Origin of the sequence: Pseudomonas sp. NFACC04-2 (genome assembly GCF_900119265.1) — a bacterium.
Lineage (GTDB): Bacteria > Pseudomonadota > Gammaproteobacteria > Pseudomonadales > Pseudomonadaceae > Aquipseudomonas > Aquipseudomonas fluorescens_AA.
Genome location: NZ_FPJC01000011.1, coordinates 170,409 through 211,309, shown reverse-complemented (window position 1 = coordinate 211,309; position 40,901 = coordinate 170,409). Strand labels below are relative to the sequence as shown.

The 40,901-nt window shown below is 61.4% G+C and carries 34 protein-coding genes and 1 pseudogene (1 of these 35 only partly in view); 23 read left to right on the top strand and 12 right to left on the bottom strand.

The annotated features are described in order from the left end of the window. The 3 genes and pseudogenes from BT125_RS16810 to BT125_RS16800 all read right to left on the bottom strand — a co-directional run. Positions 1-232: pseudogene (locus BT125_RS16810) on the bottom strand (hypothetical protein); the annotation flags it as partial. A gap of 181 nt (positions 233-413) precedes the next feature. Next, positions 414-809 (bottom strand): YbaN family protein, encoded by a 396-nt coding sequence (locus BT125_RS16805; protein WP_072408582.1) that lies wholly within the window; start codon positions 807-809, stop codon positions 414-416. Positions 810-817: 8 nt separating this feature from the next. Next, on the bottom strand, positions 818-1,405 hold the full coding sequence (locus BT125_RS16800; protein ID WP_060738682.1) for a UPF0149 family protein: 588 nt from the start codon (positions 1,403-1,405) through the stop codon (positions 818-820). A gap of 439 nt (positions 1,406-1,844) precedes the next feature. On the opposite strand from BT125_RS16800, the gene recQ reads away from it, so the two are divergent. The 3 genes from recQ to BT125_RS16785 all read left to right on the top strand — a co-directional run bounded on the left by recQ (position 1,845) and on the right by BT125_RS16785 (position 6,610). Continuing rightward, positions 1,845-3,971 carry a DNA helicase RecQ gene (gene recQ, locus BT125_RS16795; protein ID WP_072408580.1) on the top strand — a complete coding sequence of 709 codons (2,127 nt, stop codon included), beginning with the start codon at positions 1,845-1,847 and terminating at the stop codon, positions 3,969-3,971. Between the two features lie 117 nt (positions 3,972-4,088). Continuing rightward, a complete protein-coding gene (locus BT125_RS16790; RefSeq protein ID WP_003199001.1) occupies positions 4,089-4,523 on the top strand; it encodes a MarR family transcriptional regulator in 435 nt (144 codons plus the stop codon). Between the two features lie 119 nt (positions 4,524-4,642). Next, a complete protein-coding gene (locus BT125_RS16785; protein ID WP_072408578.1) occupies positions 4,643-6,610 on the top strand; it encodes a FimV/HubP family polar landmark protein in 1,968 nt (655 codons plus the stop codon). Positions 6,611-6,752: 142 nt separating this feature from the next. Here the strand turns inward: BT125_RS16785 and BT125_RS16780 are convergent, their stop codons facing one another. Further along, positions 6,753-8,954, bottom strand: coding sequence for a patatin-like phospholipase family protein (locus tag BT125_RS16780; RefSeq protein WP_072408577.1), 2,202 nt, complete (start codon positions 8,952-8,954; stop codon positions 6,753-6,755). A 70-nt stretch (positions 8,955-9,024) separates the two neighbouring features. On the opposite strand from BT125_RS16780, the gene BT125_RS16775 reads away from it, so the two are divergent. Continuing rightward, positions 9,025-9,312, top strand: coding sequence for an Rdx family protein (locus tag BT125_RS16775; RefSeq protein ID WP_072408576.1), 288 nt, complete (start codon positions 9,025-9,027; stop codon positions 9,310-9,312). Here BT125_RS16775 and BT125_RS16770 read toward each other — a convergent pair. Then, positions 9,306-10,196 carry a DMT family transporter gene (locus tag BT125_RS16770; RefSeq protein WP_072408575.1) on the bottom strand — a complete coding sequence of 297 codons (891 nt, stop codon included), beginning with the start codon at positions 10,194-10,196 and terminating at the stop codon, positions 9,306-9,308. The genes BT125_RS16775 and BT125_RS16770 overlap by 7 nt on opposite strands. A 140-nt stretch (positions 10,197-10,336) precedes the next feature. Further along, positions 10,337-11,086, bottom strand: coding sequence for an AraC family transcriptional regulator (locus BT125_RS16765; RefSeq protein WP_072408574.1), 750 nt, complete (start codon positions 11,084-11,086; stop codon positions 10,337-10,339). 134 nt (positions 11,087-11,220) lie between these two features. Here BT125_RS16765 and BT125_RS16760 point away from each other — a divergent pair, with 134 nt between their 5' ends. Continuing rightward, positions 11,221-12,039, top strand: coding sequence for a UDP-2,3-diacylglucosamine diphosphatase (locus BT125_RS16760; RefSeq protein ID WP_072408572.1), 819 nt, complete (start codon positions 11,221-11,223; stop codon positions 12,037-12,039). A 147-nt stretch (positions 12,040-12,186) separates the two neighbouring features. Here the strand turns inward: BT125_RS16760 and BT125_RS16755 are convergent, their stop codons facing one another. Beyond that, positions 12,187-12,774, bottom strand: a complete 588-nt coding sequence (locus BT125_RS16755) for an HD domain-containing protein (protein WP_072408570.1) — start codon at positions 12,772-12,774, stop codon at positions 12,187-12,189. A 12-nt stretch (positions 12,775-12,786) separates the two neighbouring features. Then, complete coding sequence (locus tag BT125_RS16750; protein ID WP_072408568.1) at positions 12,787-13,098, bottom strand: Mpo1-like protein; 312 nt, start codon at positions 13,096-13,098, stop codon at positions 12,787-12,789. A gap of 139 nt (positions 13,099-13,237) precedes the next feature. On the opposite strand from BT125_RS16750, the gene BT125_RS16745 reads away from it, so the two are divergent. Next, on the top strand, positions 13,238-14,299 hold the full coding sequence (locus tag BT125_RS16745; RefSeq protein WP_072408566.1) for an AraC family transcriptional regulator: 1,062 nt from the start codon (positions 13,238-13,240) through the stop codon (positions 14,297-14,299). Here the strand turns inward: BT125_RS16745 and BT125_RS16740 are convergent. Next, a complete protein-coding gene (locus BT125_RS16740) occupies positions 14,256-15,710 on the bottom strand; it encodes a TrkH family potassium uptake protein (protein WP_072408564.1) in 1,455 nt (484 codons plus the stop codon). The genes BT125_RS16745 and BT125_RS16740 overlap by 44 nt on opposite strands. 119 nt (positions 15,711-15,829) lie before the next feature. Here BT125_RS16740 and BT125_RS16735 point away from each other — a divergent pair, with 119 nt between their 5' ends. Then, entirely contained in the window at positions 15,830-16,393 is a 564-nt protein-coding gene (locus BT125_RS16735) for an NAD(P)H nitroreductase (protein WP_072408562.1), read from the top strand. 125 nt (positions 16,394-16,518) lie between these two features. Here the strand turns inward: BT125_RS16735 and BT125_RS16730 are convergent, their stop codons facing one another. From BT125_RS16730 to phhA, 3 genes are all read right to left on the bottom strand, one after another. Next, complete coding sequence (locus BT125_RS16730; protein WP_072408560.1) at positions 16,519-17,712, bottom strand: amino acid aminotransferase; 1,194 nt, start codon at positions 17,710-17,712, stop codon at positions 16,519-16,521. Then, entirely contained in the window at positions 17,712-18,068 is a 357-nt protein-coding gene (locus tag BT125_RS16725) for a 4a-hydroxytetrahydrobiopterin dehydratase (protein WP_003184087.1), read from the bottom strand. The genes BT125_RS16730 and BT125_RS16725 overlap by 1 nt, the downstream gene beginning before the upstream one ends. 99 nt (positions 18,069-18,167) lie before the next feature. After that, positions 18,168-18,953, bottom strand: a complete 786-nt coding sequence (phhA, locus tag BT125_RS16720) for a phenylalanine 4-monooxygenase (RefSeq protein WP_053120239.1) — start codon at positions 18,951-18,953, stop codon at positions 18,168-18,170. 320 nt (positions 18,954-19,273) lie between these two features. Between phhA and BT125_RS16715 the strand changes: the two genes are divergently transcribed. The 16 genes from BT125_RS16715 to BT125_RS16640 all read left to right on the top strand — a co-directional run. After that, positions 19,274-20,833 carry a sigma-54-dependent transcriptional regulator gene (locus tag BT125_RS16715; RefSeq protein WP_072408558.1) on the top strand — a complete coding sequence of 520 codons (1,560 nt, stop codon included), beginning with the start codon at positions 19,274-19,276 and terminating at the stop codon, positions 20,831-20,833. A 180-nt stretch (positions 20,834-21,013) separates the two neighbouring features. Then, positions 21,014-22,132 carry a dTDP-4-amino-4,6-dideoxy-D-glucose aminotransferase VioA gene (gene vioA / locus BT125_RS16710; protein WP_072408556.1) on the top strand — a complete coding sequence of 373 codons (1,119 nt, stop codon included), beginning with the start codon at positions 21,014-21,016 and terminating at the stop codon, positions 22,130-22,132. A gap of 62 nt (positions 22,133-22,194) precedes the next feature. Then, entirely contained in the window at positions 22,195-22,887 is a 693-nt protein-coding gene (locus BT125_RS16705) for a WbqC family protein (protein ID WP_170866841.1), read from the top strand. Beyond that, positions 22,874-23,860, top strand: a complete 987-nt coding sequence (locus BT125_RS16700; RefSeq protein ID WP_170866840.1) for a hypothetical protein — start codon at positions 22,874-22,876, stop codon at positions 23,858-23,860. Before BT125_RS16705 ends, BT125_RS16700 begins: the two co-directional genes overlap by 14 nt. Next, positions 23,857-24,414 carry a GNAT family N-acetyltransferase gene (locus BT125_RS16695; RefSeq protein WP_072408550.1) on the top strand — a complete coding sequence of 186 codons (558 nt, stop codon included), beginning with the start codon at positions 23,857-23,859 and terminating at the stop codon, positions 24,412-24,414. The genes BT125_RS16700 and BT125_RS16695 overlap by 4 nt, the downstream gene beginning before the upstream one ends. Further along, positions 24,411-25,190 carry a phytanoyl-CoA dioxygenase family protein gene (locus BT125_RS16690; RefSeq protein WP_083564514.1) on the top strand — a complete coding sequence of 260 codons (780 nt, stop codon included), beginning with the start codon at positions 24,411-24,413 and terminating at the stop codon, positions 25,188-25,190. The genes BT125_RS16695 and BT125_RS16690 overlap by 4 nt, the downstream gene beginning before the upstream one ends. Before the next feature lie 4 nt (positions 25,191-25,194). Then, complete coding sequence (locus tag BT125_RS16685) at positions 25,195-25,947, top strand: class I SAM-dependent methyltransferase (protein WP_072408547.1); 753 nt, start codon at positions 25,195-25,197, stop codon at positions 25,945-25,947. Continuing rightward, positions 25,944-29,450, top strand: coding sequence for a glycosyltransferase family 2 protein (locus tag BT125_RS16680; protein ID WP_072408545.1), 3,507 nt, complete (start codon positions 25,944-25,946; stop codon positions 29,448-29,450). Before BT125_RS16685 ends, BT125_RS16680 begins: the two co-directional genes overlap by 4 nt. A 247-nt stretch (positions 29,451-29,697) precedes the next feature. Further along, complete coding sequence (locus tag BT125_RS16675) at positions 29,698-30,435, top strand: flagellar basal body rod protein FlgF (protein WP_060738660.1); 738 nt, start codon at positions 29,698-29,700, stop codon at positions 30,433-30,435. Between the two features lie 49 nt (positions 30,436-30,484). Further along, on the top strand, positions 30,485-31,270 hold the full coding sequence (flgG, locus tag BT125_RS16670) for a flagellar basal-body rod protein FlgG (RefSeq protein ID WP_057448533.1): 786 nt from the start codon (positions 30,485-30,487) through the stop codon (positions 31,268-31,270). Between the two features lie 70 nt (positions 31,271-31,340). Beyond that, positions 31,341-32,036, top strand: coding sequence for a flagellar basal body L-ring protein FlgH (flgH, locus tag BT125_RS16665; RefSeq protein ID WP_072408543.1), 696 nt, complete (start codon positions 31,341-31,343; stop codon positions 32,034-32,036). 45 nt (positions 32,037-32,081) lie between these two features. Then, positions 32,082-33,152: a flagellar basal body P-ring protein FlgI gene (locus tag BT125_RS16660; RefSeq protein WP_162488974.1), complete on the top strand. Its 1,071-nt coding sequence runs from the start codon at positions 32,082-32,084 to the stop codon at positions 33,150-33,152. 14 nt (positions 33,153-33,166) lie between these two features. After that, entirely contained in the window at positions 33,167-34,468 is a 1,302-nt protein-coding gene (gene flgJ / locus BT125_RS16655; protein WP_072408593.1) for a flagellar assembly peptidoglycan hydrolase FlgJ, read from the top strand. Between the two features lie 10 nt (positions 34,469-34,478). Continuing rightward, the gene (flgK, locus tag BT125_RS16650) at positions 34,479-36,545 is read left to right on the top strand and encodes a flagellar hook-associated protein FlgK (RefSeq protein WP_072408541.1); all 2,067 of its coding nucleotides are present in this window, start codon (positions 34,479-34,481) and stop codon (positions 36,543-36,545) included. Positions 36,546-36,558: 13 nt separating this feature from the next. Then, positions 36,559-38,124 (top strand): flagellar hook-associated protein 3, encoded by a 1,566-nt coding sequence (locus BT125_RS16645; protein ID WP_072408539.1) that lies wholly within the window; start codon positions 36,559-36,561, stop codon positions 38,122-38,124. A gap of 110 nt (positions 38,125-38,234) precedes the next feature. Further along, positions 38,235-40,901 carry the 5' portion of a glycosyltransferase gene (locus BT125_RS16640; protein WP_072408592.1) on the top strand. Its footprint extends 915 nt past the window's final position, so only the first 2,667 of its 3,582 coding nucleotides appear in the window; the start codon lies at positions 38,235-38,237; the stop codon falls past the right edge of the window.

Sequence of the window (40,901 nt, the reverse complement as noted above, 5' to 3'; positions counted from 1 at the left end):
CGTCATTGACATACAGGTCGACTCGATCCCAAGCCTCCAGCGCCCAGGCGTGACGCTGCATCTCCACCAACGGGTCAATCAAGCATTCGAGCCCCTGAGGCTGGTCGTCGTAAAGGCTTTTGGGGATACCGCCATCGGCGAGCTCCGTCGGTTTCACTGGCGTGATCCAACCCGGAATGATCACAGGGTACAGGACGAATAATTCGTCCAAGGTGGAGGATTGGATATCCATTGGCTTCTCCTGGCAGGTGACGGGCGTGAGCCGCTTTGGCACGGTTATCACACGCCAGGGCGAGGAGACTGGCTACTGTCGGAACTTACAGGTGAGGTCGATTCAGGACGAATGGCAGGCTAGTGATTGAGTGCGAAAACATGCCTGAAACAGTGATTCGCCGGGAGGCGAAGGCAACTTTTCAAGGTTTGCGCAGGGTTTTTTGCTTGAGAATGTAGACCGTCACCAACACCGCACTGGTGAGCATGAATCCCCGTGCCCACGGCAGCGGTACCAGGTAGCAGGACAGCAGGATGCTCGCCCACATCAATCCGATGGCATAGACCTTGCCCTTGAGGGGGATGCCGTTGCCGCTAAGGTAATCGCTGATCCACGGGCCGAGGCGGGGATGTTCGACCAGCCATCGGTAGAAGCGCGGCGAACTGCGGGCGAAGCAGGCCGCGGCCAGCAGCAGGAAGGGGGTGGTGGGCAATACCGGAACGAAGATGCCGATGACTCCCAGCACCACGCTCAGCCAGCCGATGGCCAGTAGAGCGTAACGCAGGATCAGCGGGCGGTTGCCGACTGGCGAGGGCACCCGCTCGCTCAGTGGTGGCGAGGCTTGAGGATCGCCGGTTTCTCGTCCGGGGCGTTGCACAGCAGGTACAAGGCGGTGAGGGCTTCGGGGATCTGGACGATCATGTCGTCCATCAGGTTCGCGTCGGCGGCGATGTCGGAAAATTCCGGTTGCTCATCGAACAGGCCGGAACCCACCATGATCGGCAGCAGCATTTCGCTGACTTCCTCTTCGGCGGTTTCGAACCAGGCGGCTTCGCGCAGGAACACGCCTTCCATGAAACCGATGCACCAGCCACGCAGCTCCGAATCGTCCGGGTCATCGCCCAGGTCCAGTTCGCACGGCAGTTCGAATTCTTCGTCGGAAGCCAGTTGACGGGCGATGTGGGCCTTGAGGCCGACCAGGGTGGCTTCGATTTCGGCGCGCTGGGCTTCGTCGCTGTAATGCGGCTCCTCGGCGAACAGGGCGTCGATCCACTCACGATCCGGCACCGTTTCGGCGCAGATCGACAGGGCGGTCAGATAGCCGTGAGCGGCCACGTAGTCCAGCGCTTCCTCGTGCAGCTCATCGGCGTCGAGGAAGACTTGCAGGCGGGTCAGTTGCTCAGCGAAGGACATTACGGGCTACCTTGGGGAATAAACAATGCGGGAATTCTAGGCCTTCTTGAGCGCCCAGGCCAGCCGCGTGGTGTATTTGCCTCTCGGAGGCCTGGGGGCGGATACAAATGCGGGGGGCACCGCAAAGCAAATGTGGGAGCGAGCTTGCTCGCGATGAGGGGGGTACATTCCACATCTTCTCAAAATGACCCGCCGCTATCGCGAGCAAGCTCGCTCCCACAGGGACTTGTGACAACACAAGCCCTGTGTTGGCCACCCCAGCCGCAAGCACCTCTTGTCAGCAGCCCCCTTCGCAGCGAAGGCCTCGGGTATACTGCCGCGTTTTGTGATGCCCTGCGGCGTCCCGCCGGTTCGAAACGCGCACTTACGATTTGCCGGTGCGGCGCTTGCGATTCTGAACCAGCCTTGCAGGGATGTTTCGGTGATTTTTGGAGTTTCTATGCTCGAACAGGCTCAACGCGTCCTCAAGGACATCTTCGGCTACGACAGTTTCCGTGGCCGCCAGGGTGCCATTATTGAGCGCGTGGCCAGCGGTGGCGATGCCTTGGTGCTCATGCCCACCGGCGGCGGCAAATCCTTGTGCTTCCAGGTTCCGGCGCTGCTGCGCAACGGCCTGGCGGTGGTGGTTTCGCCGCTGATCGCGCTGATGGACGACCAGGTCGCGACCCTCGAGGAACTGGGGGTTGCCGCCGCTTCGCTGAACTCCACCCTCAGTGCCGAGCAACAGCGGGACCTGGCGACGCGGATCAAGGGCGGCGAAGTGAAAATGTTGTACCTGGCCCCGGAACGCCTGGTGCAGCCGCGCATGCTGGCGTTCCTGCAGAGCCTGGAAATCGCCCTGTTCGCCATCGACGAAGCCCACTGCGTATCTCAATGGGGCCACGATTTCCGGCGTGAATACCTGCAACTGGGGCAATTGGCGGAACTGTTCCCCGACGTGCCGCGCATCGCCCTGACCGCCACCGCCGACAAACGCACCCGCGAGGAAATCGTCGAGCGCCTGCACTTGCAGGATGCCGAGCGGTTCCTGTCCAGCTTCGACCGTCCCAACATTTTCTACCGCATCGTGCCCAAGGAGCAGCCACGCAAGCAACTGCTGGCGTTCCTTGCCGAGCGCCGCAGCGATGCCGGCATTGTCTATTGCCTGTCGCGAAAAAAGGTCGATGAAGTGGCGGCATTCCTGTGTGAGCAGGGATTCCCGGCGTTGCCGTATCACGCTGGCCTGCCCAACGACCTGCGGGCCTATCACCAGAAGCGCTTCCTCAATGAGGAAGGCCTGATCATGGTGGCTACCGTGGCGTTCGGCATGGGCATCGACAAGCCCAACGTGCGTTTTGTCGCTCACCTGGACTTGCCCAAGTCCCTCGAGGCGTACTACCAGGAAACCGGGCGTGCCGGCCGTGATGGCTTGCCGGCCGACGCCTGGATGGCCTATGGCTTGCAAGACGTGGTGATGCTCAAGCAGATGCTGCAGAACTCCGAAGGCGATGAGCGCCACAAGCGCCTGGAGCAGCACAAGCTCGACGCCATGCTCTCGCTGTGCGAAGAAACCCGCTGCCGGCGCCAGACCCTGCTGGCCTATTTCGACGAAGACATGCCCCAGCCTTGCGGGCACTGTGACAACTGCGTCGATGGCGTGGAAACCTGGGACGCCACCGAACCGGCCCGCCAGGCCTTGTCGGCGATTTTCCGTACCGGCCAGCGCTATGGCGTCGGGCACCTGGTGGACGTGTTGCTGGGCAAGGACAACGAGAAGGTCCGCAACTTCGGCCACCAGCACCTCTCAGTGTTCGGCGTGGGCAAGGCGCGCACCGAGGGTGAGTGGCGCTCATTGTTCCGACAGCTGGTGGCCCGCGGCCTGGCAGACATTGACCTGGAAGGCTACGGCGGCCTGCGCTTGTCCGAGACCTGCCGGCCCTTGCTCAAGGGCGAGGTTACCCTTGAACTGCGCCGCGACCTCAAGCCGGCAACGGCGATCAAGAGTAGCAAGAGCCAGGCCAGCCAATTGGTCCGTGGCGAAGAGCGCGATCAATGGGAAGCCTTGCGCGCCTTGCGTCGCAAGCTGGCCGAGGAACATGGCGTGCCGCCGTACGTCATCTTCCCCGATTCGACGCTGCTGGAAATGCTCCGCAGCCAGCCCACCTCCCTGGCGGAAATGGCCCGGGTCAGCGGCGTGGGAGCGCGCAAGCTGGAGCGTTATGGCGAAGCCTTCCTCCAGGTCCTGGGGGGCGAGGTCGAAGCGCCGAAAGCCGTGGCCGATGTGCGCCACGAGCTCATCACGCTGGCCCGGGCCGGCATGACACCGTTGCAGATCGCCGGGCAATTGCAGTGCTCGGAGAAAAACGTCTACACGATGCTGGCCGAGGCCATCGGCAAACAGCAGTTGTCCCTGGAACAGGCATTGGACTTGCCCGAGGAACTGATGGGCGAGGTACAGGACGCATTCCTGGACGGCGAAGGCGAATTACCGCCGGTGTCCGAAGTCGCCGCGTTGTTTGTCGGACGGGTGCCCGAAGGTGTGCTGTATTGCGTCAGGGCTGCGTTGCAGTCGGAATTTGAAGTCTGATCAGTGAGTTGCGCTCCTTTAACGATTCAGTACAAGGCGAACCTTGCTTGAATCCAAAGCTCATGCTTAGCTGACTAATAATTAGTTTTTCTCTATTTCAGATCTGATGAGTTTTTTATGCCGTTAACCGATCAACACCGTTTTGGCATGCAGTTGGCGCAAATGTCTCGAGGCTGGCGCGCCGAACTGGACCGCCGCCTGGCCGGGCTGGGCCTGTCACAGGCGCGCTGGCTGGTGCTGCTGCACCTGGCCCGTTTCGAACAGGCGCCGACCCAGCGTGAACTGGCCCAGAGTGTCGCCGTCGAAGGCCCGACACTGGCCCGGTTGCTCGACAGCCTGGAGACCCAGGGGCTGGTGCAGCGCCAGGCTGTGGCCGAAGACCGTCGGGCCAAGAAAATCGTGCTCTGCGCACCGGCCCTACCGTTGATCGAACAGATCGAAACCATTGCCACGCAATTGCGGCGGGAGCTGTTCGAAGGTGTCGACGAGGCCGACATGCGCGTGTGCATGCGGGTCCACGGCACGATCCTGGCTAACCTGGAAAAATCCTGAGGCAGATCCCTGGCGTCAGACTTTTGAGATTCGCCGGTTAGCGAACTATAACCAGTAGTAAGCGTTCCTAATGGAAGCGTTTACGCTGCGGTTGGTTCTGGTAATCGAAAGGGATGCCCATGCTTGAAAGTTTGCAGTCCACGTTGCGCAGTTGGGTCAACGTGTCGATCGTCGTGGGTGCCCTGGGGTTTCCGGCCTTGGCGTCAGCCTTGGGCCTTGGCGAAATCACGCTCCATTCCGCCCTGAACCAGCCGTTGCGCGCCGATATCGCCCTGGTCGATGTGGCAGGGATCGGTGAAGGGGATCTGTCGGCCAGCCTGGCGAGCCCGGACGACTTCAGTCGTGCGGGTGTGGAGCGGGTGTTCTTTCTCAGCAACCTGCGCTTTACGCCGGTATGGCGTGGTGAGCGCAGTTTCATTCGGGTGACGTCCAGCAAACCGGTGGAAGAACCCTTTCTCAATTTCCTGGTGCAGCTCAATCAGCCCAATGGGCGCCTGCTGCGCGAATACACCGTGCTGATCGACCCACCGGGCTCACCGGGTATAGTGCCGGCCCGTGACGAACCGTCCACGGCCCCGCAGTCTGCGACGCCGAGCCAGGCCACCCCGGCCATCAAGCCGCCCCCGGCGGTACAGGGCAAGCGTTATACGGTCGTGCAGGGAGACAACCCTTGGGTGATTGCCCAGCGCCTGCATGACGCCGGCAGCAACGCGTCGGTCAATGAGTTGATGCAAGGGATCCGGGCCCTGAATCCCGGCAGCGACCGGCTCTCCATCGGCCAGCGCCTGTTACTGCCCGACTCGGCCGTGCTGCCGACATCGGCGGCATCCACCGCTGGCCAGGCCTCCGCCGCGTCCGATGAGCCGTTGGCCGCCAGCGTGCTGCAGAACCAGGAGCAACAGAAGACCATCGAGGCTCTGCAGGCGCGGCTCCAGGCCCAGGACGAGGAAATCGCCGGTCAGCGCAAGCAGATCAGCGAATTGCAAACCCGGCTGGCCGAGACTCCAGCCCCTGTTGCGTCGGCGCAACCGCAAACGACGCAGCCTGCGTCGGAGCCGGCTACGGACGTCTCCCCCGAGACCGAACCGGTTGCAGAGCCAGAGGGCATCGATTGGACATGGGTGGCGGGGTTGGTGGCCCTGTTGGGGTTGCTCGCATTGTTACTGTTCATTCGGCGTCGCCAGCAGCAGGCCGAATTGGAACCCATGACCGAGCGCCCCGAGCCGATGCTGGAAGCGGGTGACGAAACCTTCGCATCCATCCCCGACACGGAGCCGTCCGAGGCCGCGAACTCGTTCAACAACGGTGATGCGCCCCAGGGGGATGTGCTGGAGGGTGTCGGGATCTACCTGACCTACGGCCGCTTCACCGAGGCCGCCGGGCTGTTGCGCGCGGCATTGCTGGCCGAACCGGAACGCACCGACCTGGGCCTCAAGTTGTTGGAGGTATTGGGCAAGCAGGGCGATGTCATCGGTTTCCAGGCCCAGGAACATCATCTGCTGGCACAAGGCGTCGATGCCGGGACGCTGGAGGATATCCGCGGGCGCTATCCCAAAGTTGCCTTGATTCCCGCACCGATAGCGGAACAGGCGCAACCCCTGGTACCGGTCCTTGCGCCTGAACGTGAACAGGCACCCAGTGACGAGTTCGAATTGGACCTGGACGCACTGTCCATGGACACCAGCTGGGACCTGGCGGATGACCAGGGCACCCTCGCCGAAGAGAAGCGTGCGACGCCACTGGCCGACAACAGTGTCGAGGGCTTGTCGCTTTCAGGTTTCGACGAACCGGAGTTGCAATGGGAAGCGCCCCTGGAAACCGAGTCGCTGGACGATGATTTCCTCGATGGCTTTGCCGATGAAGAACAGGCGCTGGAATTTGAGCCGCTGGCCCTTGAACCTGCTTCCCTGGATACCCTGTCCCTTGAACCCCAGGCCCCGGAACATTCGGTCAAGCTGGAACAGGCACAGAACTGCATCGACGATGGCGACCTGAAGACCGCCGTCACTCTGCTTGAAGAGCTGCTCGAAGAGGGAGACGAACCCCTCAAGCAGACCGCCCGGGTGCTGCTGGCGGGAATTCGCTAAGAGCCATCGAGGTTTGTAACGGCTGGCCTCATCGCGAGTAAGCTCGCTCCCACAGCAAGCTGCGCCCCCTATGTGGGAGCGAGCTGGCTCGCGGTGACGGCCTGTCAGGCTATCAACCCAGCCCAGGCAAACACCCAACCCCTTAAAACGTCTGCCCCAGGTTCAGGTACACCGCCTGTTCATCGTCGTCGTTAAAGCCATAGCTGAAGTTCAATGGCCCCAGCGGTGTGTCGAAACCGAGGAAAATGCTGGCGGCGTTGATGTAGCCACTGTCGAATTCGTTATCGTTGTTCCAGGCCCGGCCGCGTTCCAGCGAACCGCCGATGTACAACGGGAAATCCAATGGCAGGTAGGCCCGCGGTGTGAGGCGGCGGTAATACACGGCACGCATCAGGCTCATGTTCTGTCCAGATACACCATCTTCGCGAAAGCCCGACAATTGCCGCGCGCCACCGAGCACAAAGCTGGAGGTCACCACCTCCGCAGTGTCCAGGGTGCGGCCGTAACGCCCGCCCAGGATGAAGGTGTCCGGGCCGCTGCTCAGCGCCTTGTCCAGTTTGAATTCCCACTGGCGGTAGCGCTGGTCGGAGCCCAGCCCCGGTTCGTATTGGCGCCAGCTCAGGCCGATGTCTTCCCCTTCATGGGGGAAGTACACGCTGTCGAGGGAGTCGAACGAATACTTGAGTTCGTAGAAACCTTCGTTGAAATTCTCGCTGGGCTGGTCGTGGTCGCCGATGCGTACATCGGCCTTGCCCCAGGCCTGGCCGACACCGAAGCGGATTTCGCCGCTGTTGCCGATCTGGCGGCCCACGTTGAGCCCGAAGCCATAACGTTCGACGCGATACTGGGCCACCGGATCGTTGTCCAGAATAGACTCCACATTGCGGGATTCGAATTGCCCATAGGGGGCGATGAAGTAGCGCGAGCCGACGTCCAATGGCTGGTAGAACTCGCTGTACAACTCCTGCTTGTCGCCGATCTGCGCCCGGGTCAGCCACTCGGCGCCCAGGCGATTGATGCCGTTGACCCGATAGCTGGCCCCCAGGTTGAAAGCGCTGTCGCCGCGCATATCGTCCGACAGGCTCAGCCCCAGCCGCAGATAGTCGGTGCCGGTGCGTCGGCCCCGGGCGCTGATCACCAAGGTGTGGTCCGGGCCCTTGTGGACCACGCGGTATTGCACCTGTTCGAAGTAGTCCAGGCCGTACAGCGTGCCCATGTCGGTCTGCAGGCGTCCCAGGTCCAGCGGCTCGCCGATCTGCTGGCGAATGTAGTAGCGAATCACATCATCGCCAACTTTCGAGTCGTTCTCTACGCGAATGGCAGTGATGACCGGTGTGCGTTCGCTGGGGGCGCGCGCGGCCATGAGTTCGGCGTCGGGCGCCTCGGGCGGGCGTAGCGGGGCCAGGCGTGCCTCCAGTACCCGGGTGGCGCGATAGCCAGCGTCGATCATGTCCCGGGCCCGGCCGAAGTCGGTGGAGCCGAAGCTCGCCAGGGCCGGCTGGATCAATACGTCGCTTTTTTTCAGGGTAGCCAGTTGTTCTTCGGAGTTGCGCCGGGTCATCAGGGTGGTCGACTGATTCAGCACGTCGACCACCGTGACCAGTTGCTTGCGGGTGCGCAGCGGCGTGCCGATGTCGACCACGATGGCCACGTCCACGCCCATGTCCCGGGCCACATCCAGCGGGATATTGTCGGCCATGCCGCCGTCCACCAGCAGCCGACCGTCCAGCTCCACCGGGGCGAACACCGCTGGGATCGACATGCTGGCGCGAATGACCTTGGGCAGGTGACCTTTGCGGAACACGACTTTTTCGCCGGTGGCGATGTCGGTGGCGACGGCGCGAAACGGGATCGGCAGTTTGTCGAAGTCCCGCGTGTCGCTGGCGTGGGCCAGCAGGCTTTCGAGCAGCAGGGCCAGGTTCTGGCCCTGGATGACCCCCAAGGGCAGGCCGAGGCTGCCGTCGTCACGAAAGCTCAGTTTCTGTTTCACCAGGAAGTCGCGGTCATCCTGCTTGCGCCGGAACGGCACGTCCTTGCGTGGCGGCGCATCGGACAAGGCCTGTTGCCAGTCGATGCCCAGGGCGAGCTTTTCCAGTTCGTCGATCTTGTAGCCCGAGGCATACAGCCCGCCGATCACCGCGCCCATGCTGGTGCCGGCGATGGCATCGATCTTGATGCCTTGCTCCTCCAGGGCCTTGAGCACGCCGATGTGGGCCAGGCCCCGCGCCGCGCCGCCGGATAGCACCAGGCCGACTTTCGGGCGGGGCGCTTCGACGGCGGGTTCGTTGGCATGGCCGGACAGGGGCAACAGCAACAGAAGCAGGAGGGGGAGCAGGCGGCGCATCGTCTATCTCGGGGTGGGCGATCAAAGGCAGGTATTATAACGACGCCTTCGAACCCAGGAGTCACCCGCAATGACCGAACACAAGCCGGAAGTCGTCATCACGTATTGCACTCAGTGCCAATGGCTGCTGCGCGCCGCCTGGCTGGCCCAGGAACTGCTCAGCACCTTCGGCGACGACCTGGGCAAAGTGTCCCTGGTGCCGGGCACCGGCGGTGTGTTCCACATCAGTTGCGACGGTGTGCAAATCTGGGAGCGCAAGGTCGATGGCGGTTTTCCCGAGGCCAAGGTCCTCAAGCAGCGGGTCCGCGACCGGATCGACCCGGAGCGGGACCTGGGCCACAACGACCGGGTTCAGTGAGACGCGGCTTGGGCACCGACACCCGGTTTCTTCGAACCGCCCAGCTGGCTCGAGATCACGATGGCCGCGATGATCACCACGCCGCCCAGTAGCATGCGCAGCGTCGGGCGTTCGTCGAACAGCCACCAGGCCATGGCGATGCCGTAGACCGGTTCCATGGCGAAGACCACCGCCGCCGTGCGGGCCTTGATCACCGCCAGGCTGGCGACGAACAGGCTGTGGGCCAGGCCGGTGCAGAACACGCCGAGCAAGCCGATCCACAACCAGTCGAGGGGGCGAACGTCGTTCAGTTGTGGCGCGGCCATCGGCAACAGGCACAACCCGACCACCACGTTCTGGCACAGCGCGGCCTGTACGGGCGGTACATGCGCGGAGCCTGCACGGTTGGTCAATGACAAAAGGGAAAACAACAGCCCCGACGCCACGGCCCACAGCAGGCCGGTGGTGGCACCGCTGGCCAGGTCGAAGTTCGGCGTGACCAACACCAAGCCGATGCTCACCAGCACCACCAGCCAGATTTCATTGGCGCGAATCCGCTCGCGGAAGATCAGCCCCTCGAGCAATACCGTGAAGGCCGGGAAACTGGCGAACCCCAGCGTGGCGACCGCCACGCCGGCCACCTTCACGGCGATGAAGAAACTCACCCAGTGCCCGGCCAGCAACAGGCCGCCCAGCAGCAATCGCCGGCCATCCTGTGCCCGCAGTTTCTGCCAGCGACTGCTGCTGGCGAACCGGGCGAACACCGCCAGGGCCAGCACGGCGAAGACGGCGCGACCGAACACGATGACCGTGGGCGAAGCCGCGGCGAGTTTGCCGAAGACACCGGTCAGGCCAAACATGAGTGCACCAATGTGCAGGGCGCCGAGGGCGGTACGGGGCGTCATTTCAATCCTTTCAACAAATAAGACAAACCTGCGGATAAACACCAGTCCTGTAGGAGTTGCACTCGTCAGCTCCTACAGGACATTTAAGCGTTTGGTAGGAGGCTGTGTCTGTCGCGATCCTAGCGATTTTTAGCGCGCATCTAGCGCTGACGCCGCAGCTTGCCCGGCGAGGCGCCGAATTCCCGCAGCACCGCCGCGGCGAAAGCACTCTGGGAGTTGTAGCCTACCCGGTGGGCGATCTCACCGATGGGCAGGTCCGAATCGCGCAGCAACGTCACCGCCTGGTGCAAGCGGCGGCTGCGGATGTACTCCATCGGGGTTTGCCCGCATTCGGCGACGAAGCGTGCGTGCAGGCGGGCGCTGGAAAGGCCGGCGACCCGTGCCAGGTCCGCCACTTGCAACGGGTAGGCGGCGTTCTGGTCGATGTGGGCGTTGAGCGCGGCGTAGGGCAGGCGCCGGCCCCCGAGGGAGCGCTGGCTAACGCCATTGAGACTCGCCAGCAGCAGCACCGCGCCTTGCTGGGCGATCACCGGGTCGTCCACCGGGCTGCCCGCCAGCCAACTGACCAACTGGCTTTGTCCCGCGTCCAGGGGCAGGCGAGCGGTGTCGTCGAGCAAGCGGCGGCTGGCGTCGGCGTGATCCCCCAGGCATTGCCCGACCCAATCGTCACTGGGCACATCCAGCACCAGGCAGCGACTGCCCTGGGGACTGCCGCAGGCATGATGGGCACCGGCGGGTATTACCACGAAACTCTGCTGCACCACCTGGCTGCCACGCCCTTCGACCTCGAAATCCAGCGCGCCGGACAACCCGAACACCAGTTGCGCGTGATCGTGGCTGTGGACAATCAAATCGTGGCTGTAGTGGCGTAGCGTGAGGATCGGTCTCATCGCGGTCTCCCGTGTCAGGCCGCCAGCATACACCGAGGGCACACCGCCCCGCGCTGTCATGCAATGGACTTGTGTTTGTCATGGGTCATTAACCACTGGCGTGCACAGTGGCGAAAACGATAGAGGGTTGCCCAATGACCAGCGCCGAGCTCGCCAAACCCAGCCGCAAGCAGCGTGTTCGCACCCTGTGGATTTCCGATGTGCACCTGGGTACCCGGGATTGCCAGGCCGAGCACTTGTCGCAGTTTCTCAAGGGCTACCACGCCGACAAGATCTACTTGGTGGGTGACATCATCGATGGTTGGAAACTGCGCGGTGGCATGTATTGGCCCCAGGCCCACACCAACGTCATTCGTCGCTTGCTGACCATGAGCAAGCGCGGTACCGAAGTGATCTACGTCACCGGCAACCATGACGAATTCCTGCGGCGTTATTCGAAGCTGATCCTGGGCAATATTCAGTTGGTGGACGAAGCGGTGCACGTCACCGCCGATGGTCGGCACTTGTTGGTGATCCATGGCGACCAGTTCGATGTCATCACCCGTTACCACCGCTGGCTGGCATTCCTTGGAGATTCGGCCTACGAGTTCACCCTCACGCTGAACCGCTGGCTCAACCATTGGCGTGCCCGTTATGGCTATGGCTACTGGTCGTTGTCGGCGTACCTCAAGCACAAGGTCAAGACCGCCGTCAGTTTCATCAGCGATTTCGAAGAAGCCATCGCCCACGAGTGTGTGAAGCGCGAACTGCATGGTGTGGTCTGTGGGCATATCCACCACGCCGAGATACGCATGGTGGGCGAGGTGCAATACCTCAATTGTGGCGATTGGGTCGAATCCTGCACGGCGCTGATCGAGCATTGGGATGGGTCGATCGAGTTGTATCGGCTGGCGGAAGCCCAGGCGCGCGAAGCGTTGCTCAAGGCTGAGTTGAAAGTGGCCGAGCCGGTTTAGACCGGTCTGATGCTTTCGCAAGCAAACATATAACCCCCTGTGGCGAGGGAGCTTGCTCCCGCTGGGCTGCGCAGCAGCCCCCAAAAACAGGGCGGCTTCGCCACCCAGCGGGAGCAAGCTCCCTCGCCACGGGTTTTGCTGTGTCTGTCAGGCCGGTATGTCAGCCATCGCCGCCTTGTAGATCGATTGCTTCGGCGTGGCAAAGACCCTTTCCAGCATCGGCTCGAAGAAACTCAACGGCAGGGTGTCGTATTCGGCATCGAAGGCCGCCGCGTCGTACTTCGCACAGAAATCAATGGTCGCCTGGTATTGCGGATGGCCACTGAATTGCTCGCGCAGGTGCCGGTCCATGCCCAGGTGATGGAAGAAGTAATAGCCCTGGAAAACCCCATGCTTCTCCACCATCCACAAGTTTTCGGCGCTGACGAAGGGTTTGAGGATCGCCGCGGCGATGTCCGGGTGGTTGTATGAACCCAAGGTGTCGCCGATGTCGTGGAGCAGGGCGCAGACCACATATTCCTCGTCCCGCCCGTCACGGTAGGCGCGGGTGGCGGTTTGCAGGGAATGAGTCAGGCGATCCACCGGGAACCCGCCGAAATCGCCGTCCAGCAGCTTCAAGTGGGCCATAATCCGGCCCGGCAATTGCCGCGCATAGGCGCTGAAGTCGGCCGCGATGATCGCCCAGTCTTGCTGGGTGCCTTCTTCCATGTGGGTAAAGCGCGCGTGGTTGCTCATCGGCAGTCCTTATTAGAACGCGACCTTGCCCAGCAGCATGTCGCGGTACATGACGAAGTCGCCGAGCAGGCTGTAGAGCGGATGCTGGAAGGTGGCGGGACGGTTCTTTTCGAAGAAGAAGTGCCCGACCCAGGCGAAGCCGTAGCCGGCCACGGGCAGGGCGAGCCACAGCCACCCGTTACCCACGACGAGAGCGAGGGCTAGCACCAGGATAACCAGGGAGGTGCCGATGAAATGCAATCGTCGGCAGGTGCTGTTGCTGTGTTCGCTGAGGTAATGCGGGTAGAACTCGGCGAAATTATTGAATCGTTTAGGGTTTTCCACAACGGCTGGCTCTGTGGTTATTGTTCTGCTACTTGAAGTCTAGAGCCATCGACCGCTACGGCCAGTGACAATCAGCGCCACTTTAGTATCCTTCGCAAATCCAGCCGTACCCTGCGGCTCGTCATGCAAGTAAAACGTCATGAGCGAACGAACCACTTCTTCAAGCTGGGCGATGGGGATTGTCAAGGCGTTGGAAATGGACGGCCTGGATTGTCGGGTGCTGTTCAAGCAACTGGGGCTGGACTTCGATGCGCTGGAGGATCCGGATGCGCGTTTCCCCCAGGACTCGATGACCCGGCTCTGGCAACGTGCCGTGGAATTGTCGGGTAACCCGGCCATTGGCTTGAACATGGGCAAAGTGGTGCGCCCGGCCTCGTTCCATGTGGTTGGTTATGCCTTGATGTCCAGTCGCACCCTGGTGGAGGGTTTCCAACGGCTGGTGCGTTACCAGCGGATCATTGCCGAAAGCGCCGATTTGAGTTTTCGCCAGTTGGAAGGGGGCTACGGGCTGATCCTGACGGTGCATGGCGACCATCTGCCCCCAACCCGTCAAAGTGCCGAAGCGTCCCTGGCCTGTGCGCTGGCCCTGTGCAGTTGGTTGACCGGGCGCACCCTGCACCCGGTGAAGGTGTTGTTCCAGGGCGCGGAGCCGTTGGACCTGGCGCCTTATCACCGAGCCTTCCCCGCGCCGCTGGTGTTTGGCGCGCCTTATGACGCGCTGATCTTTGAGCGGGCCGACATGGAGGCGCCACTGCCGACGGCCAATGAAGCCATGGCACAGCTTCACGACCGGTTTGCCGGGGAGTACCTCGCGCGTTTTTCGGAAAGCCGCGTGACCCACAAGGCGCGACAAGTATTGTGTCGGCTGTTACCCCAGGGCGAACCCAAGCGAGACGTGGTGGCGCAGACGTTGCACCTGTCGCAGCGCACCTTGCAGCGGCGCTTGCAGGAAGAAGGCACCAGTTTCCAGAACCTGCTCGAAGACACCCGTCGTGAACTGGCCGAGCAGTACCTGGCGCAGCCAGGCATGACGCTGCTGGAAATCGCCTACCTGCTGGGGTTCGCCGACCCGAGCAATTTTTTCCGGGCCTTTCGCCGCTGGTTTGACACTACGCCCGGCGAATACCGGGCGCGATTGGCGAGCCAGCCTGAACCGGTCAGTGGCGCCAGAACGCCGGGATACACAGCACGAACACCGTGATGATCTCCAGCCGGCCCAGCAGCATGCCTGCGGACAGAATCCACTTGGCCGCGTCCGGCAGCGGTGCGAAGTTGCCGGCTGGCCCGATGGTTTCCCCCAGCCCCGGGCCGACACCGGATACGGTACTGGCTGCGCCGGTCAGGGCCGTCATCCACTCCACGCCCAGCAACGACAGCAGCAGCGCGATCACGCAGATGGTGATGGCGAAGAAGAACGAGAACGTGAGGATCGAGCGGACGATTTCTTCGTCGAGGCGATGACCGTTGTACTTCTGCTTGATCACCGCACGGGGGTGGATCAGTTGGTTGAGGTTGGCCCGAAGCAGGATGTAGGCGACCTGGAAGCGGAAAATCTTGATCCCGCCAGCCGTCGAGCCCGAACAGCCGCCGACGAACCCCAGGTAGAAGAACAGCATCAAGGAGAAATTGCCCCACAGGCTGTAGTCGCCCAGGGCGAAGCCGGTGGTAGTGACGATGGACGTCACGTTCAGCGCCACGTGCCGCAGCGCGTCCAGCCAATGCAGGTCGGTGGTCGCCCAATACCAGGTGCCGAGTACCAGCCAGGTGACCAGTAGCACGCCGATGAGCCCTTGGACCTGCTGGTCCTTGATCAGCGCCCGGCGATTACCGCGCAGCGTCGAGACATACAGGGCAAACGGCAGGCTGCCGAGGATCATGATGACGATGGCGATCCAGTGCACCGCCGGCTGGGTCCATTTGGCCAGGGACAGGTCCGAGGTGGAGAAACCGCCGGTGGAGATCGCCGACATCGAATGGTTGATGGCATCGAACAGGCTCATCCCGGCCCACCAGAGCGCCAAGGTGCCGAGGATGGTGATGCCCACATAGGACGCCACGATCAATCGCGCCACCATGTGGGACCGGGGCATGACTTTTTCCGAGCGGTCCGACGACTCGGTCTGGAACAGCCGCATGCCACCGATGCGCAACAGCGGCAGGATCGCCACCGCCATGCCGATGAAGCCGATACCGCCGAGCCAGTGCAGCAGCGAGCGCCACATCAGGATGCCCGGGGACATGGTGTCCAGGCCGCTCAGGACGGTGGCGCCGGTGGCGGTGATGCCCGACATGCTTTCGAAGAACGAATCCGTATAGCTGATGTGCTGGGTCAACAGGAAGGGCAGGGCGGCGAAGATACACACCACCAGCCAGCTGCTGACGGTCAGCAGGTACATGTCCCGCGGACGCAGGTGGATGTGTTCCGGGCGCCCGGGAAGCACCAGCGCCAGGCCGGCGACGAAGGTAATCATGCTCGACCAGAGGAACGACGGCAGGTCGCGGGTGCGCTCGAAGACCAATAGGGTGGCCATGGGCACGACCATGAAGATCGCCAGGGTGATCAGGAAGATGCCGATGATGAAACCAATGATCCGCAGGGTCGGCAACGCCATGAAGTCCGCTCGGGCTGTAAAGGGAAGGGCGCCATTCTACCCGCGACAAGCGGCATGTAAACCGGCAGCCGGCGGCGCTTCCCGCTAGAATAGCCAAACATTTTTTCAGGAGGTGGCCGATGCAGGCTCTCGACGCTTTGCTCAATCGTGTTTCTGTCCCGCGCCTGGTGGAACCGGCACCCACGCTGGAACAGCGCGAGGTCATGTTCGCCGCGGCCATGCGGGCGCCGGATCATGGCCAGTTGCGGCCTTGGCGCTTTCTGACAGTCGAGGGGCAGGCGCGGTATCGCATGGGCGAACTGCTGGCCGAAGCGGCGAAGTTCAATGACCCGCTCGTCCCCGAAGCCGTCGTGGAAAAAGCCCTCAACGGCCCATTGCGCGCGCCGCTGGTCGTGGTGGTGATTGCCCGTTTGCAGGACCATTTCAAAATCCCGAAATCCGAGCAACTGCTGGCGGCCGGCTGCGCGGCCCATGGCATCTTGCTGGCTGCGTATGCCCAAGGGGTGGGTGGGGTGTGGCGTACTGGTGAGCTGGCGTATTCGCCGCATGTGGCCAGGGGGCTTGGCCTTGAAGAGGGGGAAGAGGTGATCGGTTTCCTCTACCTGGGCACACCGCAGAAAGAAGCGCGCACCGCGCCGCAAGAAGATGTCGGACAGTTTGTCCGGGAGTGGACGGGCTCGTAGGAGCTGCCGAGCGAAGCGAGGCTGCGATCTTTGCCCAGACACTTGAGTCCCAAGCTAAAGATCAACAGATCGCAGGCTTCGCCAGCTCCTACAGGGAACGGGAGCAAGCTCCCTCGCCACAGGTGTTATCTGCACGCATCCGCAATCGCCTCGGCCAGCAGGTCCAGGCGCGTGGCGTCGATGCCGGCCACGTTGGCCCGGCCGGTGCCGACCATGTAGACACTGTGGCGCTCGCGCAGGTGCTTGACCTGTTCCGGCGTCAGGCCAGTGTAGGAAAACATCCCGCGTTGCACGCCGATATGGGCGAAGCGCTCGCGCAAGCCATGGGATTCGAGGGCTTCCAGCAAACCGCTGCGCAATTGCGCGATGCGCAGGCGCATGGCCTGGACTTCATCGGCCCACAGGCGTTTGAGTTCCGGGTTGTCGAGGATGGTCGCCACCACGGCCGCGCCATGGTCCGGCGGTGTCGACCAGAGGTTGCGGGCGATGTTTGCCAGTTGGCTGCGGATGTCCACCAGCTTCTCGCCATCCTGGGCGCAAACGATCAACGCACCGGTACGATCGCGGTACAAGCCGAAGTTCTTCGAACAGGAACTGGTGACCAGCACTTCCGGCAGGGCCTGGGCAAACAGCCGAACCGCCCAGGCGTCCTGCTCCAACCCATCGCCGAAGCCCTGGTAGGCGAAGTCGATCAGCGGTAGCAGGTCGCGGCTGCGCACCACCTCCAGCACCTGACGCCATTGCTCATGGGACAGGTCGAACCCGGTGGGGTTGTGGCAGCAGGCGTGCAGCAGCACCACATCGCCTTTGGGCGCCTGTTTCAAGGTCGCCAGCATCGCCTCGAAATCCAGGCGATTATCGGCGCCCACATACGGGTAATGGTTGGCCTTGACCCCGGCCGCCGCGAAAATGGTTTCGTGGATCGGCCAGGTCGGGTTGCTCAGCCATACGCCACGGCCCGGCAGGCACTGGGCGATGAAGTCGGCGCTCAGGCGCAGGGCACCGGTGCCGCCCGGTGTCTGGGTGGCGCCAGCACGTTTTTCGCTGATCAACGGTGAGTCGGCGCCCAGCACCAGCTCATTGATCAGTTGGCCGAACGCGGCGTCGCCATGACCGCCGATGTAGGTCTTGGTGGTCTGCCGTTCCACCAATTGCTGCTCGGCCTGTTTCACGGATTGCAGTATCGGCGTCAGGCCCTGGAAGTCTTTGTAGACACCCACGCCCAGGTCGAACTTGTTCGGGTTGCTGTCCGCCCCGTAGGCCTCCATCAGGCCGAGGATCGGGTCGCCGGGGACCCGGCCGATGGCGTCGAAGTGCATTACTTGCGGCCCTCGGCGGTCTTGGCCACGTCATCGGTGCGGGCGGCCATGATGAAGTCGTTGCGGTGCAGGCCCTTGATGGAGTGGCTCCACCAGGTCACGGTGACTTTGCCCCATTCGGTGAGCAGGCCAGGGTGGTGGCCTTCGGCCTCGGAGATCTCGCCGACGGCGTTGGTGAACGCCAGGGCGTGCTTGAAGTTCTTGAACAGGAAAACTTTTTCCAGCTGCATCACGCCGTCGCGCACTTCGATGTTCCAGTCGGGGATCTGCTTGATCAGCACCGGCAGTTCTTCGTCGCTGACTTGCGGGGCATCGGCGCGGCAGGCTTCGCAATGGGCTTGGTTCAGAGTGTTCATGGTGTGTTCCTGGATCGAATATTTGGAAAACGTCGATGCACCCACGCTAAAGCAAAGCGGCGTCGTGCAACAGACTCAATTGGGATTAAAAGAGGCGGTTCACGCCGCTTTTGGTGGGAATTTCGGAGCATGCAAGCCCAGCTCCCGGCCGCGCTTGACCATGCCCATGATGTCTTCGTGAGCCAGGTCGAACAGACGCTTGAGTTCGGGCAGCACGAAATACACCGGCTGCAGGATGTCGATGCGATATGGCGTGCGCATGGCTTCCAGCGGATCGAAGGCCTGATGTTCTGGCTCGTCCGACAGGCAGTACACGGTTTCCTTGGGTGAAGACAGGATGCCGCCGCCATAGATGCGTCGGCCCTGCGGGGTCTGCACCAAGCCGAACTCGATGGTCATCCAGTACAGGCGCGCCAGGTAAACCCGTTCTTCCTTGGACGCTTGTAGGCCGAGTTTGCCGTATGTGTGCGTAAATTCAGCAAACCAAGGGTTGGTCAGCAGCGGGCAGTGGCCGAAGATCTCGTGGAAAATGTCCGGCTCCTGCAGGTAATCCAATTCTTCCCGGGTGCGAATAAAGGTCGCCACAGGAAACTGCTTGCTGGCGAGCAATTCGAAGAAGGTCTGGAAGGGAATCAGCGCTGGCACCCGGGCGACTTGCCAACCTGTGGTCTCGCCCAGCACCTTGTTGATTTCGTCCAGTTGCGGGATACGGTCGTGGGGCAGGCCCAGCTTGTCGATGCCATCCAGGTATTCCTGGCACGCACGGCCTTCGATGACTTTCAGCTGGCGGGTGATCAGCGTGTTCCACACCGCGTGTTCTTCAGCGGTGTAGTGGATAAAACCTTGCGCATCGGGCTCGCGAGCCACGTACTGCGTCTGCTTCATGCTGCTCTCCTGCTGATTTCCCTCAGGGGGATGATGTGTTTGTTGTTATGTCCAGCGATGCAATAGAGATAACGCGAAGCAGCGGCATGTGCAGCACGCTGACAAAGGTGGGTCAGGAGAAAGAAAAGCAAATTCGTAAAGTTTTCGTTACGAATTGACCTGGGCTACGATGTTCTCGGGATTTCCCGGTGGGAATCGGCCTACAACTGTCACATAATCTTGACGACTAATTGCGCTGCCACGCAGAAACCCTTTGTGGGCCTCGCGACGCGGGGCTTGAATGGCGCGCCTTTCTATCTCATACGCACCCGGGCCTTTCCATGCGCATCAAAGTCCACTGCCAGAACCGCATCGGCATCCTGCGAGACATCCTCAACTTGTTGGTGGAGTACGGCATCAACGTCGCCCGAGGGGAGGTCGGTGGTGAGCATGGCAACGCGATCTACCTGCACTGCCCAAACCTGATCAACATCCAGTTCCAGGCATTGCGTCCGAAGTTCGAAGGCATCGCCGGGGTGTTTGGCGTCAAGCGCGTAGGACTGATGCCCAGCGAGCGTCGGCACATGGAACTCAACGCTTTGCTCGGCGCCTTGGAGTTTCCGGTGCTGTCCATCGATATGGGGGGCTCCATCGTCGCGGCCAACCGAGCGGCGGCGCAGTTGCTCGGGGTGCGTGTCGACGAGGTGCCGGGCATTCCGCTGTCCCGTTACGCAGAAGATTTCGACTTGCCGGAACTGGTGCGCGCCAACCAGTCGCGCATCAACGGCTTGCGGGTCAAGGTCAAGGGCGATGTGTTCCTGGCGGACATCGCGCCACTGCAATCGGAGCACGACGACAGCGAAGCCATGGCCGGTGCGGTACTGACACTGCACCGGGCCGACCGGGTGGGGGAGCGGATCTATAACGTGCGCAAGCAGGAGTTGCGCGGCTTCGACAGTATTTTCCAGAGTTCGAAAGTGATGGCGGCGGTGGTCCGTGAGGCCCGGCGCATGGCCCCGCTGGACGCGCCGCTCTTGATAGAGGGCGAAACCGGCACTGGCAAGGAGTTGCTGGCGCGCGCTTGTCACCTGGCGAGCCCCCGCGGGCAATCGCCATTGATGGCACTCAACTGCGCCGGGCTGCCGGAGTCCATGGCCGAGACCGAACTGTTCGGCTATGGGCCGGGGGCCTTCGAAGGCGCCCGGGCCGAAGGCAAGCTCGGCCTGCTGGAACTGACTGCGGGAGGAACGCTGTTCCTCGACGGGGTCGGGGAGATGAGCCCGCGCCTGCAGGTGAAATTGCTGCGCTTCCTGCAGGACGGTTGCTTCCGGCGTGTCGGCAGCGATGAAGAGGTGTACCTGGACGTCAGGGTGATCTGCGCCACCCAGGTCGATTTGTCCGAACTCTGCGCGCGGGGCGAATTCCGTCAGGATTTGTACCACCGCTTGAACGTGCTTTCCCTGCACATTCCACCCCTGCGCGAATGCCTCGATGGCCTGGGGCCGTTGGTGGAACATTTCCTCGACCAGGCCAGCCGCCAGATCGGTTGTGCACTGCCCAAGCTGGCCCCGGCGGCGATGGACCGCCTCAGTCACTACCATTGGCCGGGCAACGTCCGACAGCTGGAAAACGTGCTGTTCCAGGCCGTTTCCCTGTGCGACGGCGGGAAGGTGAAGGCCGAGCATATCCGTCTGCCGGACTACGGTGTACGTCAGCCCCTTGGCGATTTTTCCCTTGAGGGGGGGCTGGACGACATCGTCGGACGCTTCGAGAAAGCCGTGCTGGAGCGCCTGTATTCCGAGCACCCGAGCAGCCGGCAATTGGGCAAGCGGCTGGGAGTTTCCCATACGACCATTGCCAACAAGTTGCGTGAGTATGAGGTCGGTAAAGACGCCCCTTAAGGGCAACCGATTATCGGGGGCACCGGGAGTTGGCCGATTTTTTGCTGGGGTACCCCCACATCAAGAGTCAGCTGTCGGTTTCATGGCGTTGCAGCCCGCCGATATAGACCGCGATGCAACGCCGCGTCAGAGGAGCTCCCGAGTCGTGTGCCATTTTTCAGTCATCCGAGTAGTGTACCCATGGCCGATTCCATTACCGTTACCAGCCCGCTGCTACCTCCTCTGGAAGAGTTCACCCCTTACCTGCAGCGAATCTGGGACAGTAAGCGCCTGACCAATGGCGGGCCCTTCCACGAACAACTGGAACAGGAGTTGGCCGAATACCTCGGCGTCCAGCATCTGTCGCTGTTTTCCAACGGTACCCTGGCTTTGGTGACCGCGCTCCAGGCCTTGCGCATTACGGGTGAAGTCATCACGACGCCTTATTCGTTCGTGGCCACCTCCCACTCGCTGCTGTGGAACAACCTCAAGCCAGTGTTCGTGGACATCGACCCAGTGACCAAGAACCTCGACCCACGGCGTATCGCCGAGGCTATCACTCCGGCGACATCGGCGATTCTTCCGGTTCATTGCTATGGCATTCCCTGTGATGTCGAGGGCATCCAGGCCGTCGCCGATACCTACGGACTCAAGGTTATCTATGACGCCGCACATGCCTTCGGGGTCCGGCATAACGGCGCAAGCGTCCTCAACAACGGCGACCTGTCGATCCTCAGCTTCCACGCCACTAAGGTCTTCAATACATTCGAAGGCGGCGCCATCATCTGCCGTGACGAAAAAATCAAGCAGCGTATCGATTACCTGAAGAATTTCGGTTTCGCCGATGAAGTCACGGTCATGGCTCCCGGCATCAACGGGAAGATGAACGAACTGCAGGCGGCGTTCGGCGTGCTGCAGCTACGCTACATCGATGAGGCTCTCAGCCGTCGGCAAAAGGTGTTTGAGTATTATCGGAGCGCCCTGGAGGGTATTCCCGGTATCAGCCTGCTGGAGCAACCGCAGGGGCTGGACTGGAATTTCGCTTATTGTCCGATCCTGGTCGATGGTGAGCGGTTCGGGGTGAGTCGGGACGAGCTGTACGACCGCTATCGCGCAGAAAACATTCTCGTGCGCCGGTATTTCTACCCGCTGATATGCGAGTTTCCAATGTATCGCGGTCTTCCCAGTTCGGACCTCTCTCAATTGGGTAATGCCTATAACGTGTCCCGCCAGGTACTTTGCCTGCCAATCTATCCGGATCTCGATCCGCAGACCCAGGCGCGAATCATCGAGGTACTGCTCAGGGCCCGGGAGGCATGAGCCAGGCCAATACTTCGAAGAAGTGCGTCCCTGTAGCTGACGAGCAGTACCGGGTTGCGCTCATGCAACCTTATTTCCTGCCATACCTGGGTTATTTCCAGCTGATCGCCGCTGTCGACTGTTTTGTCATTTACGACAATGTGCAGTTCATCAAGAACGGCTGGATCGAGCGCAACCGTTACCTGCTGGAGCAGGAACCGAAGTGGTTCCGTGTTCCATTGAGCAAGGGCAGTCACACTCAGCAGATCATGGAAAAACGTATTGCCGAGACGTTCGATCCTGGCGATATCCTCAACAAGCTGAGTTTCGCCTATCGTCGCGCGCCCCACGCCCCGTACATGCTGGCGTGGCTGGAAGCGCTGCTGGTCGAGCCGGCTTCGAGCATTGCCGAGCTCAACGAACGAATCCTACGAGCCTGCTGCGCACTGATAGGGTTGCAAACGCCAATCATGCGCTCCAGCGATCTGTCGATTTGCGCGGACAGCAAAGCCCAGGATCGGGTGCTCGAAGTGGTCCAGGCTTGCGCCGGCACTCACTACCTCAATCCTTTCAATGGCGGTCACCTCTACCAGGCCGAGGTATTCCAACAGGTTGGTATTACCCTTGAGTTGCTCAAGGCGACCTTACCCGACTACCGGCAGGGAGGGCGTGAACAACCCTTCGTGCCCGGCTTGTCGATTCTCGACGTCTTGATGTACAACGACGCGCAGACCGTGGGGGCCTGGGCAAAAGGTGGAGAAATTGTCCGTGCCTGAAGCCATCGGCGGTTATTTCGAACTGGAGCTGCGCAAAGGACATAATCCTTACCCGCAGGCCGTTGCCTTCAACTCGGCCCGCTCGGCCTTCAAGGCACTGGTAATGGCGCGCAGCCTGCGCCGGGTTCATCTGCCTTTTTACATCTGCGATGTCATGCAGGACGTGTTGCGCGGATCCGGCATCGAGGTATTGCGCTATGCATTGACCGAACGGCTTGAGCTGCCGGACTTCCCAGCCCTGCAAGCCGATGAGGCACTGCTGTTCGTCGATTACTTTGGGCTCAAGGCTGACTACATCGGCCAAGTGCTCGCTGTTCGCTACGGCGAGCAATTGATCGTGGATAATTCCCAGGCGCTGTTTTCCCGGCCGCTGCCTGGGATTGCAACCCTGTATTCACCCCGTAAGTTCGTCGGCGTTGCCGATGGTGGCTGGCTGGTCAATGCGCCCGCTGATCTGCCGCAAGCGCCGACCAGTCGCTCACAGGGGCGTTTTGCCGCGCTGCTGGGGCGTCTTGAAGACCCTCCGCAACATCACTATGCAAGCTTCCAAGCATTGGAACAGGCATTGGAGAGCGATGGCATCAAGGCCATGGCCGCCAGTACCGCGCGCCTGCTCGATAGTATCGATTACCACGAAGTTGCCAGGCGCAGGATAGACAATCTGGCGCATTTGCGCGGGCGCCTGGACCACCTCAACCGCTTTGCCATCTGGCCCGCGCAGCCCGTTGCCGCATTGTGTTACCCGCTGCTGGTCAAGTCCGCCGAGACGGCGCTCCGGCTACACGCTCGACTGCTGGACCAACACATCTATGTACCCAGCTATTGGCGTGAAGTGCTGAGCAGCCCAACGGCGCCGCCCATCGAAAAGGATTGGGCACAGTGCTTGCTGCCGCTGCCGATCGACCAGCGATACAACGTCGATGACATGAATCGTCTCGCCGACGCCATCCTTCAGAACACGGGGAAATCATGAGCATTCTAGGTCAACGCATCCTGCTCAGAGCGCTGGAACTCGAGGACTTGCCGCTGCTGCATCACTGGTCCAACGACGAAGCCCTCTGGAGTCTGCTGGGTGGCTGGCATTTCCCCACATCGCGGGAAGCGCAACGGGACTGGCTGCTGGGCCTCAAGAACGACTCGCTCAACCAGCGCTTCGGTATCGAGGTCCCGGGCCATGGCCTGATCGGTACGGCGAACCTGGTCAGTATCGACTGGAAAAACCGCACAGCCGAACACGGCATGATGATCGGTGATCCCTCCCTGCGCGGCCAAGGCCACGGCACCGACGTGATCGCCACGGTGATGCGCTATGCCTTCGACGAACTGGGCCTGAGTCGTCTCTCGACCACCATCATCGAGTACAACGCAGCGTCGCTGGCGACCTACACGCGCAAGACCCCTTGGGTCATCGAGGGCGTGCAGCGCCAGTGGTACTACCGCAAGGGCCAGCGTTGGGATCGCATCATGCTTGGCGTGAGCGCCGAGGAGTATCGCGCATGGCAAGCCGCGCGGGGAGAGAGCCTGTGAATCCGATCTTGCAGGAGCTGCAAGCGAACGGCTACGTCTGTCTGCCCTCGCTGATTACCGATCCGTTGCTCGACCAACTGCGTGAAGACTTGGCGTGTGCCATAGACCGTTGCCGTCGGGTACAACTGGAGAACGGTATCACTCAGCGAACCGAGCAGACCGCGCACCATATACTTGCGCAAGACACCCGTTTCGTCGAATTGCTCGATCGATTCGCCGAATGGGGGATCGTCGACGTCCTGCGGCATATGCTGGGCGGTGCTGCGATTCTCAATTCGTTCGGCGGCCTGAACAACCTGAACAGCACTGATGCCTACGTGCGTAACGTGCACCGGGACGTGCGTTCCTGGTCAGCCGAGTCCATGCAGATGGCCCAGGCGCTGGTATTGCTCGACGACTTCACCGTCGACAACGGCGCTACCCTGTTTCTGCCAGGCTCGCACACCGCTCCTGAAAAACCCGACCCTCAGGTATTCGAGGCACAGGCCCGCAAGGCCTTGGGCAGTGCCGGTTCGATCTACTTGTTCGACTCACGTATCTGGCATGCCGCCGGCGTCAATCGTACCGATCAGCCACGACGCTGCCTGACACTGACCTTCACGCGAAGCTATTTCAAACCGCAGTTCGATTATTGCCGAGCTTTGGGCGAAGACTTCTGCCGCTCGCAAACACCGAGCATGCAACAACTGCTGGGGTGGTATGCCCGTACTCCCTCGACCCTCCATGAGTGGTACCAACCTGAAGAACATCGTTTCTACAGGAAAAGCCAGGAATAACGCCATGTCCGTACGTGATTACAACAAAGAGTTTCAGGATAACGCTCATCGCAGCTACTTCTACGACTTCGATGCGCGCCTGCGACGCTACATGCTGGACAGCTTCGGTCCCTGGCTGGCGGAGGGTCCAACCCTGGAAATGGGCTGCTTCGAGGGGGCTTTTACGACGCTGTTCGCCGAGCGCTTTGCTGACCTCACGGTCATCGAGGCGGCCAGCGACCTGATTGACGTCACCCGGAAAAAGGTCGGCTCAGGCGTCAAGTTCGTCTGCAGTACCTTTGAAGAGGCCGAGCTGGAGCCGCGCTTCGATAACATTTTCCTGATTCACACCCTGGAGCACCTCGACGACCGCCAGGCGGTGCTCAAGCGCGTGCGGAGCTGGCTTGCTCCCGGCGGTCGCCTGTTCATCGCCGTACCGAACGCCAATGCCCCTTCGCGGCAGATCGCCGTCAAGATGGGCTTGATCGAACACAACAGTGCCGTGACCGAAGGCGAGCGGCTGCATGGCCACCGGATCACCTACACCCTCGACACCCTCGATCACGAAGTACGCAGCGCCGGTTGGCAAGTGAGTCACCGTGGCGGGGTGTTCTTCAAGCCATTGGCCAACTTCCAGCTGGACAAAGCCCTGGAAACCCAACTGATCGATGACCGCTTCATGGATGCCTGCCATGCGCTGGGGATGGTCTATCCCGACCTGTGTGCCAGTGTCTTCGTCATTTGTGAGCAGCCCTCCAGCCCCAAGGCAACCGTATGATCACCCCATCCGTGCATGGCAAGCCGCGTCACCCCTACTACATTGTCGCCCCTAACTACCGGGAAACCTCTTCGGGGGTATGCGTGCTGCACTACCTGTGCCACGTCCTGAACCTGTCCGGCTACGAGGCTTATCTCACCCCATGCCAGGTCAACCCGAAACTGCGCACGCCGATCCTGACCGATGAACTGCGGCGGCACCATCGGTCAATCGGCTTGGCGCCGATTGCGGTCTATCCCGAAGTGATGGACGGCAACCCGGTTGGCGCTCCAATCGTGGCGCGTTATCTCCTCAATCGCGAAGGCTTTCTCACCGGCCGTGCGATCAGCGTGCAGAAGTCAGACCTGTTCTTTTATTACACCCAGGATTTTGGTGGCGACAGCCAGAGCAACAACTTGCTCCTGCTGCCCGTCATCGACTCGGAGTTGTTTTCGCCGCCAACCGAGCCGGTGCAGCGCAGTGGCAACTACCTGTATCTGCACCGCTTCGACAAGACCAAAGTGGACTATTCGCTGCTGCCGGACGATATCGAAATCCTGAGCATGGCCAACCCCAAGACCCTGGCCGAGCTAGCGCAGATCTTCCAAACCGCTTCAACGCTTTACAGTTACGAAATCTCAGCGACGTGCACCGAAGCCATGCTCTGTGGCTGCCCGGTTATCTACATGCCCGGCGGTCACGTCAAGACCCAGCCTTTCGTCGAGCAGTTTGGTGATGCGGGCTCGGCGCTCTATGACGAGTTGGGCGGACTGGAGCGCGCCCGCGCAACCGTGATGCAGGCGCGCAGGCGCTGGCTGGACCTTGAAAAGGCCTTTTGGCCTCAGCTGGAGCGTTTCATCGATATCACTCAGCAAGCTGCCATCCAGCATGCCATTGATGTCCGCGTACCTTCCGTCAAGGACTGGCTACGCAACCGCGTACTGACGCCGATTCAGCAGCAGCTCGTCGACGGGCGTCGTCAACAGCTCAGCGGACAAACCAGCCTGACGCTGTTGGTGCGCGATCCCCTGGGCGATTTCAATGCCTTGAGCGATACCCTGGAAAGTCTTGCGTTGTGGCGATCACGCTCATCGATCAGCTTGCGCCTGGTGGTCCTGAGCACCTCGCCATCGCCTGCCAATCTGCCCGACAGCCTGCACTGGCTGACATGCGTCAACCCGGGGGCCTTCGAACTGAACGAGATTCTGCAGGCAGACGACAGCGACTGGATCATGCTGCTGACGGCTGGAGACGAGGTCCTGCCCGCCGGCACGTTGATGCTCGATCTGGAGCTGCCGGGTGCCGATGGCTGCCGAATGATCTATTGCGATGGCATGTATCGCTCGGAGACTGGTCCTCAAGCGGTTTGCCGACCTGATATCAACCTCGACTACCTCTTGAGCCTGCCATTGGCCATGGCCAGCCATTGGCTGATCCGTCGTGGGCTGGCGCTGGAGGTTGGCGGTTACGACCCGCAAGTGCCCGCAGCGCTTGAATTGGACTTGATCCTGCGACTGATCGAAAGCGGTAGCATGAACGGCATTGCCCACCTGAGCGAACCGCTGGTGGCAAGCGACACACCCTACCTTGTCGATAGCCCGGACGAGCGCCTTGCCCTGCAACGGCACCTGGATAATCGCGGCTACGCGAACGCCAGGGTCCTGCAGGAACCGGCCCGGCATTACCACATCAAGTACGGTCATGATCAGCAGCCCTTGGTGTCGATCCTGATTCCTACCCGGGACCAGTTGCCACTGTTGCAGCGCTGCGTGGAAAGCCTGTTGTCGAAGACCCGCTACCCCTATTTCGAGATCATTCTGATCGACAATGGCAGCGAGACCGAAGAGGCGCTCACATGGCTGAGCGAGATGGAGTCGATCGGGGGTGACAAGGTCCGTGTCATCCGCTTCCCCCATCTGTTCAACTTCAGCGCCATGAACAATCTGGCGGCCAGCCAGGCGCGCGGCGAGTATCTGGTGTTGTTGAACAACGATACGGCAGTCATTCGCGAAGATTGGCTGGACGAGTTGCTCAACCACGCCTTGCGCCCGGAAGTGGGGGTTGTCGGTGCCAAGCTGGTTACGCCGGCAGGCACCGTCCAGCATGCAGGTCTGATCACTGGGCTGCGCGGCCCCGCTGGCAGCCCATTCATCGATCAGGCTGCCAACGGTGGCGGCTACATGCAGCGCCTGTTGGTCGACCAGAACGCCAGTGCGGTCAGTGCGGCCTGTCTGATGATCCGCACAGCGATCTATCTGGAAGCCGGTGGTATGGATGACGCGCAGTTCCAAATCACCTGCAACGATCTGGACCTGTGCCTGAAGGTGGCGAACCTTGGCTACCTGAATGTCTGGACCCCCCATGCCATGCTCTTGCATGAAGGGGAAGCGACCTGGTCAAGCGTCGGCAAGGACCCACTCAACCAGCAACGCTTCGCCATGGAGCAAGAGCAGGCCTTGAGCAAATGGCTGAGCGTCTTGGCCAATGATCCCGCCTACAACAGCAACCTGTCGTTGCGCGGTGCCGGCTTTGAACTGGAAGCTATCAACGAGTTGACCTGGCGCCCGCTTTCCTGGCGACCGCTTCCGGTGGTGCTGGTGCATCCTGCGAAGTCGGCAAAAGCCGCCAATCTGCGAGTTGTCGAGCCGTTCACTGCTTTGCGTGACTGCGGCAAAATCGAAGGCTGCATCAGCAATAGCCTGTTACCGGCAACGACGCTTGCGCGCTACAACCCCGATATCATTGTCTTCCAGCATCAGGTCGACCCGCAGCGTCTGGAGCAGATGCAGCGCATCAAAACCCTCTCAAAAGCCTTCAAGGTCCTTGAGTTGGATGCGCTGACGGCAGCGATCCCTGGGTGGACGACTTCACTGCAGCAGGTGGCAAGCCTGGTCGACCGCATCATTGTGGCGACCCCTGCGATGGCTCAAGCCTGTGCCGGACTGCACCGCGATATTCGCGTCCTTGAAACGCGTCTGGATAGCAGATGGCGCAACCTCCCCAATGTGCGCCAGACGTTTGACATGCCTCGCATAGGCTGCGATATCGACCCGGCACAGCCCTTCGTTCAGCCGTTGCTCATCGAGCTGATGCAAGCGCTGGCCGGTCAGGTGGAGTGGGTGCTGTGGGGTGATGTGCCGGCGTATCTGCGACCGCTCGCCAGCGAGGTTCATGATGACGTTCACGACAACCCCGATGTCATGGCAAGCCTCAATCTGGATATTGCCCTCGCACCTCGGGGCTTCGGCCAGGCAGGCGAAGGCGCAAGTTCGCTGGAGCATCTGCAGTATGGCGCTTGCGGCTACAGCGTGATCGGCAGCGATATCGTCGATTACCCGGGTGATCTCGCCATCACGCGCGTGGCTAACAGCCGGGAACATTGGCTGGAGGCTATTCGTGATCACCTGGCTGATCGACAAGCCTCACGGCGCCAAGCCGCGCGACTGCGCGAGCAAGTGCTGGACAACTGGGTCTTCGACGATGCCTATACGGCACAATGGATCAAGGGGTGGATGCCTGACTGACGCAGACCCAGAGGCGGCAGGGGAGTGCACCCAGCCGCCCCCGGGGGGATCAAGGGCTGACACTTGCCACTTACCGGCATAACTGCGCCGGTTTTTCGTCTTCGATACATTTCCACAAGCCCGCCAACCCTCTCAAGCCCTTTGTTTACAGGCCTATGTGGCATCAGGGGGAAGTTGGTCTGCAAATTGCTTAAGGCTGTGCAACACAGCAGTGGGCGGCAAACGTCCGGCATGCAGAGGAACGACAGTGGACAAGTACCTTTATGTGGCAATGACCGGCGCCAGCCAGAACGCACTGGCGCAGCGGGCCCATGCCAACAACCTGGCGAACATCTCCACCAATGGCTTTCAGAAAGACCTGGAGCAGGCGCGCTCGATGCCGGTGTTCGGCGACAGCTTTCCGGCGCGGGCCTTTGCCCTGTCGGAGCGTCCCGCTACTGACTTCACTCCGGGCGCACTGGTGGAAACCGGTCGTGACCTCGACGTCGCGGTGAGCGGGCCGGGCTGGATGGCTGTGCAGAACCCCGACGGCGGTGAAAGCTACGTGCGCACCGGCAGCCTCAATGTCGACGCCTTGGGCGTGCTGCGAGCCGGCAACGGCATGCCGGTGATGGGCAACGGTGGTCCGATCGCCGTGCCGCCGGAGCAGAAAATCGAGATCGGCCAGGACGGCACCATCAGCATTCGCGCCATGGGTGAGGGCCCGCGGGTGATGGCTGAAGTCGACCGCATCAAGCTGGTCAACCCGGACCTCAAGAACATGACCAAGGGCCTGGACGGTTCGATCCGTACCAAGGACGGCCAGCCGGCGCCCATCGATGCCAACGTGCAGTTGGTGTCGGGTTTCCAGGAGGCGAGCAACGTCAACGCCGTGGATGAAATGACTTCGGTGCTGGCCCTGGCCAAGCAGTTCGAACTCCACGTCAAGATGATGAACACCGCCAAAGAAGGCGATGAAGCCATGGCTCGGGTCTTGCAGATCTAATCATTAATTACAGCGCTGCGCCGAAAAACAGGCGTACGAGGAGAATCGAATGCTTCCGGCTCTTTGGGTTGCCAAAACAGGTCTGTCCGCCCAGGACACCAACCTTTCTACTATTTCCAACAACCTGGCGAACGTCTCGACCACGGGTTTCAAACGGGATCGCGCCGAGTTCCAGGACCTGCTCTATCAGGTAAAACGCCAGCCTGGCGCCCAGTCGACCCAGGACAGCGAACTGCCGTCGGGCCTGCAAGTGGGTACCGGTGTACGCATTGTCGGCACCCAGAAAAACTTCAACGCCGGCAGCCTGCAGACCACCGAGCAGCCGCTGGACATGGCCATCGACGGTCGCGGTTTCTTCCAGATCCTGCAGCCGGACGGCACCACGTCCTACACCCGTGACGGTACGTTCCACCTCGACTCCAATGGCCAGATCGTCAACGCCAGCGGTTTCGCCCTGGAACCGGCGATCATCATTCCGAACGATGCCCAGACCTTCACCGTGGGCCGCGACGGCACCGTGTCCATCACCATTGCGGGCAACCCTGCCTCACAGGTGATCGGCAACCTGCAGACCGCTGACTTCATCAACCCGGCCGGCCTGCAAGCGGTGGGCAACAACCTGTTCATGGAGACCGCCGCCAGCGGCGCGCCGCAAGTCGGCACCCCGGGCCTGAACGGTTTCGGTACCACGCTGCAGAACACCCTGGAAACCTCCAACGTGAGCACCGTCGAGGAGATGGTCAACATGATCACCACCCAGCGTGCCTACGAGATGAACTCCAAGGTGATCTCCACCGCCGACCAGATGCTCTCGTTCGTTACGCAGAATCTGTAATCGTCACAACGCCCGTCATTACGTAGACAGGGCGGCTCCAGGGTCGCCTGCAACACCAAGAGGTAGGGTCATGAAACGCTTCGTATCTGTTCTGGCACTGAGTGGCATCACCGCACTCGCGGGCTGTGTCGCGCCGACACCCAGGCCCAATGACCCGTATTACGCTCCGGTGTTGCCACGCACGCCGTTGCCGGCTGCCGCCAACAATGGCTCGATCTACCAGGCCGGCTTCGAGCAGAACCTCTACAGCGACCGCAAGGCCTTCCGGGTCGGTGACATCATCACCATCACCCTGAACGAGCGGACCCAGGCCAGCAAGAACGCCAACTCGCAGATCGACAAGACCAGCGAGACCAGCGTCGGCCTGACCTCGTTGTTCGGCTCCAGTCTGACCACCAACAACCCGATCGGTGGTGGCGATCTGAGCCTCAACGCCGGGTACAACGCTGACCGTGCCACCAAGGGCGACAGCAAGTCCGGCCAGAGCAACAGCCTGACCGGTTCGATCACCGTGACCGTCGCCGATGTATTGCCCAACGGCATCATCGTCGTACGGGGCGAGAAGTGGCTGACCCTCAACACCGGTGACGAGCTGGTGCGCATCGCCGGCATGGTTCGCGCCGACGACATCGCCACTGACAACACCGTTTCGTCCACCCGTGTGGCCGATGCGCGCATCACCTATTCGGGCACTGGTGCCTTTGCCGATGCGAGTCAGCCAGGCTGGTTCGACCGTTTCTTCCTCAGCCCGAAGTTCCCTTTCTAGGTGGCCCAGTTGAATCTTAAGCAGCTGTTGATCGGTGCCCTGGTGATGTCCGCCGCCTTTACCGCTCAGGCCGAGCGTTTGAAGGACATCGCCAGCATTTCCGGTGTGCGTTCCAACCAGTTGATTGGCTACGGCCTGGTCGTGGGCCTGAACGGCACCGGTGACCAGACCACCCAGACCCCGTTCACCCTGCAGACCTTCAACAACATGCTGTCGCAGTTCGGCATCAAGGTGCCGGCCGGCTCTGGCAATGTGCAGTTGAAGAACGTTGCGGCGGTGTCGGTCAGTGCCGATCTGCCGGCGTTCGCCAAGCCCGGTCAACAAGTGGATATCACCGTTTCGTCCATCGGCAACTCCAAGAGCCTGCGTGGCGGCACCTTGTTGCTGACGCCGCTCAAGGGTATCGACGGCAACGTCTACGCCATCGCCCAGGGCAACCTGGTGGTGGGCGGTTTCGATGCCGAGGGACGCGACGGTTCGAAGATCACCGTCAACGTTCCGTCGGCCGGTCGCATCCCCGGTGGTGCGTCGGTGGAACGTGCGGTGCCGAGCGGTTTCAACCAAGGCAACAGCCTGACGCTGAACCTCAACCGTTCCGACTTCACCACCGCCAAGCGCATCGTCGACAAGATCAACGACATGCTCGGCCCAGGGGTGGCCCAGGCCATCGACGGCGGCTCGATCCGTGTCACCGCGCCGCTGGATCCGAGCCAGCGGGTCGACTACCTGTCGATCCTGGAGAACCTCGAGGTCGATCCGGGCCAGGCGGTGGCGAAAGTCATCATCAATTCGCGCACCGGCACCATCGTCATCGGCCAGAACGTCAAGGTTTCCCCGGCCGCCGTGACCCACGGCAGCCTGACCGTGACCATCACCGAAGACCCGATCGTCAGCCAGCCGGGGCCATTGTCCAACGGTCAGACCGCCGTGGTCCCGCGTTCGCGGGTCAATGCCGAGCAGGAAGCCAAGCCGATGTTCAAGTTCGGCCCGGGCACGACCCTGGATGAAATCGTCCGGGCAGTGAACCAGGTCGGCGCGGCGCCGGGCGACTTGATGGCCATTCTTGAAGCCTTGAAGCAGGCCGGCGCGTTGCAAGCCGACCTGATCGTGATTTAAGGAACGCGGCCATGGTGGATATGCGCAAAGGCGCCTTGATCAGCGGCGATTCAGGTTCCTACTCGGACTTGAATCGCCTGAACCAGCTCAAGGTCGGCGACAAGAACAGCGACGGCAACCTGCGTAAAGTGGCGCAGGAATTCGAATCGCTGTTCCTCGGTGAAATGCTCAAGTCCATGCGTTCGGCCACCGAGGCCTTGGGCAAGGACAACCCGATGAACACGCCGGAAGCCAAGCAATATCAGGAAATGTACGACCAGCAGTTGGCCGTTTCCATGTCCCGCGAAGGCGGTGGTATTGGTCTGGCCGATGTGCTGTTGCGCCAGATGTCCAAGAACAAACCGCTGGCTTCCGGCGAGGCCGCCACGTTGTCGGCCGCCAAGCAGCAGGAGGCGCTGGGAAAGGTCGCCAAGGCACCGGTACCCACGCCAGTGGCCGCCGGGACACTGCCCGACGGACCTTTATCGCGCAGCAACGGCCAGCGTCCGCTCTGGGCTTCGCGGGCCGTGAGCGCGCCGCAAGGGGCCGAGGGCGTGCACCGCAACGACATGGAGCTGCTCAACCAGCGTCGCCTGGCCCTGCCGCCGAAACTGGCCGACCGCCTGCTCGCCGGGCTGGTGCCTTCGGCCTCGGCCAATGCCGATGTCCCTGCGCAGAACCTGCTGCCGGATCGCGCCATCGCCGCCGTCAAGCCGGCCACCGGCGAACTGGCTAACGGTGACTGGCTGGCCGCGCTCAAGGCTGCCGAGCCGAAAGGGGACATGCAGGTCTATGGTCGTGCCGTGGCCCAGCCACCGTTGGCACCGGCGCGCAAGGCCTTCCGCGATGCCGATGAATTCGTCAACGCCATGCTGCCAATGGCCAAGGAAGCCGCCGACCGCATCGGTGTCGATCCACGCTACCTGGTGGCCCAGGCCGCCTTGGAAACCGGCTGGGGCAAGTCGGTGATGCGCCAGCCCGATGGCAGCAGCAGTCATAACCTGTTCGGCATCAAGGCCAGCGCCAACTGGAAGGGCGATTCGGCACGGGCGATCACCAGCGAATTCCGCAATGGCGCGATGGTCAAGGAGACGGCCGAGTTCCGCTCCTACGCCTCGTACCGCGACAGTTTCCATGACTTGGTCAACCTGCTGCAAAGCAACAGTCGCTATCAAGATGTGCTGAAGTCGGCCGATAACCCCGAACAGTTTGTACGCGAGTTGCAGAAGGCCGGTTACGCCACCGACCCGAACTACGCCAATAAGATTTCGAACATAGCCCGGCAGATGACGAGTTACCAAAACTACGCGTCGGCTGGTGCCACCACGACTTTATAAGGTCTGAACCATGAGTTTGCTCAATATCGGGATGTCGGGTCTGTCCGCAAGCCAGACCGCACTGGTGACCACGGGTAACAACATCGCCAACGTCGATACCGCTGGGTATTCGCGTCAGCAGACCGTGCAGACCACCAAGGCGTCGAACCAGTACGGCAACGTGTTCATTGGTTCCGGCACGACCCTGGCTGATGTGCGCCGGGTGTATAACTCGTATCTTGAAGCGCAACTGAAAACCACCACCTCGCTCAACAGCGATGCGGCGGCCTACCAGGGGCAGATCACCCCGCTTGACTCCCTGCTGTCGGACAGCGGCACTGGCCTCAACGGCGCGCTGACCAAGTTTTTCGCTTCGGTGCAGAACGTCAACGCCAAGCCGGGTGACGATGCGTCCCGGCAGTTGCTGCTCAGCGATGCCCAGGCCTTGAGCAACCGTTTCAATTCGATTTCCAACCAGTTGACGGAGCAGAGCCAGAATATCAATGGCAACCTGTCGAACATGGTCGACCAGGTCAATAACCTGGCGGTCACCGTTGCGCAGTTGAACAAGAAAATCGCCGAAGTCTCCAACGCCGGCGGCGCCCCCAACGACCTGCTCGATGCTCGCAGCGAAACCATTCGCCAACTGTCGACCTTCACCGGCACACAGGTTGTCGAGAACGGCAGCAGCCTGGACATCTACCTGGGCTCCGGCCAACCGTTGGTCATGGGCAACATCGTCAATACCCTGGAAGCGGTGCCGGACAAGAACGATCCGGGGCGCATGGGCATCCAGCTCAACAGCGGTTCCAGCTCCATGGACCTGACGTCGGTGCTCACTGGCGGCGAGATCGGTGGCTTGATGCGCTACCGCAGTACCGTGCTCGACCCGGCCATGAACGAGCTGGGGCGCGTAGCCCTGGTGGTCGCCGATCAGATGAACAGCGTCCAGGCCTCGGGCATCGACATGAACGGGGCCTTCGGCTCCAACTTGTTCACTAACATCAACAGCGCCACGCAGATCAGCCAGCGCAGCGTTGCGTCGTTGAACAACAGCGCCGGCTCCGGCAACTTCAACATCGCCATCAAAGACTCCGGCAAGCTGACCACCAACGACTACAAGGTGACGTTCACCAGCGGCACGGACTACACCGTCCAGCGCCTGCCAGACGGCACCTCGATGGGCGCGTTCAACACCGCGACCACGCCCCCGCCGGTGATCGACGGTTTTTCGATGACGTTCGCCAACGGCACCGCCGCCGCCGGCGACTCGTTCAAGCTCACGCCTACCCGCAACGCGGCGGCCAACATCAAGACCGAGATGACTGACTCCAAGCGGCTGGCGATTGCCGCGCCGTTGGGCGCCGCCATCGTGCCAGGGGGCAGCGGCACGCTGACCATCCCGGCCAGCGGTCAGCCGAGCATGACCACCAAGCTGGATATCTACGACGCAGCCACCACGACCATCATCCAGAACGGCATCAAGAACTCCATGCCGGTCAAGGTGGTGTTCGGCGCGACGTCCGCCGATGGCACCAGCCAGGCTTATCAATTGCTCGATGCCAAAGGTGTCCAGATCAGCAATGGCACGATCAAGCCCGGCGAAAGCAACACCTTGAGCCTGAGTGTTCCGCTCAAGGACGCCAGTGGCAACCCGATCATGGATTCGTCCGTGCCGCCGGTACAACGCACCGTCACGTTTGACATGTCCATTGCCGGTGCTCCATCCAACGGCGCCTCGATCAATGTCAGCCTCAGCCAGGCCGGCAGCCTGGACAACCGTAACGGTACTGTCCTGGCCGGTTTGCAGACGGCCAAGACCGTAGACACCGGTTCGGCCAGCAAGGGTATTTCCCTGAACGATGCCTACGGCAAGCTGGTGGAAGGCGTCGGCGCCAAGGCCGCCCAGGGCAAGCTCGACAGCGCCGCCACTGGGGCGATCCTGGACAATGCCAAGACCGCCCGCGATTCGCTGTCGGGTGTGGACCTGGATGAAGAAACTGGCAACCTGGTCAAGTTCCAGCAGTACTACACCGCGTCTTCGCAGATCATCAAGGCGGCGCAGCAAATCTTCAGCACATTGATCAACAGCCTTTAAGGAGCCGTAGCCCATGCGCATTTCTACCTCTCAGTTTTACGAAAGCACGGCTGCGAACTACCAGAAAAACTTCGCCAAGGTGGTCAAGACCAGCGAGGAAGCCAGCAGCCTGGTGCGCGTGAACACCGCCGCAGATGATCCGGTGGGCGCCTCGCGCTTGCTGCAACTGGGCAACCAGGCTTCGATGCTTTCCCAATACGAAACCAACGTCACCACCATCAAGGCGACCCTGGGCACGACCGAAGCGGTCATGACCAGCATCGGCAACGTGCTGCAGCGCGCCAAGGAATTGGCCGTCAGTGCCGGTAACGCCGCCTACACCGACGCGGACCGTAAAGCGGTTGCCTCGGAATTGGGGTCGATCGAAGATCAGTTGCTGAGCCTGATGAACACCAAGGATGAAAACGGCAAATACATCTTCTCCGGTTCCAAGGGCGATGTCGTACCGTTCACCCGCAACGGCGATGGCACCTACAGCTACAACGGCGACCAGGTGACCCTGGATCTGCCGATTGGCGACACCATGTCGATGGCCACCAACAGCACCGGCTGGGAAGTGTTCCAACAGGCTGTCAACACCAGTCGCACCCAAGTCACCATGACTGCGCCGGCGGTGGATGATGGTCGAGTGGTACTGACCAACGGCCAAGTGTCGTCCAGCGTGACCTACAACAGCCAGTTCCGCAGTGGCGAGCCGTACACAGTGGAATTCGTCAGCGGCACCCAATTGAAAATCACCGACTCGGGTGGTAACGATGTGACCGCCGAAGCCAGCAAGGGCGGGGTCATCGAGCCTAGTAACCAGATCGGGCAGACGGTGAGCTTTCGCGGTGTCGACTTGACCTTGAACGTCAACCTTCAAGCGGGCGATGTTGCAGGTACGGTCTTGCCTGGCCATACCTTCACCCTGGCTGCCAAACCCGATTCGTTTACCCCGGCCCGCAGTCCGGGCAACGCCACGGCGACCCAGATCACCGGTAGCGCAATCACCGATCCGACGGCCTACCACGCCAGTTTCCCGACGGGAGCGGCGGTGCTGAAGTTCACCAGCGCCACGGATTTCGACCTGTACGCCGCGCCACTGACCGCTGACAGCAAACCGGTGTCCAGCGGTACCCTGGCGGGCAACGTCGCCACCGCTTCCGGCGTGAGTTTTACCCTCAATGGTGCCCCCGCCGCCAACGATCAGTTCAGCATCGCGGTCAATACCCACGAGACGCAGAACATCCTGGACACCGTGAACCAGTTGCGGACTGCTTTGAGCACGCCGGCCGATGGCGACAACATCGCCATCCAGAAACTGAACGCGTCACTGGCTTCGGCTATCGGTAACCTGGCCAGCGGCACCGACCAGCTGACCAGTGCGTTGAGTTCGGTCGGTGGTCGTGGCCAGTCGCTTGATACCCAGAGCGATACCAATCAGAGCTTTGTCCTCGCCAACTCGCAGACCCAGTCGGCGATTCGTGATTCCGACCCGGCCGAGGTGATGACGCGCTTGACCTTGCAGCAGACGATGCTGCAGGCGTCGCAGTTGGCGTTCAGCAAGATCGCGCAATTGGGATTGTTCAACAAAATGTGATTCAGGACAGGGACCGTGACGCTATAAGCGGTCCCTGACCCGTTCCTCTATACGATTCAGGACGTCCTGCTCTCGCCTGAGTTGACGCCCAACGGTTGAGAGCCATGCGTGTGAAATCAGCTCCTCTTGTCAGCATTGCCATCCCCGCGTACCACCCACGCTTTTTCCGCCTCGCCTTGCAAAGCGCGCTCGAGCAGACCTACGAGAACCTGGAGATTGTCATCTGCGACGACTGCCGCACCGATGGAATCGAGCAGATTGTCCAGGAAGTTGGAATGGGCTCCACTGTTCCGGTGCGTTACCTGCGCAACCCGACCCGGCTGGGGTTCCAGCAGAATCTGTTGCGCTGCCTTGAAGAGTCCCGGGGCGAGTTCATCAAGTTCCTGTGCGATGACGACCAGTTGCTGGCGTTCTGCGTCAGTCAACAGGCGGCCATCTTGCAGGAGCATGCGCAAGTATCGCTGGTGATCAACAAGCATCATTTAATCGATGCCGACAACTATGCCTTGCCGGTCCGCGTTGAAAATACGGGCATCACACAGTTCGATGCATTGTTCAACGGCAACGACATGCTGGCGTATTTTGAGAAGACCACCCGTAATATTCTCGGTGGCTTGAGTGGCGCATTGATGCGTCGCACAGATGTCGACGCCTTGCTGCCAGCGTTGGCGCGGCCCGGCGAAGGCTTCGAGGCTGTCCTCGATTTTGCCTTGTTCATCTGCCTGTTGCGCCGGGGCCATCTGGTCCAGCTTTATGCCGAGGGAAGCGGCCAGCGGTTGCACCCCGAGCGTCTCGAACGTCAGCACAAGATGGTTGAGGCGGCCACGGTAGAGCTGACCTGGCTCAAGGAAATGCTGGCCCAACGCAGTGGCGAGCCGGCGCCAGCCAGTGGCTGGGTGCGTTACCAGTCGCTGGGGCAGCCCAAGGAACCAGGGGCGCCCGAGTGGGAAGAAATCAACGTCTATTCGGTCATCGCGACTCGCCAGGGCGTCATCGGTTCGCAAGTCGGCACGGACATCGAAAGCTACGCAGACCTCTATGCGCAGTGGCTGACATGTCGACGTTTCAGTCCATTGCGCAAGCAAGTCCTGTCCCGGCAGATTGCCCGCTGGACCTATCGGCCGATGATCGTTCCCGTCATCATCGATGAGCAGGATGATCCTTATGCGCTGGGTATTACCCTGCAGAGTATCGCTGCCCAAGCCTACGCCTGCGAATCGGTGCTGTTGTTGTCCAATGGGCGCCAGGCCGTGGATAACCATGTCCTGCGCCTTGGCCTGCAAGCGGACTGGGCGCAGCAGCTCAATGGGTTGTTGCCTCAACTGGACGGCGCCGACTGGTTCTACCTGCTGCGTGCCGGCGATCGCTTGACGGAGTCTGCGCTGTTGATCATGGCCGATCGGATTGTCAGCTCGCCGGCTGCTGCCTGTCTCTACAGCGATGAAGGTGCGCTGTTGGATGACAAGTCGGTGGAGCCGATCTTCAAACCCGACTTCAATCTCGACCTGATGCGCGGTTATCCCTATGTCGGTCGGACATTGGCTTTCGAGCGTGCCCGATTCCTGGCCTCCGGTGGATTCGATCCGAGCCTGGGCGAGCTGGCGCCCCATGATTTGATCTGGCGACTGGTGGAAACGGATGGGCCGCAGGTCATTGGGCATATTCCGGAAATCCAAGTCGAATCGACGTTTTCGTTTGCCCGATGGCTATCGTTGCCTGAAGTCATCGAGCAAAACGCCCAGTTGATCGGCGCTCATCTACAGCGTATCGGCGTGCCTCACCGGCTTCACCAAGGACCGCTCCTGGCGTTGGTCCCGCGCATCGAATACCTGTTCGCCGAGCGCCCCCTGGTGTCGATCGTCATCAGCGTCAAGGATGACCTGGGCGCGCTGGAGCGTTGCGTCAACAGCCTGATCAGCACGACCGCATACCCGCATTACGAAATCATCATTGTCGATAACGCCAGTGAAAACGCCGAGCTGCAGCATTGGCTGCGGGCCATGGCCGAGCTGGGCAGTGAAAAGTTGAGAATATTCCTGCACCCGGAAAGCAGCAGCGAAGCGGTGATCCGCAACTTCGCCGCGCAGCATGCCCGCGGCGAATACCTGTTGTTGCTCAACCCCAATTGCATCTTGCTGGAAGCCGCCTGGCTGGATGAGTTGCTCAATCATGGACAACGTCCCGAGGTCGGTATCGTGGGGCCTCGCACACTCAACCAGCAAGGCCGGGTCATCGACGCCGGCATGATCATGGGGCTGGGTGGGTTGGCGGGCAGGGCCTTCGTCAACGAATCGGTTACGTCTGGCGGCTACATGCAACGCTTGCAGACGGTACAGAACTGGAGCGCCGTCAGCGATCACTGTTTGTTGGTGCGCAAGCAGGTTCTGGAGGAGGTCGGTGGGTTCGATGAGTCGATCACGACACAGCGTATCAACGCTCTGGAATTATGCCAGCAGGTCGGAAAAAACGGTTACCTGATCGTCACCACGCCTTACAGTGATGTCGTGCTGGTGTCCGGCGTGGAAGCCAGTCGCGATCCTTCGTGGAAGCAGCGGCTGGAGCTCGAACAAGAGGCGTTCTATCAGCGCTGGTTGCCCAGGATCGCCAACGATCCTGCCTACAACCGTAACCTGACCCTGATCGGCAAAAGCTTCTGCCTCGAGCCCGGACCACGCACCGGCTGGAATCCATTGATCACCCGCAACGTCCCTTCGATCCTGGGGCTGGCGGTCAATACCTCGGCGGTGGGGCATTACCGCGTCAGCCAACCGTTATTC

What these genes read in the sequence shown, in the direction of transcription:
- flgK (WP_072408541.1), top strand. Translation starts at nt 34,479, where the DNA reads ATGAGTTTGCTCAATATCGGGATGTCGGGTCTGTCCGCAAGCCAGACC.
- vioA (WP_072408556.1), top strand. Translation starts at nt 21,014, where the DNA reads ATGGCCGATTCCATTACCGTTACCAGCCCGCTGCTACCTCCTCTGGAA.
- BT125_RS16785 (WP_072408578.1), top strand. Translation starts at nt 4,643, where the DNA reads ATGCTTGAAAGTTTGCAGTCCACGTTGCGCAGTTGGGTCAACGTGTCG.
- phhA (WP_053120239.1), bottom strand. Translation starts at nt 18,953, where the DNA reads ATGAAGCAGACGCAGTACGTGGCTCGCGAGCCCGATGCGCAAGGTTTT.
- BT125_RS16735 (WP_072408562.1), top strand. Translation starts at nt 15,830, where the DNA reads ATGCAGGCTCTCGACGCTTTGCTCAATCGTGTTTCTGTCCCGCGCCTG.
- BT125_RS16755 (WP_072408570.1), bottom strand. Translation starts at nt 12,774, where the DNA reads ATGAGCAACCACGCGCGCTTTACCCACATGGAAGAAGGCACCCAGCAA.
- BT125_RS16645 (WP_072408539.1), top strand. Translation starts at nt 36,559, where the DNA reads ATGCGCATTTCTACCTCTCAGTTTTACGAAAGCACGGCTGCGAACTAC.
- BT125_RS16730 (WP_072408560.1), bottom strand. Translation starts at nt 17,712, where the DNA reads ATGCACTTCGACGCCATCGGCCGGGTCCCCGGCGACCCGATCCTCGGC.
- BT125_RS16705 (WP_170866841.1), top strand. Translation starts at nt 22,195, where the DNA reads ATGCAACCTTATTTCCTGCCATACCTGGGTTATTTCCAGCTGATCGCC.
- BT125_RS16745 (WP_072408566.1), top strand. Translation starts at nt 13,238, where the DNA reads ATGAGCGAACGAACCACTTCTTCAAGCTGGGCGATGGGGATTGTCAAG.
- BT125_RS16775 (WP_072408576.1), top strand. Translation starts at nt 9,025, where the DNA reads ATGACCGAACACAAGCCGGAAGTCGTCATCACGTATTGCACTCAGTGC.
- BT125_RS16770 (WP_072408575.1), bottom strand. Translation starts at nt 10,196, where the DNA reads ATGACGCCCCGTACCGCCCTCGGCGCCCTGCACATTGGTGCACTCATG.
- BT125_RS16685 (WP_072408547.1), top strand. Translation starts at nt 25,195, where the DNA reads ATGTCCGTACGTGATTACAACAAAGAGTTTCAGGATAACGCTCATCGC.
- flgH (WP_072408543.1), top strand. Translation starts at nt 31,341, where the DNA reads ATGAAACGCTTCGTATCTGTTCTGGCACTGAGTGGCATCACCGCACTC.
- BT125_RS16790 (WP_003199001.1), top strand. Translation starts at nt 4,089, where the DNA reads ATGCCGTTAACCGATCAACACCGTTTTGGCATGCAGTTGGCGCAAATG.
- BT125_RS16660 (WP_162488974.1), top strand. Translation starts at nt 32,082, where the DNA reads ATGTCCGCCGCCTTTACCGCTCAGGCCGAGCGTTTGAAGGACATCGCC.
- BT125_RS16695 (WP_072408550.1), top strand. Translation starts at nt 23,857, where the DNA reads ATGAGCATTCTAGGTCAACGCATCCTGCTCAGAGCGCTGGAACTCGAG.
- BT125_RS16680 (WP_072408545.1), top strand. Translation starts at nt 25,944, where the DNA reads ATGATCACCCCATCCGTGCATGGCAAGCCGCGTCACCCCTACTACATT.
- BT125_RS16765 (WP_072408574.1), bottom strand. Translation starts at nt 11,086, where the DNA reads ATGAGACCGATCCTCACGCTACGCCACTACAGCCACGATTTGATTGTC.
- flgG (WP_057448533.1), top strand. Translation starts at nt 30,485, where the DNA reads ATGCTTCCGGCTCTTTGGGTTGCCAAAACAGGTCTGTCCGCCCAGGAC.
- BT125_RS16740 (WP_072408564.1), bottom strand. Translation starts at nt 15,710, where the DNA reads ATGGCGTTGCCGACCCTGCGGATCATTGGTTTCATCATCGGCATCTTC.
- recQ (WP_072408580.1), top strand. Translation starts at nt 1,845, where the DNA reads ATGCTCGAACAGGCTCAACGCGTCCTCAAGGACATCTTCGGCTACGAC.
- BT125_RS16715 (WP_072408558.1), top strand. Translation starts at nt 19,274, where the DNA reads ATGCGCATCAAAGTCCACTGCCAGAACCGCATCGGCATCCTGCGAGAC.
- BT125_RS16780 (WP_072408577.1), bottom strand. Translation starts at nt 8,954, where the DNA reads ATGCGCCGCCTGCTCCCCCTCCTGCTTCTGTTGCTGTTGCCCCTGTCC.
- BT125_RS16800 (WP_060738682.1), bottom strand. Translation starts at nt 1,405, where the DNA reads ATGTCCTTCGCTGAGCAACTGACCCGCCTGCAAGTCTTCCTCGACGCC.
- BT125_RS16760 (WP_072408572.1), top strand. Translation starts at nt 11,221, where the DNA reads ATGACCAGCGCCGAGCTCGCCAAACCCAGCCGCAAGCAGCGTGTTCGC.
- BT125_RS16725 (WP_003184087.1), bottom strand. Translation starts at nt 18,068, where the DNA reads ATGAACACTCTGAACCAAGCCCATTGCGAAGCCTGCCGCGCCGATGCC.